At 37.8% G+C, this 57,671-nt stretch carries 55 protein-coding genes, 1 riboswitch and 1 other annotated feature; of the genes, 25 read left to right on the forward strand and 30 right to left on the reverse strand.

Annotation, left to right across the window (positions count from 1 at the left end; genetic code table 11):
- The first annotated feature begins 187 nt into the window (after positions 1-187).
- Positions 188-1,387 (forward strand): IS110 family RNA-guided transposase, encoded by a 1,200-nt coding sequence (locus H5R88_RS03820; RefSeq protein WP_182578375.1) that lies wholly within the window; start codon positions 188-190, stop codon positions 1,385-1,387.
- A 253-nt stretch (positions 1,388-1,640) separates the two neighbouring features.
- Here H5R88_RS03820 and H5R88_RS03825 read toward each other — a convergent pair whose 3' ends face one another.
- From H5R88_RS03825 to H5R88_RS03855, 7 genes are all read right to left on the reverse strand, one after another.
- Positions 1,641-2,144: an O-acetyl-ADP-ribose deacetylase gene (locus tag H5R88_RS03825; protein ID WP_182578580.1), complete on the reverse strand. Its 504-nt coding sequence runs from the start codon at positions 2,142-2,144 to the stop codon at positions 1,641-1,643.
- Entirely contained in the window at positions 2,144-2,767 is a 624-nt protein-coding gene (locus H5R88_RS03830; RefSeq protein ID WP_182578579.1) for a helix-turn-helix domain-containing protein, read from the reverse strand. Before H5R88_RS03830 ends, H5R88_RS03825 begins: the two co-directional genes overlap by 1 nt.
- A 143-nt stretch (positions 2,768-2,910) precedes the next feature.
- On the reverse strand, positions 2,911-4,815 hold the full coding sequence (locus H5R88_RS03835) for a M13 family metallopeptidase (RefSeq protein ID WP_182578578.1): 1,905 nt from the start codon (positions 4,813-4,815) through the stop codon (positions 2,911-2,913).
- A 73-nt stretch (positions 4,816-4,888) separates the two neighbouring features.
- Entirely contained in the window at positions 4,889-5,182 is a 294-nt protein-coding gene (locus H5R88_RS03840) for a hypothetical protein (RefSeq protein WP_182600279.1), read from the reverse strand.
- A gap of 3 nt (positions 5,183-5,185) precedes the next feature.
- Entirely contained in the window at positions 5,186-6,478 is a 1,293-nt protein-coding gene (locus H5R88_RS03845; RefSeq protein ID WP_182600280.1) for a vWA domain-containing protein, read from the reverse strand.
- Positions 6,475-7,620, reverse strand: a complete 1,146-nt coding sequence (locus tag H5R88_RS03850) for an AAA family ATPase (RefSeq protein WP_182600281.1) — start codon at positions 7,618-7,620, stop codon at positions 6,475-6,477. The genes H5R88_RS03845 and H5R88_RS03850 overlap by 4 nt, the downstream gene beginning before the upstream one ends.
- Before the next feature lie 3 nt (positions 7,621-7,623).
- Positions 7,624-8,256 (reverse strand): DNA-3-methyladenine glycosylase, encoded by a 633-nt coding sequence (locus H5R88_RS03855; protein WP_029507864.1) that lies wholly within the window; start codon positions 8,254-8,256, stop codon positions 7,624-7,626.
- Positions 8,257-8,317: 61 nt separating this feature from the next.
- Between H5R88_RS03855 and H5R88_RS03860 the strand changes: the two genes are divergently transcribed.
- The gene (locus H5R88_RS03860; RefSeq protein WP_182600282.1) at positions 8,318-8,695 is read left to right on the forward strand and encodes a DUF488 domain-containing protein; all 378 of its coding nucleotides are present in this window, start codon (positions 8,318-8,320) and stop codon (positions 8,693-8,695) included.
- A gap of 259 nt (positions 8,696-8,954) precedes the next feature.
- Here H5R88_RS03860 and H5R88_RS03865 read toward each other — a convergent pair whose 3' ends face one another.
- From H5R88_RS03865 to H5R88_RS03880, 4 genes are read right to left on the reverse strand one after another with little or no spacing between them, the layout of a single operon-like run.
- Positions 8,955-9,128: a hypothetical protein gene (locus H5R88_RS03865; protein WP_182600283.1), complete on the reverse strand. Its 174-nt coding sequence runs from the start codon at positions 9,126-9,128 to the stop codon at positions 8,955-8,957.
- Between the two features lies 1 nt (position 9,129).
- Positions 9,130-9,813, reverse strand: coding sequence for an NAD(P)H-dependent oxidoreductase (locus H5R88_RS03870; RefSeq protein WP_182600284.1), 684 nt, complete (start codon positions 9,811-9,813; stop codon positions 9,130-9,132).
- Between the two features lie 5 nt (positions 9,814-9,818).
- Positions 9,819-10,139: a DUF7671 family protein gene (locus H5R88_RS03875; protein ID WP_182578571.1), complete on the reverse strand. Its 321-nt coding sequence runs from the start codon at positions 10,137-10,139 to the stop codon at positions 9,819-9,821.
- Positions 10,140-10,163: 24 nt separating this feature from the next.
- Positions 10,164-11,129 (reverse strand): Lreu_0056 family protein, encoded by a 966-nt coding sequence (locus H5R88_RS03880; protein WP_182600285.1) that lies wholly within the window; start codon positions 11,127-11,129, stop codon positions 10,164-10,166.
- A gap of 547 nt (positions 11,130-11,676) precedes the next feature.
- Between H5R88_RS03880 and H5R88_RS03885 the strand changes: the two genes are divergently transcribed.
- Positions 11,677-11,961 (forward strand): hypothetical protein, encoded by a 285-nt coding sequence (locus tag H5R88_RS03885; RefSeq protein WP_182578569.1) that lies wholly within the window; start codon positions 11,677-11,679, stop codon positions 11,959-11,961.
- 137 nt (positions 11,962-12,098) lie between these two features.
- Here the strand turns inward: H5R88_RS03885 and H5R88_RS03890 are convergent, their stop codons facing one another.
- Entirely contained in the window at positions 12,099-13,184 is a 1,086-nt protein-coding gene (locus H5R88_RS03890) for a DHHA1 domain-containing protein (RefSeq protein ID WP_182600286.1), read from the reverse strand.
- A gap of 135 nt (positions 13,185-13,319) precedes the next feature.
- On the opposite strand from H5R88_RS03890, the gene H5R88_RS03895 reads away from it, so the two are divergent.
- Together H5R88_RS03895 and brnQ are read left to right on the forward strand one after the other, a co-directional pair.
- Positions 13,320-14,549: a DUF2325 domain-containing protein gene (locus H5R88_RS03895; RefSeq protein WP_182600287.1), complete on the forward strand. Its 1,230-nt coding sequence runs from the start codon at positions 13,320-13,322 to the stop codon at positions 14,547-14,549.
- A gap of 62 nt (positions 14,550-14,611) precedes the next feature.
- Positions 14,612-14,851: a binding site (T-box leader), on the forward strand.
- A gap of 51 nt (positions 14,852-14,902) precedes the next feature.
- Positions 14,903-16,288, forward strand: coding sequence for a branched-chain amino acid transport system II carrier protein (gene brnQ, locus H5R88_RS03900; RefSeq protein WP_182600288.1), 1,386 nt, complete (start codon positions 14,903-14,905; stop codon positions 16,286-16,288).
- Between the two features lie 72 nt (positions 16,289-16,360).
- Here brnQ and H5R88_RS03905 read toward each other — a convergent pair whose 3' ends face one another.
- The 3 genes from H5R88_RS03905 to H5R88_RS03915 all read right to left on the reverse strand — a co-directional run bounded on the left by H5R88_RS03905 (position 16,361) and on the right by H5R88_RS03915 (position 19,394).
- The gene (locus H5R88_RS03905) at positions 16,361-16,954 is read right to left on the reverse strand and encodes a glycoside hydrolase family 73 protein (RefSeq protein WP_003675281.1); all 594 of its coding nucleotides are present in this window, start codon (positions 16,952-16,954) and stop codon (positions 16,361-16,363) included.
- 78 nt (positions 16,955-17,032) lie between these two features.
- On the reverse strand, positions 17,033-17,812 hold the full coding sequence (locus H5R88_RS03910; protein WP_182600289.1) for a putative ABC transporter permease: 780 nt from the start codon (positions 17,810-17,812) through the stop codon (positions 17,033-17,035).
- A 40-nt stretch (positions 17,813-17,852) separates the two neighbouring features.
- Positions 17,853-19,394 (reverse strand): ABC-F family ATP-binding cassette domain-containing protein, encoded by a 1,542-nt coding sequence (locus H5R88_RS03915; RefSeq protein ID WP_182600290.1) that lies wholly within the window; start codon positions 19,392-19,394, stop codon positions 17,853-17,855.
- Between the two features lie 717 nt (positions 19,395-20,111).
- Here H5R88_RS03915 and H5R88_RS03920 point away from each other — a divergent pair.
- The 7 genes from H5R88_RS03920 (at position 20,112) to H5R88_RS03950 (ending at position 26,629) form a co-directional block, all read left to right on the forward strand.
- Positions 20,112-21,128 carry a C40 family peptidase gene (locus H5R88_RS03920; RefSeq protein WP_182600291.1) on the forward strand — a complete coding sequence of 339 codons (1,017 nt, stop codon included), beginning with the start codon at positions 20,112-20,114 and terminating at the stop codon, positions 21,126-21,128.
- Between the two features lie 373 nt (positions 21,129-21,501).
- Positions 21,502-22,497: a tryptophan ABC transporter substrate-binding protein gene (gene trpX, locus H5R88_RS03925; RefSeq protein ID WP_182578562.1), complete on the forward strand. Its 996-nt coding sequence runs from the start codon at positions 21,502-21,504 to the stop codon at positions 22,495-22,497.
- Positions 22,494-23,393: an ABC transporter permease gene (locus H5R88_RS03930; RefSeq protein ID WP_182578561.1), complete on the forward strand. Its 900-nt coding sequence runs from the start codon at positions 22,494-22,496 to the stop codon at positions 23,391-23,393. Before trpX ends, H5R88_RS03930 begins: the two co-directional genes overlap by 4 nt.
- Positions 23,386-24,150, forward strand: a complete 765-nt coding sequence (locus H5R88_RS03935; RefSeq protein ID WP_182578560.1) for an ABC transporter ATP-binding protein — start codon at positions 23,386-23,388, stop codon at positions 24,148-24,150. Before H5R88_RS03930 ends, H5R88_RS03935 begins: the two co-directional genes overlap by 8 nt.
- A gap of 65 nt (positions 24,151-24,215) precedes the next feature.
- Entirely contained in the window at positions 24,216-24,779 is a 564-nt protein-coding gene (locus H5R88_RS03940; RefSeq protein WP_182600292.1) for a cadmium resistance transporter, read from the forward strand.
- A gap of 47 nt (positions 24,780-24,826) precedes the next feature.
- A complete protein-coding gene (locus tag H5R88_RS03945) occupies positions 24,827-25,159 on the forward strand; it encodes an ArsR/SmtB family transcription factor (protein ID WP_182578558.1) in 333 nt (110 codons plus the stop codon).
- Positions 25,160-25,306: 147 nt separating this feature from the next.
- Positions 25,307-26,629, forward strand: coding sequence for an MATE family efflux transporter (locus H5R88_RS03950; protein ID WP_182600293.1), 1,323 nt, complete (start codon positions 25,307-25,309; stop codon positions 26,627-26,629).
- A 76-nt stretch (positions 26,630-26,705) separates the two neighbouring features.
- Here the strand turns inward: H5R88_RS03950 and trxA are convergent, their stop codons facing one another.
- The 3 genes from trxA to H5R88_RS03965 are packed head-to-tail and all read right to left on the reverse strand — an operon-like array spanning position 26,706 to position 28,719.
- On the reverse strand, positions 26,706-27,023 hold the full coding sequence (gene trxA, locus H5R88_RS03955) for a thioredoxin (protein ID WP_182578556.1): 318 nt from the start codon (positions 27,021-27,023) through the stop codon (positions 26,706-26,708).
- A gap of 1 nt (position 27,024) precedes the next feature.
- Entirely contained in the window at positions 27,025-27,780 is a 756-nt protein-coding gene (locus H5R88_RS03960) for a MeeY/MeeF family manganese export membrane protein (protein ID WP_182578555.1), read from the reverse strand.
- On the reverse strand, positions 27,781-28,719 hold the full coding sequence (locus tag H5R88_RS03965; RefSeq protein WP_182600294.1) for an RluA family pseudouridine synthase: 939 nt from the start codon (positions 28,717-28,719) through the stop codon (positions 27,781-27,783).
- Positions 28,720-28,865: 146 nt separating this feature from the next.
- Here H5R88_RS03965 and H5R88_RS03970 point away from each other — a divergent pair, with 146 nt between their 5' ends.
- Positions 28,866-29,783 carry a magnesium transporter CorA family protein gene (locus H5R88_RS03970; RefSeq protein WP_182578553.1) on the forward strand — a complete coding sequence of 306 codons (918 nt, stop codon included), beginning with the start codon at positions 28,866-28,868 and terminating at the stop codon, positions 29,781-29,783.
- A 42-nt stretch (positions 29,784-29,825) separates the two neighbouring features.
- Here the strand turns inward: H5R88_RS03970 and H5R88_RS03975 are convergent, their stop codons facing one another.
- The gene (locus H5R88_RS03975; RefSeq protein ID WP_182600295.1) at positions 29,826-31,259 is read right to left on the reverse strand and encodes a C69 family dipeptidase; all 1,434 of its coding nucleotides are present in this window, start codon (positions 31,257-31,259) and stop codon (positions 29,826-29,828) included.
- Between the two features lie 166 nt (positions 31,260-31,425).
- Positions 31,426-31,524: riboswitch (purine riboswitch) on the forward strand.
- Positions 31,525-31,627: 103 nt separating this feature from the next.
- On the opposite strand from H5R88_RS03975, the gene H5R88_RS03980 reads away from it, so the two are divergent.
- Together H5R88_RS03980 and nhaC are read left to right on the forward strand one after the other, a co-directional pair.
- Positions 31,628-32,956, forward strand: a complete 1,329-nt coding sequence (locus tag H5R88_RS03980; RefSeq protein WP_182600296.1) for a nucleobase:cation symporter-2 family protein — start codon at positions 31,628-31,630, stop codon at positions 32,954-32,956.
- A 310-nt stretch (positions 32,957-33,266) separates the two neighbouring features.
- On the forward strand, positions 33,267-34,676 hold the full coding sequence (nhaC, locus tag H5R88_RS03985; protein WP_182600297.1) for a Na+/H+ antiporter NhaC: 1,410 nt from the start codon (positions 33,267-33,269) through the stop codon (positions 34,674-34,676).
- A 42-nt stretch (positions 34,677-34,718) separates the two neighbouring features.
- Here nhaC and H5R88_RS03990 read toward each other — a convergent pair whose 3' ends face one another.
- The 4 genes from H5R88_RS03990 to H5R88_RS04005 form a co-directional block, all read right to left on the reverse strand.
- Positions 34,719-36,272, reverse strand: coding sequence for a YfcC family protein (locus tag H5R88_RS03990; RefSeq protein WP_182600298.1), 1,554 nt, complete (start codon positions 36,270-36,272; stop codon positions 34,719-34,721).
- A gap of 209 nt (positions 36,273-36,481) precedes the next feature.
- The gene (locus H5R88_RS03995; protein WP_220477562.1) at positions 36,482-37,237 is read right to left on the reverse strand and encodes an SDR family NAD(P)-dependent oxidoreductase; all 756 of its coding nucleotides are present in this window, start codon (positions 37,235-37,237) and stop codon (positions 36,482-36,484) included.
- Positions 37,238-37,248: 11 nt separating this feature from the next.
- Entirely contained in the window at positions 37,249-37,986 is a 738-nt protein-coding gene (locus tag H5R88_RS04000) for an IclR family transcriptional regulator (protein ID WP_182600299.1), read from the reverse strand.
- A gap of 124 nt (positions 37,987-38,110) precedes the next feature.
- Positions 38,111-38,764, reverse strand: a complete 654-nt coding sequence (locus tag H5R88_RS04005) for a histidine phosphatase family protein (RefSeq protein ID WP_182600300.1) — start codon at positions 38,762-38,764, stop codon at positions 38,111-38,113.
- 131 nt (positions 38,765-38,895) lie between these two features.
- Between H5R88_RS04005 and H5R88_RS04010 the strand changes: the two genes are divergently transcribed.
- From H5R88_RS04010 to H5R88_RS04020, 3 genes are all read left to right on the forward strand, one after another.
- A complete protein-coding gene (locus tag H5R88_RS04010) occupies positions 38,896-39,159 on the forward strand; it encodes a hypothetical protein (RefSeq protein WP_182600301.1) in 264 nt (87 codons plus the stop codon).
- A gap of 125 nt (positions 39,160-39,284) precedes the next feature.
- On the forward strand, positions 39,285-41,414 hold the full coding sequence (locus H5R88_RS04015; protein WP_182600302.1) for an LTA synthase family protein: 2,130 nt from the start codon (positions 39,285-39,287) through the stop codon (positions 41,412-41,414).
- A 196-nt stretch (positions 41,415-41,610) separates the two neighbouring features.
- Positions 41,611-42,732: a glycerol dehydrogenase gene (locus tag H5R88_RS04020; protein ID WP_182600303.1), complete on the forward strand. Its 1,122-nt coding sequence runs from the start codon at positions 41,611-41,613 to the stop codon at positions 42,730-42,732.
- A 42-nt stretch (positions 42,733-42,774) separates the two neighbouring features.
- Here H5R88_RS04020 and H5R88_RS04025 read toward each other — a convergent pair whose 3' ends face one another.
- Both H5R88_RS04025 and H5R88_RS04030 read right to left on the reverse strand, forming a co-directional pair.
- Entirely contained in the window at positions 42,775-43,629 is an 855-nt protein-coding gene (locus tag H5R88_RS04025; protein ID WP_182600304.1) for an alpha/beta hydrolase, read from the reverse strand.
- A 70-nt stretch (positions 43,630-43,699) separates the two neighbouring features.
- On the reverse strand, positions 43,700-44,911 hold the full coding sequence (locus H5R88_RS04030) for a D-alanyl-D-alanine carboxypeptidase family protein (RefSeq protein ID WP_182600305.1): 1,212 nt from the start codon (positions 44,909-44,911) through the stop codon (positions 43,700-43,702).
- Positions 44,912-44,982: 71 nt separating this feature from the next.
- On the opposite strand from H5R88_RS04030, the gene H5R88_RS04035 reads away from it, so the two are divergent.
- Positions 44,983-45,564 (forward strand): hypothetical protein, encoded by a 582-nt coding sequence (locus H5R88_RS04035; protein WP_182578542.1) that lies wholly within the window; start codon positions 44,983-44,985, stop codon positions 45,562-45,564.
- A 198-nt stretch (positions 45,565-45,762) separates the two neighbouring features.
- Here the strand turns inward: H5R88_RS04035 and H5R88_RS04040 are convergent, their stop codons facing one another.
- Complete coding sequence (locus H5R88_RS04040) at positions 45,763-46,419, reverse strand: L,D-transpeptidase (RefSeq protein ID WP_182578541.1); 657 nt, start codon at positions 46,417-46,419, stop codon at positions 45,763-45,765.
- Between the two features lie 524 nt (positions 46,420-46,943).
- Here H5R88_RS04040 and H5R88_RS04045 point away from each other — a divergent pair.
- From H5R88_RS04045 to H5R88_RS04055, 3 genes are all read left to right on the forward strand, one after another.
- Positions 46,944-48,329, forward strand: coding sequence for a L,D-transpeptidase (locus tag H5R88_RS04045; RefSeq protein WP_182600306.1), 1,386 nt, complete (start codon positions 46,944-46,946; stop codon positions 48,327-48,329).
- A gap of 284 nt (positions 48,330-48,613) precedes the next feature.
- Entirely contained in the window at positions 48,614-49,252 is a 639-nt protein-coding gene (locus H5R88_RS04050; RefSeq protein ID WP_182600307.1) for an NAD(P)H-hydrate epimerase, read from the forward strand.
- A gap of 103 nt (positions 49,253-49,355) precedes the next feature.
- Positions 49,356-49,850, forward strand: a complete 495-nt coding sequence (locus H5R88_RS04055) for a helix-turn-helix domain-containing protein (protein ID WP_182578538.1) — start codon at positions 49,356-49,358, stop codon at positions 49,848-49,850.
- 119 nt (positions 49,851-49,969) lie between these two features.
- On the opposite strand, the gene hisS is transcribed toward H5R88_RS04055, so the two are convergent.
- From hisS to H5R88_RS04070, 3 genes are all read right to left on the reverse strand, one after another.
- Complete coding sequence (gene hisS / locus H5R88_RS04060) at positions 49,970-51,247, reverse strand: histidine--tRNA ligase (protein ID WP_182600308.1); 1,278 nt, start codon at positions 51,245-51,247, stop codon at positions 49,970-49,972.
- Between the two features lie 325 nt (positions 51,248-51,572).
- Positions 51,573-52,769: an MDR family MFS transporter gene (locus H5R88_RS04065; RefSeq protein ID WP_182600309.1), complete on the reverse strand. Its 1,197-nt coding sequence runs from the start codon at positions 52,767-52,769 to the stop codon at positions 51,573-51,575.
- A gap of 1 nt (position 52,770) precedes the next feature.
- Positions 52,771-53,391: an LVIS_2131 family protein gene (locus H5R88_RS04070; protein WP_182578535.1), complete on the reverse strand. Its 621-nt coding sequence runs from the start codon at positions 53,389-53,391 to the stop codon at positions 52,771-52,773.
- Between the two features lie 224 nt (positions 53,392-53,615).
- Between H5R88_RS04070 and H5R88_RS04075 the strand changes: the two genes are divergently transcribed.
- Positions 53,616-53,801, forward strand: a complete 186-nt coding sequence (locus tag H5R88_RS04075; RefSeq protein ID WP_182600310.1) for an LBP_cg2779 family protein — start codon at positions 53,616-53,618, stop codon at positions 53,799-53,801.
- Positions 53,802-53,932: 131 nt separating this feature from the next.
- Here the strand turns inward: H5R88_RS04075 and H5R88_RS04080 are convergent, their stop codons facing one another.
- A complete protein-coding gene (locus tag H5R88_RS04080) occupies positions 53,933-54,877 on the reverse strand; it encodes a LacI family DNA-binding transcriptional regulator (RefSeq protein ID WP_182600311.1) in 945 nt (314 codons plus the stop codon).
- 427 nt (positions 54,878-55,304) lie between these two features.
- Here H5R88_RS04080 and H5R88_RS04085 point away from each other — a divergent pair, with 427 nt between their 5' ends.
- Both H5R88_RS04085 and H5R88_RS04090 read left to right on the forward strand, forming a co-directional pair.
- On the forward strand, positions 55,305-57,008 hold the full coding sequence (locus H5R88_RS04085) for a LysM peptidoglycan-binding domain-containing protein (protein WP_182600312.1): 1,704 nt from the start codon (positions 55,305-55,307) through the stop codon (positions 57,006-57,008).
- Positions 57,009-57,247: 239 nt separating this feature from the next.
- The gene (locus H5R88_RS04090; RefSeq protein WP_182578532.1) at positions 57,248-57,565 is read left to right on the forward strand and encodes an ArsR/SmtB family transcription factor; all 318 of its coding nucleotides are present in this window, start codon (positions 57,248-57,250) and stop codon (positions 57,563-57,565) included.
- Positions 57,566-57,671: the final 106 nt, after the last annotated feature.

A 57,671-nucleotide genomic window follows, 5' to 3' on the forward strand; every position in this document is an offset into this window, starting at 1 on the left:
CTTTTTTGTTAAAGTAGGGGTGAAGTTGACATGTCGTACTTTTGTATGACGCTTGACGTCGGATTTAAAACTGGCAACTTCACAAGTCTATTCTTAATCTGCTCTTAGTCTGTTGGCTCTTAAGTCGTGTATTGAAAATTAGATTTAATAGACTTTTTGTGATTCTACTTCATTTGGAGATGATAAAATGCGTACTGTATTTGGGATTGATGTTAGTAAACATATAATTAACTTGGCAATTGTAGTTAATAAAGTAAAAGTTGATGAGTGTAAACTAACACTTGATCGTCCTGGATTAGATAATTTATTAAAGCTCCTTAAGGTCTTCCATCAACCTGAAGTGGTTTTTGAGGCGACCGGTATTTATTCTCGTACTCTTCAACACTTTCTTGATTGTAATGAGTTTAATTATACGATGCTTAACCCTTTAACTGCTAAAAAGCAACTCGATAGTTTACGTCCCTATAAAACTGATCGAGCTGACGCTCTTAACCTAGCTCAAACTAGTTTCATTATTCACCGCTCTTTATCTTATAAGCAGGCCCCAGTATATGAACAGTTACACGATCTTAGCCGCTTTTACCAAGAAGTAAGTCGAGATGTTGTTAACCATAAAAATCGGCTACATCGTGCCTTACAACTTACTTTCCCTCAATTGGAGTCATTATTTAGTAATACTAATAACGAGCTATATTGGGCAATTGTGATGCGTTTTTCCTGTCCTTCACAGGTTCTTAAAACTTCGTTTACTGATTTACGTTCGCTTATCCAGGATAGCACTAATAAAGTTATATCAACTAACCGCGCCACCTGTATTACCAAAAAGCTAATATCACTTGCTAAAGAAGCTTATCCGGTTGTTAATGACAATTCCTATGTTTACGAACAAATTCAGTACTTAACTAAACGCATCGTTGAGGAAGTCCATGAAAAAGATAAGATCATTTCAGAAATGCAACACGAAGCAGAAAATTTACCTGAATATGATTTACTATTAAGTATTCCTGGCTTTGGTGTACGAACCGTTACTTCTTTAATCGGTGAATTAGGTGATATTCGCCGCTTTCACAGTAGTAATGCACTTAATGCCTATATTGGAATTGATCTTAGACATTATGAATCGGGCAACTTCGTTGCTACCGATCATATTAGTAAACGTGGTGACGCAGTCGCTCGTAAAATTCTATTTAGATCCATCCAAAATATTGCGGTCGCTAGTCACTTTCATCCTAATCATATTAACGACTTTTATCAGAAAAGGAAAAGGCAATCTTCTCAGCCAGGGACTAAGAAAATTGCCATTGCCGCGATACATCGCCTTCTCAGAACGATTTATCATCTTGTAAAATACAATCAATCTTATAATTATCAAATAGCCAAAGCATAATTTAGGATTGATTCTTACTATTATTCTACAACCCATGAAAAATAAATCTAGTTCATGAGTTTATTTTGTTATACCTTAAATTCCCTTTTTAAACTACCTTAACTATCTAAATAGTTTTTTCTTAAATTAATCTCAAAGAAACACCTTAATATACTTGACTATTCGTAGAAAACAAAAAATTTTCTGGAAAAAGTCAATCCAGAAAATTATAAACGTTTAACAATTAATTTCCAATAGTTTTGAACTATTTAGCTTAATAAAGTTGTGATTGATAAGCAGCAAAAGTTTTATCATCAAAGCAAACCATCGTTACTTGATCAACATAATTAGCAGTCAGAAGAAAATCTTTAATCGTCTTAATCGCAATTTTCGCTGCCCTTTCAAGCGGGAAAGCATACACTCCTGTACTGATAGAAGGAAAGGCAACCGTCCGGCATAGATGTTTATCAGCCAACCGTAAACTATTGTGATAAGAATTAGCTAACAATTGATCTTCGCCATTATCACCGCCATGCCAAATCGGTCCAGGCGTGTGAATAATAAACTTGGCTGGCAAGTTAAAGCCGCCAGTTATCCGTGCTTCTCCCGTTCGACATCCATGAAATTTTTCACAGGCACCATATAACGCTGGGCCGGCTGCTCGATGAATTGCACCATCAACACCACCGCCACCCATTAAAGTTGTATTAGCGGCATTAACAATTGCATCAACTTTTATTTTGGTAATATCTCCCTTGATTACGTTAACCGGTGGCATTATTTAGCCCTTCTTTCTTTAAACTGAGGAAATAGCCAGACTGTACAAGTTAAACATAACGCTACCAATACATTTCCTGTTAATGTGCCACAGATATATCCAATTCCATTATCATTTATAGGAACATTAACTGGAAATGTTAATCTTATTTCTAATAACGTTATGATCAACCATGTTACCCAAAAACCAAGTTTATTTTTTATTTTAGACCAGTCAGCATAACTGACTAATATTATAAGACTAGAAACAATAATAAAAGAAATAATCGTAAATACCGGTTTTAGTGAGTAATGGCTCCGAAAAGGTAGAATCGGTTTTAACATTGTGACTATAGCGCCAATAATATTCAAAAAATAACAAATAACAAAAATTTTGTCCACTCGTTTATTGATTGTATGCTCTTCTTTATAGTTATTTATCATCTCATGATCCTCCCGTAATAAATCATCCAAACTAACATGGTAGAGATCACTTATTTGAACCAACATAAAAATATCAGGATAGCTTCGACCATTTTCCCAACTAGAAATTGTTTTACGTGAGATCAACAATCGTTCTGCTACATCCTGCTGAGTCCATCCTTTTTGACGACGATATAATTTCATTTTATCGGCAAATTTCAATAAGTTCTCCTACCTTCAATTAAATTTATTTCCCGGGAAATTAATTATGCTTAAACTTTACCGAAGAAGGTGAAATTTGTCACGCTAAGAATCATAGCAAATAAAAAGGCTGGAAAAACTTCCAACCTTCTTTTATTATTAAATCACCAAATATGAACCCGATTTTCTGGTGCTCGGTACATTTCGTCACCCGGCTTAATATCAAATGCTGTGTAGAAATCATCGAGATTTTCCGCTTGAACATTAGCACGCAGTTTTTGTGGGGCATGAACATCAATTGAAAGCAGTAATTGCATATACTGTTCCGTAGCCTTCATCCGCCAAATAGTTGCCCAGTTAATAAAGAATTCTTGGGCATTGAAGTCAGCTTCCGTTTTTGCTGCTTCAAGTGCACAACTAAGGCCTCCTGCATCGGCGATATTTTCAGAAACCGTAAGCTTCCCATTTACCTTTTGACCAGCAAATGGGATTCCATCAAATTCATCAATCATTTTTTGGGCTAATTGCTTAAAATGTGCAGAATCTTCATCTGTCCACCAGTTATTAAGATTTCCAAACTCATCAAATAATGACCCGTTGTTGTCAAAGGCGTGGGAAATTTCATGGGCAATTACTGCGCCAATCCCACCATAATTTTGACTGCTGCTTTGTTTCAACGAGTAGAACGGTGCCTGTAAGATTGCAGCCGGGAATACAATGATATTCTTAAACGGGTGGTAATAAGCATTGACTGTGGCCGCACTCATTTCCCACCGCATCCGGTCAACAGGTTTATTCCAACGACTGAATAATTCTTTATTAGCCGTCACTGTTAATTGATTCAAGTTTGCAATCAATGATTCTTCTTCATCAACTTTAAATTGATCATAGAGGGCAGGTATTTTATCCGGATACCCGACTTGAATGCCCAGCTTATCAAGCTTAAGAATAGCCTTATCACGAGTATCCTTGCTAAGCCATTGATTATTGGTCAAGCGGCCCTTATAAACTTTAATCATTTGCTCAACCATATGGTGAACATCTGCCTTAGCTTGCGGGCCAAAATACTTCTTTCCATAATAATCCCCAGCTACTTGACTAAACATGTCACGTGCAAGATAGAACGCAAATTTACGTTGGCTAACTGGTTTCTTGCTTCCAGAAAGTGCTCGACCATAACGTCCATTGATTTCACGCATTTCATCATCAAGGTAACTAGCATTTTCGCGAATAACACGAATTAATGCCCAGTTTTTAAAGAGCTCAAAGTTATCTTGTAAGATCTTGTTCAAGGCCTTAAAGTAGTCCGGTTCTGTCACAATTACTTTTGCCGGTTCTTCCCCAACTAACTGCTTAATTATTGCTGCAATATCAAGTTGGTCAGTCGCACTAGCTAGTTCGGCAACCGTTTGTGGATTATACATCTTACTGTAATCAGCGGCTTCTTCAGCACTCTTTACATTTGGCGCAAGAAGGGCATCGAATTTGATTGCATCATCAATAATCTTTCTTGTTTCTTCTTTGCTATAACCCAACTTATCCATCAAGGCTTCAACCATTGAAGACCATAGTTGGAGTAATTGATCGTGCTGTGCCTTCTTTTCAGCTTCATAGTAGCTCTTATCAGGCAAAATAAGGGATGGAGATGAGGCAAATAAGGCATAAACAGTTGCATTCTTCATGTCAGCATCAATATCAAAATTAATCGGTGAAGGCATTCCCGCTAAAATCCAGTTCTTCCACTGAGATTGGTAATCTTCATATGAATTAAGATTCTCCACACTTGCCAACATTCGTTTAAGCGGTTGTGGGCCAACTTTCTTACGCCAATCAAACTTTTTAGCAAGGCGATATAGCTTAATCATCTCATTAAACCGAGAATCATCAGACTTTTCCTTGCCCTCTGCATAGGCATCAAAATCATCCATCAGTTGCTTGTCAATCTCATCAACGAGGTCATTGAAGCCCCCGGTAGCTGGTTTATCATCAGGAATCTTCGCTGTCTTTAGCCATTCCCCGTTAACTGCTTCGTATAAGTCGTCTTTAATTAGTTCGTTATTCACTGCCATGTGCAGGACCTCCTTAAAAGGTTACATTACTTACTATTATACTATGCTTACTAGAAGTTCATGTAAATTTGCTTCAATCTAAAAAAGGAGTTAATAAAGTTTTCCGTGCACTTTCTGAAAACCAGGAGTCATGTTGCATCAGTAATTGATTTACTTCTTGGTAATTACTTAACTCAACCTTCCCCTTAATTAATCCCGCAATTTGGAGTTGGCGAGCAAATTGAACATCTGCCGACTGGAGAACGTTTCGAAAAATCGGCTGTTCATCTGGATCCCACCGTTTATTAAGAAGACCAATCGCGCGCTCATATTCCTTGCTATGGGTAAGGACCTTTTGCATGGCCTGTGGGTTTAAGATTGTCGTCATCAATTATCCCCTCATTTCTAGTACTCTTCCCCGTGGCTCTTTTACCGATAATTGGTTAGCCTTTGTCATCATTAGCCAATAAACACTTTGATAATGATAATTATTGATTTTTTCCTCTCCCCACCCATCAGTAATAATGATAATTATGCGATTACGTTTAGTTAGGTGGTGCTGATGGAGATAATCAAAAACACACTGAAAGCTTGTTCCCCCACCACCAGTCCGGCTAAAGTTAAGTTTTTTACCATCATGAAGTCTTTGTTTGCTAGTCACATGAGTATCAAACGAGTAAACGTTAACTGTCAGTTTCGTTTTCTTAAGCATCGTTTCAAGCGTCGTTAGTGTTTGACTGATTTCTTGGTCGGTAACTGATCCAGAATTATCAACAAAAATGTCAACAGCCGGATCCAATCTCGTAACCTTGCCAGGCAAATCCATTCTTAGCGGCTGTCGACGATTAAAGCGAGCATGCGAATCAACTTGTCCTCGTGCAAGTAATCCAAACTGCCGCCTAAGAATCTGCCGCCAATCAACTATTCTGGTTTGGCGAGCTTTTTGCAGCTGTGATTTTATGTTGCCCGGTAATAACCCACGATCTCGTTGCGGGGTTTGCTTCCAGGAACGATTCAAAATCCGCTTGATATTCGCTAACCGCACGATCTGATTACTGACCTGCCGACTTGCCTTAGCTTCCTGCCAGCCGTTATGAGTCTCGGCTGTTTTAACCTTATCTGCCGTTGCATTTTCTTTTTGCTTACCACCATTTAATTTTAGGCCCAGTTGATGTAATTTTTCTTGTTGTTCAGCGGGTAGCTGTTCTAATATATTGAGATAATCCTGTGAATCTAATTTTGGCATTAGCCTTTGACGAAGAATTTTCTCCAATTGACTAAGGGTTACTGTTCCCTGGGGCGCCACAGTTAAATACTGGTTTACTGCTACATCGGTCGCAATCTGAACTAAATCTGGATGAGGATAAGAAGCATAACGTAATGGATGCATCCAGATAAGGTGAAGGGCTTCATGTTCTAATAAACTTTGCAATTCATCATTACGAATATGTGCTAATTTTTCTGGATTGATAACCAGGACAAGACGATTGTCATCCCATCTCAATCCCATCATTGCGGGTAAATGTAAATCATTTTCTCGTGGAAGCTGTAACAACACCTCTCCGAAAAGTCGCTGTTTTTGAAGAATTCTAATAATTGCATCCCTAATCCGTTGCGCAGACGTTACATGGCTATTTCTTCCATCATTTTGGCGTAATCGTGCTAGGAAGTCACCTAAACTCATTGATTATCACCACGCGTCGCAACCTCCGCAAAATATTGATAAAGTTGTGCTACTGAGCCTTGAGGATGTTTGATGGCTTGTTCATACATCGCTTGCAAGAGGTCGATGAAATCTTCACCAACTGTTTGAACAATCGCATACTGACCATCCTCACTAACTAATTGAAGATACTTAATAAATAAAGCTGCCTCTTCTTCAGATGCCAACTTAGGACTGAGCCATGACCGTAATACTTGAATTTTGGTTGCTTCATCAGCATTTTCAAACTGCTCCTTGCCATCTTCAGCGTCTTTCAAGATCGCTACGGTAAGCTCTTGCCCCTGTGCAAGGACAAACTGAGCAAAGGCCACCCCTACTTCGTCACCTAGGTCACCGCTAAATATATCAGCGGCAAGTTCTTTTTGCATTTTCTGATCTAACGCCTGTAATTGATCAAGATTGCGGGAAACTCTTTCCCAAGCACGCGGCGTGGGGGCCAAATCTTCATTATTCGGATCAATAACTAATAATTGTTCAGGGTATTGTGTAAGATAGGCGGAAACAAGGCCATTAATTCCAACGGTCTTTGCCCATTTTAACCATTCAGCCGTCGAATTCGTCATTACTAGACGAACTGTTCGATCTTTAATCGCGGCATCCCCAATCGCAACACCATATTCACGATCAGTAAAGCCTGTCATCGTAGAATCAGGATTCTCCGCAATAATGATCCGCACTGTGGAAGGCAACCGTAAAGAATTAATCTTTCGTTGAAGGACCAGATTCATTAATTCACTTTGAACAGCTTGCGTTCCGCGATTAAATTCATCTAAAAACCAAATAATTGATTGATTAGGATGGGCCTCGGCATACTTAATAATGCTGATTAAAGTTTCAGAGTAGCCGAATTGTACATTTGCAAGGCGGCCATAATTTTTCGTTTCAACAAAGGATTCACTGGTCAATGGAGGAACTGGAATTGCAAGGTCTCCTTTTTCACTTAAACTGACAACCGTAGTGAATAATGCCGCATTCATATTAGCAGCAATTTCACGAACTAAAGCAGATTTACCGATCCCCGCATCCCCGACAATATTCGGAACATTACCCGCATCGAGAACAACAGGAACTGCCGTTAATAGTTGTTGATAAGTTAGTGCCATTATTTACCCCTTCCAGCCATGACATTCCAGATCCATGTCTTGTTTTTTCACGTTTGATACATAGGGATTGCCTTTTACATAAAAGCGGCGTGGACTTAGTCCGTCTTTTCCCTTTAAATTAACTCCAATCCGCGCAGAAATAGCGATTTCTCCAGGAATTTTATAATTATGTAAATCAACAGTTAGTGGACTTGTTTCCATTGGCTGCCCGTCTAAATCCCGTGAATGAATTCCAAGCGCCTGTACCAATTTGCCAGGACCATTAGTAATATTTACCCCTGACATGTGCCGATTTTCGATCATTTTATCGATATTTAGTGCTGGTTCTATTCCGCGGAGCAAAATTCCTTGAGGCTCTTCTGCATCCTGAACCACAATATCAAAACAATAATGTCCACGGATTTGGTACAGGTAAATATTTCCAGGCATCCCATATAAAGATTCCGAATAGCCAGTGCGTCGGCCATTAAAGGCATGCGATGCAGAATCTTTTTCCCCTAAATATGCTTCTGTTTCAACAATATAACCACCAATGATCCCATTTTCAGTTTGGTACTTTACTAGCTTTCCTAAAAGATCCTTCGCAATTTCGACTGTAGGCCGTCCAGTAAAAAATTGTTGATATTTTGTTAGCATATTTATTTTCCTCCTAAAAAGAACTATCCTAAACATAACACTAATTAAAGGAGAAGGCATAATGGAACTAAAAATTGAACGAATCTATACTAAACCTGTAGATTTAGATGGTTATCGTATCCTCGTTGACCGCATTTGGCCCCGCGGAATCTCAAAAGAAAATGCACATCTTGATAAGTGGCTCAAAGAAGTTGGACCCAGTACCGAGCTTCGGAAATGGTTTGGTCATGACATCGCTCGCTATCCAGAATTTAAAGAGCGTTATCTAGCAGAATTAAGCAACAATCCTGTTTACTATAATTCATTAAAGGCAATTGTCCAAAATCAGTTGCCAAGTCAGAACGTCATTCTCCTTTACGGGGCAAAAGATGAAAAACACAATCAAGCAGTTATTCTTGCTGACAAACTCCGAAACGATTTACGACTCACTATAAAATAATAGAAATCAATAATTTGTTTTATAATAATATATGAGGATTTTATTCATAATTCTCTAGTACCTATCGTTTCACTGACTTAGTTATAAGGTATCAATATTCCCAAAGTCCTTATAAGTTTTTTTGGTGACTTATTCTAATCGTGCAATTAGAATTACGGGTATTTATAACCCCCTAGTTTCATTTTGAAACAATTATCTGATAAGGTGGAAGTCTATTGTTGAAGTGGTAGGTAGACTTCTGCTTTATATTTTAAATTAATTATTTATCAGCCCAACTACGACCATCGAGCTCACCGGCGGCATTAATTAAACGTTGTGCTTGTTTAAGCATTAACTGATCTAATGCCCGGTAAAAAGCTTGATTTTCATATGTTGGGCTATCTTTCATTAATCTTGTTAATTCTTCGTGTGCCCATCGTTGATTCTCATCCATTTTAGTCATCCTCTTTTTCCCGTAGCCAGCCGATAGAAGTGTGCAAATCATCTAGCTCTTCTTGTTGGTCTTGTAAAAGTGATAATAATTGTTCTAATTTAACTTGTTGAAGAGGATCTACCTCTCGAGCGATTTTGGTGTTTAGGCGATCAATAAACCATTGTGTCTGATCACTAAAATGCAAGAAATTATCTAAGGTCAAGTATTGTTGATATTGAATAAATAATAACTGGCGCTCTTCTTCATTCTGCTGGGCGAATTGATAGATTGGTAATGCTGGTAAATACTTCATCCCCATTGCGTGTGCTAAAGCCTGATATGGTCGTAAAATTTCAGCAATTGTATACTCTTGACTGGCGCCTGGTTGAAAAGCAGAGGCGGGATGAGCAACTGTTGTGACAATCCCCAATTCGCGGCCCTTTAGCAAATAACTACTTGTAAGTTGTGAATTCCATACCTCATCAAGCCATTGCTTTAAGATCGCTGGCGCACTATACCAATACATCGGAAATTGAAAAATAATTCGAGTTGCCGATTTAAGCAACTCCTGCTCTTGAGAAATATTAAAAGGAGCTTTTAATTCATGCCACATAACGTTATTCTCATCATCAGCGGCTGCCTTAAAAAACGATTCAGTCGATGAATTTGCAAGTTGAGGGTGCGCCACTATCACCAGTGTTTTCATCAATTTCACTCCTTTAATTCTGCAAGGCCTCGTTTCAGTACATCTTCTGTAACATCGACAGTTAAAAATCGTTGTAGAGGCGTTTCACTATGACGATCCTTAAAAGCCATTGGTTCTGCTTTTAAAATTACAACGGTCAAGTTATTTTCCGTCATCATTAATTGGCCTGGATGCTTAAATTTACCTTTAGTATGCTTTCCTGTCCGCCAAGTATGTAATTTAGCTTCCCCATTTTGGTCAAACTTTAACTGATACTTTCCACTAGCATCTGTTTCAACCGGAATTCCCGTAAACTTTTGAACATCATACTTATCTTTTTTACTCATAATATAGCCTTCTTAGTAATTATTCTAATTTTGCGGTTCTGCTTTTAACTGATCCGCATATGTATTAACCTCATCCTGTTGATCTTCACTTATATAGTAATCATTTATCAAAGTAGTAACCGTAGTATGTATAGTGGTCATTGGGGCCTTCGCCATGTTTTGATTTTTATCTGGTTCAATCATTTTAATTGTGACATCATTTCCTTTACGTTTAAACCAAATATAACTAGCCAATTTATCCTTAGTTGTTACATATTGATAATCAGAAACTTCACCATAACCATAATGTGTTCCATAATACATGTCACCATTTTGAACTCCATTTTTAAACCAATCAGGGCTCTTTAGCAACCCGACTAATGTTCCTAATTGCTGAGTAGTTAAGCCATCCTTATCCGTAATCGTAACTTTACCACGCATATCAACAATTTTGGTGTTTTTCGCTACTTTCAAAACACGATTAACTTCTCCATGAACTTTGACATATGTCACCATTTCATTTAAGGTTACCCCTGTTTTACGAATACCATCACTACCATTCGCATAATAAACCTTATTTCCAATAACCGTATAATAGGTTGAATTTAAATGCGTCCCATCTTCATTGCTTCCTGAATTTAACTTAATAGTATATAAAACTGTAGCACCCTGAGGATAAGTTTTGGTAGAGGGCCCTTCTCCTCGCGGAACTGCTTTCTTATCATAAATCTTAACCGTTGCTCCTTGATCATTGTTTTCCATATCAGCAGAATAATCGTAATCATTTGCACCTGGCATATGGGCATCACGATAATACAATACAAGAGCAGCAGTTTGTTCAGGTGTTAATCGTTCAGCATTTAGTCCTGTATCGTCCCTTGTTTGTTGTGTACTCGATAAAGAACTAGTCATCTTACTAGCTGATCTATTAGTACTTGAGGATGTTCTCCCACAAGCTACCCCGACCAGCATTGTCAATGAAAGCATCAAAATTAGTGCTATTTTTCTCATAAAGATCCTCCCCACAGATCTTAATATTTAAAGCTTTATTATACCTTAATCTTTAGGAGTTACCTAAAAAGCCTCCATAATTAATTTGGAGACTTCCTCATTTTATTCGGCAAAATAATCCTTAATTTCTTTGTCTGACAAGTCAAACTTTTCTTTTATCTCTTTCTTGATGGTTGTTTCATCAATATTCAGCGCTCTCATTGCTACAATTGATGTTTTAATTATCAGCTGCTGATTTTCGTGCAATTTTTGTTCTTTTTCTCTGAGTTGATCATGTTTTTCTTTAATTTTAGGATAAGCGGTTCAGTCCCTTCAACTTTTCGCTGGGCAATCATAATATCCTCCTATTAAATAGTTCTATAAAGATATATACGTAAAAGACAAGAATCTGCACTTTTCTATTCCAGCTATTATTACTTTATATTAATAATGCTTTATCTTTTGCTCATGGATAAAATTCGACTATAATAGATAGTGAAAGGTAAGTCTTCTTTATTAAGTATTATCTATGGTATATGTAGATAGGATGTTGAAAGGAAGTAATACTATGTTCGACGTTATCTTTTGGATTCTTGCAATCTGGTTTGTAGTAAACGTTGTATGGATGTGGTTTGCCCTTGACAACCAAATTCTACAAAAGACATTTGCATGGATTAATGTATGTGCTATCGTAATTGGATTTTGGGTATATTATGGCATGACTCACGACGGCAACGCCATTAACGGCTGGTTCCTTACAATGAACTGGGTAAACATTGCAATTGCTGCTATCCAATTCTACTTTGGTTATCGTGAAAACAGCGTTACCCACAACAGTCACACCACTGCATAATTGATTTACTTTTCAATTAAAGGACTATGGCTTGAGGTCATGGTTCTTTTTTAGTTTAAAAAAGTGAGAAATAACCTGCTCAAGGAGGCAATTATTTCTCACGATGCCGGAATTTTAAATATTAATATACTAAAAATTTATTCTCTACTTTTCCCAAACAACGCTGCCATCTTTGCCGCTACTTCGGGATCAAGATTATCTGCAAGAGTACTTTCATTCGATTTTTGTTCATTCTGATGATTGGCAATTGTCTGCTTGAGGTCATCAATGACTGCCTGTTCACCGACTTCAATTGGATTAACCGTTAACCGGCCTCCTGCTGCATCTGCATGCCCGCCACCATTAAAGTATTTTTCAGCAAATTTAGCTACATCTAACTTTCCGTTGCTCCGAAGCGATACACTAACAGGACTGACTACCAGAGCCGCATCAACTTCTGGATGCTGTTCTAATAATTCATGGGCAATTTCAGACTTATAATCACTTGCATATACGACCCCAAATTTATAATCATCGATGTCTGTAATCAAAACATCTTTCAAATGGCTCTTAAGATACTTTGCCCGCCGTTCATTAAGTGTTCGAATCAAAAGGTGATTTTCTTCTTGGTATTGTTGCCAACTGGTATTAAAGACGTTTTGAACAAACTCTTCCGAATCTTGGAGCGGGTAAAACCAGAAGAGCTGATCGAAATTATCGGCGTCAACACGTTCCTGATCATTCATTTCTGGATCATTTTGCCAATCCCAAGTATCATATGCCCGAATTAATTCCACAAGGTAAGTAAGATCCTTTTGCCGTTGTTCATCAACCCTTGCAAAAGCTGATTGTTGTTTTAACCAGTCCCATACCAAGCTTGTGGCACTTGGGTTAACTGCCGGATCAGCAGGTACGATACTATTGGCTGCATACTTTTTGCGTAACTCAACTTCACTTTCATGGTGATCAAAAACAAGCCAATGGTTGGCAAAGCGTTCATTTAACTGTTTAAATGAATAGTCACTATCTGGCGTCATATCCATAATATAAACATCTGTAAAGCGTCCTACCTCCGCCGTTTGCATCCACCGACTTAATTCTTCGTCAATTCGACCAGCACCACAGTTTGTCATATCAAACTCTGTGTCTTCAAACATCACTGGTTGTAGTGTTTTTAATAATAATGGAGCCCCAAATCCATCTAAATCGTTGTGGGAAAATAATTTTATTAACCGTTGTGCCATTTTCTATCCTCGCAATTCTAAATTTGTTTCTTATTATACCGTAGAAAATCAGCTAAACCACACTTAATTACTGACATCACACTAACTAACTGCTATTATTGAAATTAGTAACTTATTTTAAGAAAGGAAAATAATATGGAAGTTTACGATTATCGTCAAGAATTAATTGACCTCTTAAATAATACCGCTGATGATCCACAAAGTTTATTGCAAACTCAGCGGAGTCTTACCACCATTCTTAATATTTTAAATCATTATCAAGAAAGCACCCCCGTTAAACAAGACGCACCACGATTTGTTCAACGCAAAATTCAAACAGCAAACGAGTTACCTCCACAAGCACGCAAAACACTAAAATCACTACTTACAGGTCCTACCAGTGTTAAAGAAACGCCCGGCCCAACGGTAACTTTGAGTGCATCGACTTCGGCTCCTAAAACAATTACTGAAGAAGAACGATTAGCAGCTGACAATCGCTACTTAGTACACCGAAAATTAAGTGGTGCCGAGATTAACCACCGTTATTATCCGGAAGCAATTCTGCATGCATTACCATTTCCTGTTGAAGATGGGGATATTGCCCAGTTAGACTATGAACAAAAGGTCCGTGGCCTTCCAGTTATTCGCCGGATCACCGGTGACCACCTTAGCGATTACACCCCTGAAAAAGTCAATGTGATTGAATACGGTGAATTAAAACGCGTGCCCGGTTCTGATGTACTTCAACTTAGTAATACAATTAAGGGTAATTCAATCGTTGACGAAGCACCAGCAAATACCATTGTAATCGATCCATTTAAGTACCCCGGTCGCGATATTAAGCCAGGAATGGTTATTGATTTTGCCTACTATGATCGTGGAAATGGCTTAACCGATGCTAAAGACGGCTCAATTCGTTGGATCCACGAAAAGCAGGATTACGACACTACCAAACAACCAGTTAAACCCAAAAGTGTCAAAAAACCAACAAATCCTCGCCATGATTATGAGAAGAAGCTTGACTATGACCTTCATCAACGAAAGGTACTTGTTATTACTGGAATTCGTAGCAAGGTTAAGGGTCTTAAACCAGTCGTTGATAAGCACCATGGTCTATTCCGCGGATTAGATGCCTCTGCTGAAGAAAAAGTTTCCAGCAGTAAATTAAAGCGGGAAATTCGGGATGCTGACTTTGTGATTGTCTGCATTGATGCAATTCACCACCGGATTAGTCAGCTCGCCAATCATCATGCTAAACGTTATGAGAAGCCACTCGCAATTGCAAATATCACTTCTAATACTGCTGTCGAGCGCGCCATTGCACGGGCATTAAATGGTGACCCTGCATATGCCGAAAGCAGCGAAGATTTAAAAAATTATAAATGATTTTTAATTTACTGTTGACTTTTATGAGAAATAAGTTAGAATAATGATAACAATTTAATTATTCGATCGCAATGAGAAAGAAGAGTATGTTAGACGATATCTTCAGCGAGTCCCGTTTGGTGTGAGGGGACAGATTTAACTCTAATTGAAAATCACTTTCGAGTCTATAGCTTAAATACCAGTAAGCTGTAGTGGTTACACCCATTATCGTGTCAGCGTATCGCTACTATAGCCGTACGTGTGAGGTATTGTTAGCAATAGCAGTACAATGATAGGGTGGTACCACGCTCAGCGTCCCTTAGCCATTTTGGCTAAGGGACTTTTTTGTTGGGATCAGATTAGGAGGAGAAAACATGCAAGATTTAACATCGCGCAAGTTAACATTCAAAAACTATTTAGTTGTTGCTTCATTGCTTTTCGGTTTATTCTTTGGGGCCGGAAACTTGATTTTCCCATTACATCTTGGTCAATTAGCTGGTAGTCACTGGGGACCAGCCGCAGTTGGCTTTCTGATTACCGGAGTCCTTTTACCACTTCTATCAGTTCTGGCGGTAGCAGTTACTCGTGCAGGAGGTGTCTTTGATATCGGGCGACCTCTTGGGGCTGGTTTTGCCTTGGTCTTCATGGTCCTTATCCATGCTACGATTGGTCCATTATTTGGTACCCCGCGGACAGCTACCGTTTCATTCACTGTCGGCTTTGCTCCATTCGTTGATAAACAACACCAACCACTCGCGTTGCTATTATTCTCAGCATTATTCTTTGTAGCTGCCTTCTTATTCTCATACCGAGAAAATGATATCCTCGCTAACATTGGAAAAGTATTAAATCCTGTCTTCTTAGCACTCTTATTCCTAGTCTTTGTCGTTGGCTTCGCTCGTCCGCTGGGTAATCCTGCCACTGCGCCTACAACTAGTGCCTATGTTCATGGCGCCCTTACAAATGGTTTCCTTGAAGGATACAACACCATGGATGCTCTAGCTGGTCTTGCCTTTGGAGTAACGGTAGTAACTGCCGTTCGTTCTATGGGGCAACGGTCAGCAAAAGATGTATCCAAAGTCGTTGCAAAAGCTGGTGTCCTCTCGATGGGTGCCGTTGCTTTTATCTATTTATTATTGATCCTTCTTGGCGCAATGTCTCTTGGTCGTTTCAAAGTTTCTCCAGATGGTGGAGTTGCCTTTAACCAATTAGTTAATGCTTATGCCGGTGCATTCGGCCAAGTTGTATTAGCATTTTTATTAACTGTCACTTGTTTAACGACGGCTGTTGGTTTAGTTGCTGCTTTTGCTCAAGACTTCCATAAGCACTTTCCAAAGGTTAGCTACCATGCATGGCTTGCACTTAGTTGTCTTGCCTCTTTCCTTACTGCTAATTTTGGGTTAGATCAAATCATCGCTTGGTCAACACCAATGTTAATGTTCCTTTACCCATTATCAATGGTGCTTATCCTTTTATCTGTTACATCACCACTGTTTAAGCGTGATGGCGTTGTCTACTTCTTTGTGGTCCTTTTCACCGTTGTACCAGCTCTCGGTGATATGGTCATTGCTTTCCCAGCAGTTGTTAGTCAAAGTTCATTTGGGTTGTCTGTTGCTGCATTACGAAACAACTTACCACTTGCAAGTATGGGATTATCCTGGCTTGTTCCAGCACTTGTCGGCTTAGTCCTTGGTCTCTTAGTTCACTGGTACCGTCATCAACGGGTTACTTCCACCAGTATGCAAAGCGAAGTACATTAATAAGTGTCTTATAGGTTATAAAAGCGTGAGAAATAGCTCATTACAAGAGTCGTTCCCCACGCTTTTAAATTATTATTTAACATTATCGTATTGGGCAAGATTAAACTTCTTAATCGCATAGATCAGCTTGCTGGCATAATCTGGATCGGTTGCGTAACCATTCCGCTGTAATTCATAAGCTGCCTGTTGATAAGTTTTTGCTGTTTGTACTCCATGGAAACGTGCATGATTATCAGCAGTTCCATTTACAATTAGTAACGTGTGCGCATTAATTGAATCAGCCCAGCTATTGTAAACCGTAAAGTATTGCTTTACTTGAACATTTTTACCACGAATATTTTCGGTAGTATACATTTGCACCTTTTCGTCATCACTATTAGCCTTAATTCCAAATAAGTTATTGTATTTATTTGCTAACCGGCTCCGACCCCAGTTAGATTCAAGTCCTGCTTGCGCAATCGTAATACTTGCCGGAATATGATATTTCTTCTGTTCACGTTGGGCAGCCGGTGCAATCTGACGAACAAATTCATTGACGGTTATATCTGTCGGATGGGTCTCACGTTGAATTTGAGGGGATTCATGGATAATAATCGCTACAATCCCAAACAAAATAATCAAAAACGCCAGTACACTTCCGCAGATGATTTTTGTTTCTTTTTTCATGGTCTGTCTTTCCCTTTTTATGAATTTGACGCTATTATAACTACTTCCCCTTAAGAAAGCGAGAATTTTATGATGGTCTTATTTATTTTTAAGGTCCTTTTTATAGTTATTAAAGTATTTACTGTCAGTAATCTTCATCTTAGGGAAACTCTTAATTAGCCGGCGATGGTTCCAACTCAATTGTTTTCCAGCTTCATCTTGATTTAAATGTTGAGCAAAATGGTGTTGCCAATCTTGAAGGTGGTCTTTAATTACCAGCTTATCCTTAGGAGTTGCTTTTTCAAGTCGATCTAGCAGCTTCTTTCGGTACGCGGCTGCTCGCTCATCCCATTGTTGAGTTGTAATATGGAATTTTTCCACACTAATAACACTAAGAATAGTGTCTATCCCCATCACAAGAACGATAATTAGAGCAAGCATCCCGTGGGTCCATGATTCTTCCCAATTAATAATCCGCTGAATGAATGGCTGAACGAACTTAACCAGCAAGACAACGCCAATTCCCCAGAAAAACGAAATTTGGGGAGCAACCCTTCCCTGAATATTTCCCTTTAGATGCGAATAGTCCCATAGCTTCATATGAAAAAGTTTTTCAAGCAGCCAACTTGCTACATATTCAAAAATCGAAGCCACAATAAATCCCACTACAAATAGCAGAAAAATATTATCTTGGAACGGGTAGGTAGTAATCAAAATCGTCGTAATGGCAAATCCATACACCGGACAATAAGGACCAAATAAGAAGCCACGATAGGCAAAATGATGATCCTTAATTGAACAGTAACAAGTTTCCCATAACCAACCAATAAATGAATAGGTAAAAAATAAGACAATGATTTCAGAAAGTGAATAGGGCATTCGTTTCCCCTCCTTTTTGAATTCATTGTCTCATATATTTCTATTTCAAGCTAAGTTTTTCAACGTTAAGGATCTTATCAAGCCATCCTTCAAAAAATCCTTGTTCGTGACTAACCAAAATTAAATTTCCCGGGAAATCTTGCAGAGCCTTCTTCAACCCTTCCTTCGTCTCATCATCCAAGTGGTTTGTCGGTTCGTCCATAATAAGAAAATTACATGGGGTTAGTTCAAGGATCGCCAACTTAACTTTCGTCTGTTCTCCCCCTGATAAAAGGCTCATTTCCTTCATTGTGTTTGCAGCGTTAATTCCCGCCCGCGCTAACTTTGTCCGAATCGTCCGTGGCTGCATCGTTGGGAACATATTTTGAATTGTTTGCAATGGTGTAAGGGTCGGGTCATCCCACTCCAGATCTTGGTCAAAGTAATTTATCCGGGCTGATGGTGAGAAGGTTGCCGTTCCGCCCAGTGCTGGAATTTTCTTCAAGATTGATTTAATCAAGGTAGACTTACCAACCCCATTAAATCCCGTGAATAATAACTTTTCGCCCATTGTCATTGAGAAAGTTACCGGTGCTAGTAATGGTCGGTTATAACCAACTGATAGCTTTTCTACTCGGAGCGCGTTGGCCGATCCAGTATTTTCATATGGAAAATGGAAGGTTGCTTTCAGATTATCTTCAGGCGGATCAATCTTCTTCATCCGCGCAAGCATCTTTTCCCGCGATTTAGCCATAGTCGATTTTGAACCAGCTTTATTTTTCCGAATAAACCGTTGTGCCTTTTCAATGACTACTTGCTGCTTCTCATATTCCCGTTCTTGAGCTTCCTTTCGCTCTTCCTTTTGCCGCATTGCCTGTTGGAAGCTCCCTCGATACTTGGTGATTTTACCAAATGATACATCACAAATTGTATTCGTGACTTGTTCAAGGAAGTCATAATCGTGAGAGATAATCATTGCGGCCCCATCAAAATCATTAAGATAACCAATTAACCATTCAATATGGGCCGTATCAAGGTAGTTCGTCGGTTCGTCTAGTAAGATGACATCTGGATTCTCCAATAACATCTTCGCAAGGATAATCTTTAATCGCTGGCCCCCACTCATTTCAGAGACAACGTGATCCTTCCCAATGTCTGTCAATCCCAGCCCATTCATCACCCGTTCGACTTCCGTTTCAATTTCATAGAAGTTATTAGCGTCGAGTTTTTCTTGAATACGGCCTGCTTTGGTGAGAAGCTCATCATCCATCTTCTCTGCATAATCCGCATAAAGTTTGTTCATCTGGTCATTAAGCTGATAAAGTTCCGTGAAAGCAGTATGGAGGAAGTCAATCAAGGTCATCCCCGCTGGAATATCAACATACTGGTCTAAATATCCAATTTTAACCCCTTTTTGCCATTTGATAGTGCCATCGACTGGGAGCGTTTTTCCAATCAGGATCTTAATCAAGGTACTCTTTCCAGCGCCATTTTGCCCGACAATTCCCATATGTTCGTGTTTTTCTAGTTGAAAGCTGGCATCTTCATAGAGCTTCTTATCCGCGTAGCTCATCGTCAAGCCTTCAACATCTAATACTGCCATTTATATTCTCTCCTCTTTTTCTTACTTATTACGAGCCAAAACTGCTATCCATACTATCATATTTTAGGTAAGAGCTTCAATTTGTTGGGAATTTAAACCTGGTTTTCAGTATAAGTAAAACTGCAAAAATAGATCGGCTAATTACAGTTTGCTATCATTAGATAAATCATGGGGGGAGAAATAATTTTATGAAACCAAATAATGATATACTTTTACCTATCTGTTCTGCCTTAAATTTTTTATTTCTTATTGACTTAGCACGTGGGGGGCGATAGCTAGATGATCTCCCAATATGGTTATGCTATTTATTCACTGCTTTAATGACACTTAATGTCAGTGTGTTAATAGGTTTGTTACAAAAACTAAAAAGAAATAATTAAATGTCAACTCATCTTAAAAATTTAGCCTTTATTCTATTACCCTTCATTAGCTTCATTTTCATCATTATGAACTAATAATATTTTAACTAATGCCTGAAGGATATATTATTTGCAATTCGCCAAAAGATACAGAATAAGTACTAAGCCTTCTAGATGCCCCACTATAATTTATTACAACAATTTAACAATTATGTAACAACTGCCACCCTTAAGATATTTTTCATATTTTTTTCACAATATCATCATATAGTAAAAGAGTGCACAAATTAGTTGCATGCATAAAAGAAAAAAACAAACAATAATTCAGGAGTGAATAATTATCGCTAAGAAAAAAACAATGTCAAAAGTCCTTGTTGCAACCTTAGGTGCTGCTGGTGCATTGGCTGTTGCTAACACTGCCAGTGCTGACACACAAGTTCAAGTACAATCAGGAGATACAGTATGGGGATTCGCTCAACAATATGCTACTACTGTTGATTCAATTTCTACTGCTAACCAATTAGCTGACCCTAATGTAATTTACGTTGGTCAACAATTAGTTATCCCATCTTCTGCTATCAGTACTGCTTCTGCTGCCGCAACTATTGCTACTGCCACTGATAACGCTACTGCTAGTCAAGCAGCCATCGAAGCTACTGAAACAACAGCTGCATCAACTACTCCAGTGGTTTCTACTACAAACGCAAGCAACGTAGCTGACCAAGCACAACCAACAACAGTTGTATCTGCTTCTGATAACAATACCGCCGCTCAAGTTAGTGCTGCATCCCAAGCTCCAGCCCAAGTAAGTGCTGCTTCTGCCACTATTAACGTTGCGCAAACTAGTGCTGCAAACACTAATAATAACGTTACTACTTTAGCAGCTACTAACACTGCTGCGCCAACACAAACTACATACGCTGCTACTGAAGCAGTTGCTACTCCCCAAAGTAACACTACTGTTCAAAGTACTGCAGCTGTGACTGCTACTCCAGCAACTTCAACTGCTGCTGGCCAAGGTAATGGTTCTACTGCTAATGCGGTTGCCGTTGCTCAAGCACAAATTGGTACTCCATATGTTTGGGGTGGTAACCAACCAGGCGGCTTTGACTGCTCAGGATTAGTTCAATATGCATACGGTCTTGGTTCAAACTACCGGACTACTTACCAACAAACTAACCTTGGTACCCACCAATACGATATTCAAAACGCTCAAAGTGGTGACCTTTACTTCTGGGGTCCAGATAGTGCTCCTTACCACGTTGCAATCGCTACTGGTAATGGTGGTTACATCCAAGCTCCTACACCAGGTCAAAACGTCCAAACTGGTAACATCAACTACTACACTCCTAGTTTCTACATCAGCATGAACTAAGATACGAGTAGTATAATTATTGAGTAAGATAGAAGATTTTTTCTACCTTACTCTTTTTTCTTAGCAAATTCTAATAATTATATTGACAGTTTTATAATCATTAGTTATACTTAACAACAATTAATTATGTAGGGAGTAAGTATAATGAACGTATATCAAACTATCAACGTTAATACTCGTTGGCAAAGCCGGTAATTCAGGTTGTTTCGTCATGGATGCGACCTGAAGAAACAGATTGCATCTGTGCCGGCTGAGTTTGATGTTCATTTCAGTCCGCATGGATCCACATGCGGACTTTTATTTTGCCTTTCCAAAAGCGAGAGTCCGTCATGTGGGCTCTCGTTTTTTATTATTTTGTGAGGTGAATTTTTAGATGAAAAGAATGTATAGTTTAATTGCAATTATTATCGCTTTCCTTTGTTTCGCATTCTTTAGGGAAAATAATGGATTCGTAACTAAGCAGCGAATTCCAAAAGTTGGTGTATTAACTTTAATGCACCATCCCGCGTTGGATGAAATTTATAAAGGATATGTTGATGAATTAGCAAAGGAAGGTTACCACAACGGTAAGAATATCAAGATTGAATATCAAAACGCGAATGGTGACCAAAGTAATCTTAAGACAATGGCTTCAAAACTCGTTGATGATAACTCAACTGTTCTTTTTGGAATTACGACCCCTGCTGCTCAAGCATTAGCTAATTCTACTACCAAAACACCAATTGTCCTTGGTGCTGTGACCAATCCCCAAGCAGCTGGACTAGTGAAAAATAATCAGCATCCTGGTGGCAATATCACCGGAGTATCTGACCAAGCACCAATTCGCGAACAACTCAATTTGATCAAGCAATTCATGCCGCGAATGAAAACACTGGGAGTCATCTACACTTCAAGTGATGCTTCAGCAGTAGCCGGTTACCACCAAATCAAACGTGAATGTCGCAAGATGAATATTAACTTGAAGGCCTATTCAATTGCTAACAGTAACGATCTAAATCAGGTTTCCGAGCAAATGCTTAGCCAAGTCGACGCAGTAATTGTACCAACAGATAATACAATCGCTGGAGCAATGCAAACCTTAGTTAAGAATGCCGATGCCGCTAATAAACCAGTCTTCCCAGCAACTGACACAATGGTTAAGCAAGGTGGCGTTGCAACTTACAGTGTTAACCAACGCGCTCTAGGTGTCCAGGGTGCAAAGATGACGGTCGCAATCCTCAAAGGCAAGTCAAAGCCCGCTGATACCCCAATTAAATACATGAAGCATGGGACTCCTGTTCTCAACATTAAGCAGGCTCGAAAACTTAATTTACAAATTCCCGCTCAATTTGAAAAGGATGCAGAAACGAAAGGAGAGGTTTACAAATGAATCTAATTGTATCGTCAATCGGTCAAGGACTATTATGGGCTTTACTTGGTCTTGGTCTTTACCTAACCTTTAGAATTCTTGATTTTGCTGACATGACTGTTGAAGGAACTTTCCCTCTTGGTGCCGCCAGTGCTGTTGCTGCAATCACCCATGGTATCAATCCTTTTCTGGCAACTTTAATTGCGATTGGTGCTGGAATGCTCGCTGGTTTGATCACTGGCTTGCTCTACACTAAAGGAAAAATCCCAAGTTTGTTAGCCGGAATTCTAACTATGACCGCCGCCTACTCCGTTAACCTCCGCATTATGGGTAAATCAAACGTTTCATTGCTTGGCCAAAAGACCCTCTTTAGTGGTGAATTCATGCGAAGTTTGCCCCAATACTTTGATAGTGTCTTCTTGGGAATAGTGACGATCGCGATTATTACTGTAATCCTGATCTTCTTCCTTTCAACTGACTATGGACAGGCCTTTATCGCAACTGGTGATAATCCGGTGATGGCAAAATCATTTGGGATTCATACCGATACAATGGTCATCATCGGCCTAATGGTGTCAAATGGAATCGTCGGCCTCTGTGGTGCTTTAATCGCCCAAAATAATGGATATGCTGATATTAATATGGGAATTGGAACGATTGTTATTGCCCTTGCCTCAATCATTATTGGTGAAGTAGCCTTTGGTGAATTAACGCTTAACCAGCGACTTGTCGCCGTTACTCTTGGGAGTATCATCTACCGAATTATCTTACTAGCCGTTCTACAACTTGGTTTCTCTGCCAACGACCTCAACCTTATCTCCTCAGTTGTTCTCGCAATCTGCATGATGTTGCCACAACTTGAAGAACGTATTCACCTTAAAAAGCCAATTTTGAAAGGAGTCCGGCCTCATGAATAAACCGATTTTAGAATTACAAGGCGTCAAAACCATTGTTAATAAGGGCACATCCAGTGAAACTACTATTCTTAAAGGACTTAATCTGAAAATTAATGAAGGAGACTTCATTACAATCGTTGGAACGAATGGTGCTGGTAAATCAACCCTTTTTAATGTCATAGGTGGAAACCTACACGCTGACGAAGGAAAAATTTTGCATAATGGACAAGACATTACCAATACGACCGAAGAACAGCGCACGGCTTTCCTATCCCGTGTTTTTCAGGATCCAAAATTGGGGACGGCTGCCCGAATGACAGTTGCCGAAAATATGCTATTAGCAACTAAACGTGGTGAACGTCGCCATCTTATTCCTCGTAAACTAAAAAGCAACATGGAACGTTTCACCAAGCTAGCTGCAACAATGAATAATGGTCTGGAGAATCGCATGAATACAGCTACCGGCGCCCTTTCTGGGGGGCAACGGCAAGCATTAAGCTTTTTAATGGCAACAATCAAACGACCCGACATCATTTTGCTAGATGAACATACTGCTGCTCTTGACCCGCACACAAGCTTAAATTTATTACACGCTACTAATGAACGGATCACCACAGATCACTTAACGGCCCTAATGATTACCCATAATCTTGAAGATGCTCTAACATATGGTAATCGGCTAATCGTTCTTAAAGATGGTGAAATTAAAGCAGACTTTAGTGCCGAACAACGGAAATCTCTTACCCCAGAGAAACTTTATACTTATTTTGAGGGATAATTTGACGATATACCGTTTTCGATATATATTTAACATATCGAATTTGATATATAGGAGAATTAATTATGAATTGGTGGATTATTTTTATCACATTTTTAGCTGTAAACCTTGATTTCTTTTTTATCCTAATTTTTTTGCTTGATCGTTACAAACTTAGCGACGTAATCATTGGCTACCTCGGCGCCCTGTTTGTCCTCGTTACCATCAGTTTTTTACTAGGAAAGACACTCGCTGTTTTCCTCCCTGAATGGATTTTAGGAATACTTGGGATTCTCCCTATTTATATGGCTCTGCACGATAACGATGAAGATCCAGCCCATTCCGAGAAACATGGCCCAATTATTACAACATTAGTAACCTATCTGGCAGTTTGTGCTGGTTGTAACCTCTCAATTTTCTTACCAATTTTAACGAACCTTACCTTCCACCAATTTACCCAGGCACTTCTCTTTATTGCGGCCCTTTCGATTGCGATCGTGATTATCATTAAGGAAATAGGTAACATTCCACTAATTAGGCAACTTATGCAACATTATAGTGAAATCTTAATGAAGGTTATTTATATTGGTGTTGGTTGCTACGTCTTTTGGGACAGTGGATTAATTACCCATCTTATTCGTCTTCTTTAGTTTGGTATAATAATTACTAAACCGATTAAAAGGAGGAGCAGCAACCATTGTCTTCCACACAAGCCTTTATTGATGAAGCTGCTAAAATCTATAAAGTTCTAAGCAATAGTACACGGTTAACCATCCTGTATTATCTTCGGCATTATGATGGTGAAGTTGATGTTAAAACAATTGTTAATGACCTTCACCTTGCTCAACCGATTGTCTCAAAGCAACTCGGTATTTTGTATCGCTACCAGTTAGTTAGCCGGCATAAAGAAGGGATACGTGTTTACTATGGTTTAGATGATCCTCATGTTATTGAGATGATTGATGACATGCTAAATCATGTTAAACATGAAATTAAGGGTGAACCGCATCCTCGTAATTTATATAAATAAAGAGTGAACAGCAAGTAATCTCATACAAAGGTTATTCCCTATTCACTCTTTTTAGTGACTATCATTTTTTGAATAAAATAATTAGCCTTTCATGTTATATTCTGACTAGCGTAAAATGGTTAGCAGATTATTAAAAGGAGATTTAAAATGGACGAGTTATTTGAACATTCTTCAATCAAGCATGCATACTTCACTCTTGCGCTCCCCGTCGTGTTAAGCATGGCTGTAACTTTGATTTATAACATGGTTGATACTTTTTTCGTTGCTAAAACAGGTAACCCCAATCTAGTTGCTGGGGTTTCTCAGGGGGCACCAATTTTTACTTTAATGATTGCTCTTGGTGATATCTTTGGACTAGGAGGAAGCTCAGTTATTTCACGATTATTTGGGGAACATCGTGATAAATTAGCGCGCTTTGTTAGTGGTTATTGTTTCTATGCACCCATTGTTTGTGGAATCATCGTAACTGCAATAATGGTTATCTTTCAAACGCCAATTTTACATTTATTAGGAGCCTCACCTGCTACTTGGAAATACGCACGTGAGTATTATTTAGTGATCGCTTGGGGCGCTACTTTCATTATCTTTGGACTTTCACCAACTAACATTTTACGAACAGAAGGCCTCGCTGTTCAGTCAATGATCGCCAGTATAGTTGGTACCGGAATTAATATCGTTTTAAACCCGATCTTCATTTTCACATGTGGGCTTGGTGCCGCTGGTTCAGCACTTGCTACAGTAACAAGTACTGTTATTGGTGATATTTTAATGATTTATTATTTGCGCACAAAGAGTAAAAAACTAACGACTTCAATTCATGAAACAAAAATCAATTGGAAGCTGCAATTTGAAATCTACGCTATTGGAATCCCGGCCTCGGTTACTAACATCATGGCAACTTTTGCTGTTGCTTTAACCAATCGTTACTTGATTGTTCATGGTGCTGATAGTGTAGCCGCCATGGGAATTGCGATGAAAGCAAACATGATCATCAATATGGTGATGATTGGTTTTGCATTTGGTGCACAACCTTTAATCGGCTACGTATATGGCGCTAAAGATGAAAAACGATTCAATAAAGTTGTCAAATTTGATATTCAAGTCGTTGCGAGTCTTGCCTTTATTCTCACTATTATTCTTTTTATTTTTGCTCCCCACATTATTCGAATTTTTATGAGTGACCCCAAAATAGTAAAAGAAGGTGCTTTGATGCTTCGCTGGCTGTCAATCTCGACAACTCTCGCCGGAATCATCCTTGTTTTTACAACAATGTTCCAATCAATGGGAAAGGCCACGCCAGCATTTTGGCTCTCCTTCTGTCGTCAAGGATTAATTTTCGGGGTAGTAATTAGTATTTCTGCAAAATTATTTGGTTATACCGGAATTATTGCTGCTCAAGCTATTTCTGATTGTCTAACCTTCATTCTGGCACTTATTTTCTTTTACTTCTATCGTCCTCATTTTAAATAAATAGGTTTCGCCATCCAAAAAGGCAGAGACTAAGAGAAAATAAAAGTTTTCTTTCAGCCTCTGCCTTTCATTAATTTTATTCAGTTATTTTTCGTTCAAAGTAATGTGCTAATTTAGCCTCTGGATAATATCCCGTTACTTTTTCTTTTGCCTGACCATCCTTAAAAAGGACTAGACTTGGTACACTCATTACTTTATACCGTTGTGCAATTTCCTGATTTCCATCAACATTCATTCGCACAAATTTGATTTTATCGCCATATTGTTTTTCAAGCTTCTGCATCACTGGTTCCATCATTTTACATGGACCACACCATGGTGCCCAAAAGTCAACAACAGTCATTGAACCTTGAACATCCTTATCAAATGTCTCAGCTGTTGCATCAATTGTCATTTTATTCTACCTTCTTTTTCTGTGATCTACGTATAAAGTGAATAATAATCGTTACCGCAAAAACAAGCAAGATAAAACTACCGAAAATTCCCGATGGAATCTCAATATCAATTGCAGGAATCGTTAAGAAAAGCTTAATGGCAATCACAAAAATTAAAATGTATGCCATTGGTTCTAACTCAGGAACTTTTCGCATTAGCTTCATAATAACTTCAGCAATTCCTCGCATGCATGCAATCCCAATCAGGCCCCCGATTAAAACAATAACCGGATTATCAGATACGGCTAACGATGCTAACACAGAATCAATGGAGAAAATAATATCCATAAATTCAATCTGTAAAACAACCGTCCAAAAAAGTTTGCGCCCAGTTAAATTAGTTTTACCTTCCCGCGTCTTTCGCATTGCTCGCTTACCGAAAAATTTATTATGAAAGTAACGATAGACAAGGTAAATTAAGTAAGCCGCTCCAATAACTTTGATTTCCCAAAAGTTAATCAAGTAAACACCAATTCCGATAATTAAAAAGCGAAAAATGTAAGAACCCCATATCCCATAGAAAAGCGATTCTTCTTGTTCCTTTAACGTCGGTAATACTCGTGTTTGAGCCGCTAACACAACAGCATTATCCACTGACAGTAAACATTCAATCATAACCAACGAAAAAATGATTAACCAATCCTGCCCTGATGTAACGACTGTTGCCCAGTTATGTGGATCAAAAAATGGTCCATACAACTTCTCTAAAAGTGACAATTAATGTCCTCCCTTATTTAAATTTGCTTTTTTAGCTAAACTATATTTTACCAAATAATTTTCAAAATACGATGGTAATGGTGCACTAATATTTAAAGATTTCATTACGAAGGGCAATATAAGCTTTTGCGATACACCATGAAGCAGCATCCCCTCAGTTGAAGAAGGGTTATAAAGTGGATCACCAACAATTGGATGGCCACTATAAGCTAAATGAACCCTAAGTTGGTGGGTACGGCCAGTTACTAAGCGTAGTTTGACCAACGAACGCTCATGATTACTGGCAAGGGTTTTATAATAGGTCAAGGCAGGCTGTGCGTTTTGACCGTTTACTTGGTGAAGGTGGGAATTCTGTGAGTTGCGCCCAATCGACCAATCAAACTTCCCCCCTGTTGGCATTTTCCCCTCCACTACTGCCAAATATTGCCGATGAATTTGTCCATCGCTAATTAATCGATTGAGGATTGGAACGACGATGGGATTCTTAGCAACAACAACTGCCCCACTCGTTTGCAAATCTATCCGATGAACCATATAAGCATTATTTTCACTATTTATTAAATAGCCTGCAACATCATTCATTAATGTTCCTGTCTCACCATGATAATTAGGATGCGTTTTTTGCCCGCGGGGTTTATTTACCACTAACAAATCACGATTCTCATATAAGACTTCCAAGTGGGGCGAAGAAGACGGAACATAATCATTTGCGGTAGGTGTACGAATTTCATCCCCACCAAATAGTAACTGGATGTTATCACTTTTTGCTACGAATTCATTCATTGACCTGTATTTGCCATTAACAAGCACTGTTCGTCTGATTCTTAAATAGTGAATTAGCCGATTAGGAAGCAGCCATTGGTCATGAAGCAGCTTGCGTAATGGTTTTGCCACCTGGTCATCAGCTAATTTTTCATTGATTTGCCACCGATAATTCATCTGCTTCACCTCTCTTTAGTCTCAATTCTAATAAGGTTATTTTACTTTATTTTCCAAGAAATATTTAGAATATTTTTAAGTAGGTTTACTTTTACCCAATAATAGCGTTGAATAGAATATGAGTTAAATTAAGGGGATGAGTACTGATGTTAACAACAGAACAAATTAATGATCATAGTAAATGGATAAGTATATTCGAGCCTCTCCCCCACGAACGATTAGATTTAATTGAAAAATATGAGGTTACTCAAGAATTACTTGATTATGCAATTGACCCCTACGAAAAAGCCCGGGTTGAAATTGACCCAGATGCAGGGGTCACGTTATTAATTTTCGACGTCTATGTGCCAACTCACGCTGTTACTGCTCCTCAGACCGCACCAATCGGCATCATGTTAACCGCAAACAATATCATTACATTTACAAACGCAAAAACTAATTTTGTAAATGGAATCATTGCTAATCAGTTACAATTATTAAAAAAACACGGTGAAAATGATGATAAATTAAATTTAGTTTTCCCTGTCCTTTACCGCCTTTCGACTGATTATTTTGGTCCGCTTCGTCGTGCAGACCAACAACGACAAGAAATTCAGCAAAACCTTCAACGGCGAACAGGACGCCAAGCTATTAACCAATTTATGGAAATTGAAACTGGGCTAGTTTACATCCTTACCTCTCTCAAGGGAAATGTTTCCCTTCTTGAAGAATTTAAACGCCGCTTTGGTAATCATATTACTACTAAGCAATATAATGATCTTGATGATGTAATTATTGAAGCACAACAAGGTCTAGAAATGGCACAGATGACTTCAGATGTTTCTGCCCGTGTATCTAATGCATATAGCAAGGTTCTCGATAGTGACCTAAACCAAACGATGAAATACCTAACCATTTACTCAATTGTTCTCTCGATTCCAACAATTGTTTCTGGTTTTTATGGTGAAAACGTCAAATTACCTCTTGCGAATGGGACTTATTCATGGGTTTTCACAATTTTTATTACGATTGTCTTAATGTTGGCATGTGTCATCTTTCTTATTAATCGTCATTGGTGGAAATAAAAATCGGAAGCTGAGAACTTTTTTTCTCAAGCTTCCGATTTTTTATAAGTTATCGCCACGTTCAAATTGGAACTTAGAATTCAACAATGCTTCATGCAAAAGCTGGTTAATCAATTCATGCGTTTCATTCAGAATATGATTAGCGGTTTTCATATTTTGTTCAGTTAGATAGTTAATTAAATTAGCTGAATTTTGAATCTGGGCTGTTTTTGTAATTGTATCCACTCGTCCTACACCATAGCTTTGACACCGATCTCGGAAATCATTTACCTCATTGATAAATTCATGATAGCGTGGTTCTACAATCACTTCTAACAATTTATTTAACCAATAAGCACTCTTATCCGGCTGAGCATCATCAGTAGCATACTTATATTTTGCCGGCGTATCACTAATATTTGTAAAGAACGGAACATAAGGGCTATAGCAATAAAAGCCAAAATTAATCCATTGAATAGCAGCATATTGTGCTGGTACGTCATTCCGAATTTGTAAAATACACGAACTTTGATTACGATCAAGTGCAATTGAACGGAATTTTCGCTGTTCCTCTGGTGTTCCAGAAGCATAAGTTCCCATTGGATCATAAGGGGTGCCGTTATAATGCGATGAGAGGAAGTACTCTACATCCTCAACGGCAATTTTCTTTTCTGCATGTTGAATAAATGGAATTTTTTGGCTAGTAGGCTCCTGTTTTAAGGATGGAGTAAAGAGCTTTTGACCATACCAAGAACGCGGAGTGTTGTAGTAAGCATCTGCCTCATCTTGGGTACCAAAAATATTCCGGAAATTAAAAGTTCGTGGATCAGGATTTAAATGATATTTTTCCACGAATTCTTTAATTTGTGGAGCATACATAAAGCTATCGTGATCATTAAAGTCGACCTCTTCAATACACATAATATTTGGTGCAATCGCATAGGCATCGTCAGGAATGCGTTCAGCCACCCATTGATGACCGCCCCCGGTTTCTAAATACCAGACTTCATCCTTATCGCTAAAGGCAATTCCATTACTTTCACCAGTACCGTATTTTTCAATTAATGATCCAAGGCGTTGAACTCCTTCGCGGGCAGATTTAACAAATGGTAATACCAGATAAACCATTGAATCTTCATTAATCCCGTTTTTTACTAACGGATCGTGACCAAGCACCCGGGCATTTGTCATCTCAGTTTCTGTAGCACTCATTGCAACATTATATTCATTAATGCCTTGTTCATCCCACCGTCCTTCGTCAGGCACGCCGTTGGGAGTCGCAGTATAACGGCATCCTTGGCCCTTCATCTCAACAGTTAACCCATTATATTTTGAAACATAATGTTCACCAGTATAATCCTTGGCCGGAAATACTTTGAAAGTCTTAGGATTTACCCCATCTTCACCATCCTCATCACGTGCAATAATCGTTGAACCATCAATCGTAGCATTCTTTCCGATAAGTATTGCAGTACAACTACTCATTAGCTTTTGCATATTATCCGCTTCCTTCCACAGTAGTTAATGTACTTTTCTAATAATACCACTATCTGAGATTAACCGGATTATACGAGAAAAGCTGAACTTTAATTGTCTAAACTAATCAAAAACATCATTAATGCCGAACAAACCATTGAAAATATTTAGTATTAATGCTAGGATAACTACATTAAAATAAATAGCCTATATAATACCGAAATATGGTCGGTTAGTCTCTACCTAAAGCCGTAAACTTTAGACTATAAGCACTTCTTAAAAACTGACACTGTCTGTTTTTAACCTAAGGCTTTTAAAGATCGGTAGAGAGACTGAATTTTCAGTCTCTTATTTTTATTTAGGCGTGTTAATTTTTGAGGAGGTATATTTTGAAAGAACCTGTTTCATCTATTCAAGCCCCGCGGCATCGTACTAAAATCGCTTTCACTCGTCAATGGCAAAATTTTATCCTTGGTTTTCAGCATTTACTCGCAATGTATTCCGGGGATGTTCTTGTTCCCTTATTAATTGGTCATTACTTACACTTCTCCACCCTTCAAATGACTTACCTTGTCTCAATTGATATTTTTATGTGTGGTATTGCGACTCTCTTGCAATTAAAAAGAACGCCGTTAACGGGCATTGGCCTGCCAGTTGTCCTCGGTTGTGCAGTCCAAGCTGTTACTCCCCTCGAAACAATTGGCGGAAAGCTAGGAATTACTTATATGTATGGGGCTATTATTGTAGCCGGGATCTTCGTTTTTTTAATTGCTGGCTTTTTTGCGCGATTAAAAAACTTTTTCCCACCAGTAGTTACTGGATCTTTAATAACTATTATTGGTTTTACCCTTGTTCCAGTTGGTTTCCAGGACTTAGGCGGTGGTACACCAACTGCGGCTTCATTTGGCGATCCTGCTAACCTTCTTATCGGCTTCCTAACAATTGCCATTATTCTGTTATTCAATGCCTTTGCTCGTGGCTTTATGAAATCAATCGCTATTTTATTGGGAATTTTAATTTCATCTTTCATCGCGGGCACATTGGGCTTTGTTTCGCTTAAACCAGTTAATGAAGCCGCTTGGTTCCATGCCCCTCAATTATTCTTCTTTGGTGTTCCTCGTTTTAACCTCAGTGCCATGATCACAATGATTCTTGTTTCGCTCACGACAATGATTGAATCAACTGGGGTTTTCTTCGCTCTTAGTGACCTTACTGGCCGCCAATTAACAACCAAAGACTTAGAATGCGGATACCGTGCTGAAGGGATTGCCGCGATTTTAGGCGGACTTTTTAATACCTTCCCTTACTCTACTTTTTCTGAAAATGTGGGTGTGCTTAAAATGTCAGGAGTAAAAAGTCGCCAGCCAGTTTACTATGCCGCCTTTTTACTCTTACTGCTCGGTCTTTTGCCTAAAGTTGATGCCCTCGCAACTGTTATTCCAGAACCTGTCCTTGGTGGAGCAATGATCGTTATGTTTGGGATGGTTGGTGTCCAAGGAGTGCAGATACTTCATAAAGTTGACTTCTCTAACAACGCCAACCTTCTTACTGCCTCTGTCTCAATTGGACTAGGATTAGGGATCACCATGTATCCTCAATTATTCCAGCATATGCCAACCGAATTTCAAATTATCCTTGGTAACGGGATTGTTGTTACAAGTCTTACCGCCGTTTTTCTTAATTTATTATTCAATCATCGGTGGGCTAGTCATTATTAGTTCTCATTATTTTTTAATTTAGTTATTGACATTCAAATCTAAGCACGATATTATAATTTCAACAATTATCGTTTCAGTAGATCCTTCGTTGGGTGTAAGAGAGCCGGTGGTTAGGTGCGAACCGGTCAGGCGGAGTAGTTCGAATTATCACGAGATCTGAATTGTCCGGCCATATTCAGTGCCGTTACCACCTGATATGAGTGCGCATAAAATCGTATGCGTAGGTGGGTGGTACCGCGATTAAATAATCGTCCCGTTGATAAAAATATCAACGGGACTTTTTTTATTTCTTTTCTAAGGAGGAACAACGATGAAAAGTATTCGTTTCAAAGAGGCAGCGTCCCTCTTACTTATCATGCTAATAATTTTAGGAACTGCCGTAATTAGGTTTGGCTTGTCACCACAGATCCCTGTCCTGTTCGTCATTGCTTTACTTATTTTTTGGGTTAAGTTACGTGGTGCGAGTTGGGATGAGATTCATAAGGGTATCCAAGAAGGTATCGGTACTGCAATTATCCCTATCTTTATCTTCATTCTTATTGGCGCCTTAATTGCTGTTTGGATTCAAGCAGGAGTTATTCCTACAATTATGATTGTGGGATTCAAATTAATTAGTAGTCAATTCTTTGTCCCATCAACCTTTGTTGTCTGTTCTTTAGTCGGTTTGTCAATCGGTAGTGGTTTTACAACGATTTCGACAATTGGAATTGCCTTATTTGGAATGGGTGTTGCTCTTAATGCAAACCCTGCTTTAGTAGCGGGCGCAATCATTTCAGGAGCTGTTTTTGGTGATAAAATGTCGCCACTCTCTGATTCAACTAATCTTGCCTCTGCAATCGCCGGCAGTGACCTTTTCGCTCATATCAAGAACATGATGTGGTCAACGATTCCTTCTTTTATCGTTTCGCTAATTCTATTCTGGTTCTTTGGTAATTCCAGTTCTCATATAAGCGCCGGTAAGATTGCCCACACAATGGCTATCCTTAATCAACAATTTACGATTTCATGGTGGGTTCTATTACCAATTGCCTTAATGTTTATCTGTGCATGGCGCCACATTCCAGCCATCCCAACCTTACTTATCAATATCATCGTTACAGTAGTCATGATCTTCTTCCAAAAGCCAGGAATTTCTCTTCAAGCACTAGCAAAATTAATTAGTGATGGTTTCGTTGCCCATACTAGCGATGCAACGGTTAATACTCTGCTTACCCGTGGTGGAATTAGTAGTATGATGGGAACAGTTTCCCTCATTATCGTCACCCTTTCACTTGGGGGAATTTTGATGAAGTTTAACATCGTTCAGTCGGCAATGAAGCCGCTCGTTGATCACCTTCATAAGCCCGGTAGCCTTATTACTGTTACAATTCTTTCCGGTATTGGAATTAATCTTTTCGTTGGGGAACAGTACCTCTCAGTTATTCTTCCCGGTAAGGCATTTAAGGGAGCGTTTGATAAAATGGGCCTTTCACCATTAGCTCTTAGTCGTGTTCTTGAGGATGGCGGAAGCGTTATTAACTACTTAATCCCTTGGGGAGTCGCTGGATCATTTGCAGCCTCAACCCTTGGTGTACCAGTCCTTCACTTCCTACCATTTGCTTTCTTTAGTCTTTTTTCACCAGTCTTCTCAATTTTAAGTGGAGTTACGGGGATTGGTTTGAAGTGGCAAAAAGGAAAGCAACATCATACTACAAATGAAAATCAAATAAAGGAAGCTTAAAAACGTCTGGGTTTGAAAATTTCTCTTACCCAGACGTTTTTATTAGCCTGCAATCAATACTTCTGTTACCAATAATCCACCACCAAAGATTAAAACAAAGACAACTACCGGCCACACAAAACGCAACCAATGGGAATATCGCATATCGAGCATTTGCAAAGTTGCCATAACTAACCCAGTCGGCGCTAAGAATAACATGGCATATTGACCAAATTGGTATGCGGTAACAACAGTATATCGCGGAATATGAACCGTATCAGCTAGTGGTGCTAAAATTGGCATTGCTAGCACTGCTAAACCAGATGATGATGGCACAATAAAACCTAAAACAAAGAATACCAACATCATCACAATAATGAAAAATGTCCCATTCATATGGGCAACCATTTTTGAAGAAGCATAAAGAATTGTATCGGAAATATAGCCATCATTAAGCACTTTATTAATTCCTCGTGCCAAGCCAATAATCAATGATACACCGACTAAACTAGCCGCACCGTCAGAAAATGCTGTTGTAGTCTTGTACTCTCCCAAACCATCTTGATGTCCAAAACAGGTTAAAAACATAATGATAATAGCAATTTTCAAGAAAGCTGATGCCATGTTAGGGAAAGCCCATCCTTTGGCCATTACTCCCCAAATCATAATGGGGAAGGCGCAAGCAAATAAAATTAAAATAATTTTCTTTTTTAATGTAAACTGCTGATCTTTTTCTTCACTAGTAGCCATTCCCCACATTTGATCAAATTTATCCCGATCATCATACGAATAGGAAAACTGTGGGTCCTGTTGTACTTTGCGTGCATACCAATGCAGATAAAATAATAAACAAGTAACTGCAATCACCAAGCCAAAAATCCGTCCTGTCATTCCTTGCGTAAAGGTTGTCCCAGCAGCATTTGACGCAATTACAACTGAAAACGGATTAATTACTGAAAATGTTGTTCCAATCGAACTCGCCAAAAAAATTGCTCCAACACAAACAATCGAATCATACCCCATCGCAATAAATACAGGAGCTAAGATCGGATAAAAGGCAACCGCTTCTTCTTCAATTCCACATAGCGTTCCACCAAGTGCCAGCAAAACTGTTACAAGGAATACTAAAATAAACTCTTTTCCTTTAGCTCTGGTAGATAATGCGGCTAATCCAGATTCAAAGGCACCACTTGCTTTAACGACACCAATCAAGCCACCTAAAACTAAGATAAAAATCATAATATCAACTGATTCAATTGTTCCATCAACCATACTAGAAAAAATATCGCTGACCGATGCAGGATGCTGTTCAAGCCGCTTATAAGTTCCCGGCACTGATATTGGCTTGTTAATTGCTCCTGATTTAAACTGGTTAACATCAATTTGAATGTGTAATTTTTCTAATGTTGCTTGTGTTGCAGGATAACTAATTTTTTCTCCAGTTGGTTGCGTTACTTGGAGACGATCATTAACATATGCTAACTTAGAATAACTTCCTGCTGGAACAATCCAAGTTAACATTACTGCAATCACTGTTAGAAAGAATAAAATTGTAAATGCACCTGGCATTTTTAATTTAAACCGATGCTTTTTCCCTGCTGTTGCTTCTCCCATCATCCTCACTCCTTAAGTCTTCTCTCTCCCTCCTATTAATTTTAGCAAGCGCTTTCAACAAACTTCATAATAAGTCAGATTAACTCAAAAAATGCATATTTATTGTTTAAAAGTAAAAAACTCATAATGTCCTCCGTATTTGAACATTGTGAGTCTATACTAATCTCTACCATAAAATTAAACATTTAACGGTTTGGTTTCATCACCTATTTTTATTGCTTGGGTTGCCCGCTCCAAATGCCATATCCCATTGATGCACCTATATTTTGTCCAGTAATTGCTGTTGCTTGATCTGAAACCAAGAAATAGGCAACATTGGCAATTTCTTCTGGTTCCGCGATTTTCTTTAACGGGCTTGCATCTCGGTAACTTTGCTTTACTGTTTCTGGATTTTCTTTAAACATCGGGGTATTAGTCGCACCTGGATTAATATTATTCACCCGAATTCCATAAGGACCATAATCAAGTGCCATCGACCGCACCAAATTGACGACCGCTCCTTTGGCGGCATTATATGCTGGCATACTATAATCACCAAGTAAACCTGCAACTGAAGCAATATTAATTATGCTACCAGCTCGACGCTGAATCATTCCTGGAACAAAAGCCTTAGTCATTAAGTAGATTGACTTTACATCAACTGCCATTGTCCTGTCCCATTCTTCTTCGGTTAAATCCTGGAGCTGCCCGCCCGTAAAGATACCCGCATTATTAATAATTGCGTCAATATGACTATTTTCGGTATTTACTTCCTTGCTAAATTCCGCTACTGATTTAGAATCACCTACATTTACTTGCTTTAGCGTAACTTTTTCAGGCGAATATTTTTGAACAAGCTCTTGATAAACCCCTTTAGCTTTATCAAGATTATGAACTCCCATAATCACATGCCAGTCATTAGCTAAAAATTTTTTGGTCATGCTCAGACCCATTCCTGTTCCAGCACCAGTAATAATAATATTTTTCATAATCAAGGCTCCTAGTTATTAAAGATTTGGCCAGTTAATTGGTTACTAGCTATTTGCAGATCATGAACTAACTTAGTAATTTTTCGTCGCTGCAATGTTGCTTTTGTTCCTAATACTCCTAACGTTCCTACCAATTGCTCTTTCTTATCAAATACCGGTACCGCCAAACAACGATTTTCCAATTGCACTTCTTCATCATCTAATGCATAACCTTGCTCTTTAATGTTTTGCAAACTATAGGCTAAACTATTTTGATCCGTTAACGAGTTTTTTGTTTGTGCCTGCAGGTTGGTTCTCATTAGTACATCAGATTGGACTGCCTGATTCATAAAAGCTAGCGCACACTTTCCCATTGCACTGGTATTAAATGCTTGGGCTTTTCCTAGCTGGTAAAAATCAATTAGTCTTTTTTTGAAGGCAAAGACTTGGGTAATTACTAATTGGTGGTTAAACGGCATCCCCAAAAAAGCACTCAGCTCATATTTATTTACTAATGGTTGAACTATCCGACTGGTAAGCCATCCAACCGGTAAATAATTAGCGGTAAATTGTTGCTTAACATAGTAACAACGCTCAACCTTGATTAAGTCATTCAATGTAACTAAGGTTTGCAATAAGCGGTAGGTAGTAGTTTTGTTTAACTTAACATTTTTAGCGACTTCGGTTAACGTACAACCATGTTCATGCTTCTTGATATAATCTTTTATTTGTTGTGCTTTAACCAAAGTAGTTGAGAAATTATCATTCATAATCTGTCTCCTAATCTACTTGATTTACTCCTATTAGCCAAAAGTCATGAATAAGTTTCACTATTTGAAATTTTTCTTATTTATACTAAAAATACTCCATGCATTCAAGCACAGAGCATTACCTTTACTTATTATATTCAACAATTTCCATCTCATTATCAGTCAAGGTTGCACGCGTCAAACTTCCATTTGCTGGTCGTTCAGTCACATCGTACTTTCCTTGGCCGAACCGTTCTACCAAGCTTAAAACAGTATTTCCATGACTTACCCATAAAACATTTGCGTTATCAGGTAAATCAGCGTTACGAATTAACTCAATCCCTTTATTCATTCGTTGCCAATATTCTTCATTATTTTCGGCATCATGAAATGGGTCAGCATCTTTTAGCCAGTCTTTGGCTTGACCAATGGAATATGCGGTTACAATTTCACGAAAGTTTTTAAGACCATGAGGAGCACCTGCATTATACCAAGCAAAGTCCATATTCGTTCCTTCATATGATCCATAAAATTCTTCCCGAAAATAAGGAGCAGTGACGGGATGTGCCACAGAATTAGCATTATTAAGATTTAAAATTACTTGTGCTGTTTCCATTGCTCGGGAAAGATCACTACAAAAGGCACCATCAAAGTGAATATTTTGCAACTTCTCACCGGCTACCTTTGCATCTTCTTTACCCTTCATAGTTAGTGGGGAATTACTCCAACCCTGCAATTTATTGTAAATATTAAAGAAAGTCTGTCCATGGCGAACAAGATAAATATTCAATTTAGTCATAACGATCCCTCCATAATCTTATTGTACCGCTTACAAGTTCTTAAAACTATTTAAGTATTAACTTTGAGCTTTAAACATAATTTTTTCATATTATCCACGTAAACTAAAGAATATAGAAGGAAGGAATTATTATGAAACTTAGAGACACTAGTCAACCAAATATTGTTGCTGCTAAGATTATTAAAGTTACGCTGAAAAATGTTACCGTAATTACTGAAGAAGGCCACTTACTCAAGATTCCGTTAACTAAACAGTACCGACAAGATAATACCTTGCGTGCATCACTGGTTGATATCTTGAAAGCAGGAATATGGATTCCAGTCAATGAAAAGCTTAAAAAGTTATTTAATTACGACTGGCTTTCCGTTCCTGCCTTGGTTCCAGCAAAGAATTAAGTTTCTTCAATGATTTCCATAAAAAGAATGTTTTGTAGTAATCTATGATAAAATAATCCTTGATTTGTCGAAATTAGACTTCGATAATCTAGAATAAACCATATTGATTGCGAGGAATATTCCTAATGAAAAAATTAAGCAAATTTGTGGATACTAGGATTGGTTTTTTCACCCTCCTAGTTATCCTTTTTTGGTTAAAGACCCTGTTTGCTTACTTTACTGACTTTAAGCTTGGTGTTACGGGAATTTTTCAATACCTTATTTTAATTTTTAACCCGTTAGCAACCACCTTTTTTATTTACAGTTTAGCATTCTACTTTAAACGTTCGCGGTTCTTCTATCCAGTTATTATGGGTCTAGACATTGCGAACACATTATTACTCTATTTAAATGTCATCTATTATCGTGAATTTACGGATTTTATGACAATTGCTACGATGACTGGTTATTCAAAAGTTAATCAAGGGTTAAGTGGCAGTTCACTTGCCCTCACTAACTTTCATGATGTCTTTTACTGGTTAGATATCGTCGTAATTCTTATTCTAATGCTCTGTAAAGTTATCAAATTTGATCCACGAGCAATTGGAACTCGGTTAGCATTTGCATTTAGTTCCGTTGGTCTTGTCTTATTTGGAGTTAACTTATCTTTTGCGGAAATGAGCCGTCCTCAATTACTCGGGCGGACATTTGATCGCTCTTACATTGTAAAATATCTTGGAATTGATACTTTCACTGGATATGATTTAGTAAAATCGCAACATATCAACAATATGCGACAAAGTGCTACTAAGCCCGAACTACTAAAAGTAAAAAAATTCACTGATAAACACTACGCTCCTGCTAATCCACAAATGTATGGAATTGCTAAGGGCCGTAACGTGATTATCATCCACCTTGAAAGTTTCCAACAATTTTTAATTAACAAGAAGATCAACGGTCAAGAAGTTACCCCATTCCTTAACTCACTTTATAACGGCAAGGATACGTATTCATTTGATAATTTCTTCCATCAAGTTGGGCAAGGTAAAACCAGTGATGCTGAAAATCTTTTAGAAACAAGTACTTTTGGTTTACCACAAGGGTCCTTATTTGCCACGCTAGGAAGCGATAATACCTTCCAAGGCGCTCCTGCTATTCTTAATCAACGCGCCGGTTACACGAGCGCGGTCTTCCATGGCAACGTTGCTAGTTTCTGGAACCGCAATAATGTATACAAAAATTTAGGTTATCAATACTTCTTTGATGCTAGTTATTATGATACTTCTGGAGATAAGGCTACTGGGTATGGCCTTAAAGATAAATTATTATTCAAAAACTCAATCAAATATCTCCAAAATTTACAGCAACCATTCTACGCTAAATATATCACTGTTACTAACCACTTCCCTTATACGCTCGATGATGAAGATAAGGATCCAAACTTCCAAACAACCAATACTGGGGATAGTAACGTCGATAATTACTTTGTAACCGCTCATTATCTTGATCAATCAATCCAAGAATTCTTTAATTATCTCCAAAAGACTGGACTTGATAAAAAATCAATTATTATGATTTATGGTGATCATTATGGAATTTCAAACAGCGAGAATACTTCCTTAGCAAGTGTTCTTGGAAAGAGTGCAGATGATTGGACAGACTTTGATAATGCTCAACTTCAACGTGTACCACTAATGTTTGTTATCCCTGGTACGGGTCACGGAAAGGTTTACCATACTTATGGTGGAGAAGTGGATGTTCTTCCAACCCTCCTTCACTTGTTAGGAATTAGCAGTAAACGCTACATTCAGTTTGGAACTGATCTCTTTTCTAGCAAGCATAATCAAGTGGTTGCCTTCCGTAATCGGGATTTTGTTACGCCAACTTATACTAGTGTAGGCGGCACAATTTACAATAATAAGACTGGTAAAGAAGCTAAACTTACCAAGAAGCAGCAAGAGAAGTTAAAGAAAGATCAAGATTTTGTAAATGAGGAATTAAATCTTTCTGATTCGTTAAACGAAAAGAATCTCTTACGGTTCTACCATCCAAAAGGGTTTAAAAACGTTAACCCAGCTGATTACAATTACTCTAATGGTCTAAAACGAGCACAGCGAATCGAAAAGAAGAAGGGAATCAAATCAACAAGTATTTACTCAGAAAATGGGGACCGTTCGACTGTCGATGATTACAGCACTGACGCACCTGAGCAAAACCACTCTTCAACGGATTCTAATCGGATTAAAATTACTAATCCAGATGCGAATAATAAATAATTAATAAAAGTAAAAAGCTGTTACCAAATTATAAATCAATCTCACAGGACATCAATATGGCTCTCAGTATTCGGAAACCCCAGATACTGAGAGCCATATTTATTAATTTTAACCTAATTCATAGCAAGTAAGCTTCCTTCAAAGCTTCAAAAGTGATATTGTTAACTTGTACACAAAGAATAATGGAGGGAATTTTATGGTTGAAGAATTTGGCTCACCATCGTCTTACATCCAAGGCAAGGGCGTTCTTTTTGAAAGTGATAAGTATCTTAAAAACTTTGGTACAAAGCCGCTATTATTAGCTGGTAAAACAGTCTATAAAATTGTTGGACAACGCTTTGAACAATATCTTCAAGAAAGTGGTTATGATGTTACCCGTGTTCAATTTAATGGTGAATCATCCACTAACGAAGTAAACCGAGTCACAGAAATCGGTAAAGAAAATGATGTTACTGTCGTTTATGGTCTTGGTGGTGGTAAAACAGTTGATACTGCTAAAGCGATTGCCGATAATCTCCATTTACCAGTTGTAATTATGCCAACATTGGCTTCAAATGATGCGCCTTGTTCTCGTCTTTCAGTAATTTACACTGATGACGGTGGATTCGACCATTATCGCTTCTACAATCAAAATCCTAATTTGGTCTTAGTTGATACACAAGTTATCGCTAATGGTCCTGTTCGAATGCTTATTTCAGGTATTGCCGATGCTTTAGCTACCAATGTTGAAGCACAAGCAGTTGCCAAAGCGCATAGTGACACAATGCTTGGTGAAAAACAAACCCTTGTTGGAAATGCAATCGCTCAAAAGTGTGAAGAAACGTTATTTAATTACTCACATCTAGCTGTAGCTGATGCAGAATCACATGTCGTTACGCCAGCATTTTCCAATATTGTTGAGGCTAATACCCTGATGAGTGGTCTTGGTTTTGAAAGTGGTGGTTTATCTGGTGCCCATGCTATTCATGATGGCTTAACTTTCTTAGAAGAAACCCATGATTTAACACACGGTGAGAAAGTTGCATACGGAACACTTACCCAATTAATGCTCGAAGGCGCTGATAAAGAGCGATATAACAAATACTTCCAATTTATTCTTTCTTTAGGCCTCCCAACCACTCTTGCTGATCTACATTTAGAAAATGTTACTGATGAAGAATTGCTCAGTGCTGGAAAAGCCGCCTGTTCAGAACAAGATACCATGGATCGTTTGCCATTTAAGGTAACTCCAGATGACGTTGCGCAAGCATTACGAGCAGTTGATGCATATACTAAACAATATTTAAATATTCACCATTGTCATCATAGCCAGATGTAATAAAAAATCAGACGCAGAATTTTTCTACGTCTGATTTTTTTGTTATTTACCCCACAAGAAATTAATTAATGCCTTATCAACTTGAGCATTATTATGAAGTTTCGAATGTTGAGCATCTTTTCCTGTTATTTTTAGGACACGGTACGACTTTGCCCGAGCAGCTACTAGGTACTTGAGTGATAATGACGATGCATTATCAACGGTTCCATCTGTATGATTACCAATATCACCGATAATATTAAGAACTGCTACTTGGTCTTTCGGATAGGTTTGCCGTACTTCTGTCATTTGACGATATGTGGCATTCATTTCATTTGGCTTGCCGTCTTTATTTAATTTCATTCCAACTGGTTGCCGAATAGCAGCAGGTACTTGTTTAAAATTTAATCCAGCAAAATGTCCTGCAATATCAACCTGCCTTTGCAATTGAGGCATATTCTGATTCTTACCATTTTGCAACATATAGTAAATAATCGAAATATTTCCCAGGGAATGACCAACCATATTAATCTTAGTTATGCGATAGCGTTTCTGTAATGCCTTTACAACATTTGTCGCATATTCGCCATGCTTATTAAAATTCAACTGTCTATTGTTATCATAATTTACCTCAACAATTGGATTGATAGCCCCTTTATGCATTGAACCATGAAGGGTAACTTTCCCGTTATTAGCAACGTCAGCTCGCAAAACTGTACTCGTTACCCCGGCTTTTTTAGCAGCATTTACCATGTGTTCTTCTGCATGATAACTACTGCCTCCACCATGGAAAAATAGCGTTGGCGTTGTTGATTGTACATATTTATTGTGCTTTTGCTGCCGCCAAATTGCACCACCAATTATTGCCAAGACAACAATTCCTACCACTATCCCAATCTCAATATGGCTTTTTTTCATAATTTCTCACCTGCTTTATTTATTTGCTTAAATTATAATCCTAAGAATAATAAATCGGTCGAAATTTGTTTTAATGCAAGAGACGTTGCCAAAAGTTTCCGCAGCGGACATCGGTAGCACTATATAGGGAATAAGTTAAAGGCTCACCATTAAGCGTTTCTATCTGATTACTAGTTATTCTTAAACTGCCAACACGTTCACCCTTCCAGATAGGTGCTTTTAGTTTTTTCTTTTTATATTGCGTTCCAATTGTATAGTTCGTTTTTGTATCGTACGGACTCCAAATGGTTACATATTGTGGCGTGAGTTTCATTGTTTTTTCAACACCATTAGCTACTTTCCGCGTTGTTACTGATGATGGAACTTTTATTTTTTGTAAACGGTCCTCTGTTTTAAGAATCTTGTATAAATTCTGAGTAGCCTTAAATCGATTATCTTTATTGCTCCCTTTTGAATGTAAGATAACAGTAATAATGCGATGTCCCTGATACTTCCCTGTACTTGCAAAACAGGCTCCTGCACTGTCAGAAGTTCCCGTCTTCAGTCCATCAACCGTTATCCCCTTTATCGCATACTGCTCTCCCGGTAACATCTTATTAAGATTTTTTTCAGTTCTAACTTGATCTTTCGTTATTTGAAATTTCACTTCTTTTTGTGCTGTAATTTGCAAAAGTTCAGGATAATGTTTTATAAAGTATTGTGATAATATTGCAACATCACGTGCACTCATCGTATTAACAGCATTATTAGGGAGATCAGCCAACTTAAAACTTTTCATATCGCCATTATCTAATCCGACTGAATTAACAATGTTTGTCTTAGTCATTCCAATTTTTTTAGCTTTTTGCATCATTTTAAGGTTGAATTCATCGGTTCCATCCCCGGTAGCGGTCGCAAGTGCCACGGTAGCCCCATCAGCTGACTTTACAAGGGCCGCATTGATTAATGTCCGAACTGAATAAGATTGACCAGATTTTAGGCCAATTGAAGAATAAGCAGTATCATTAGAAATAGCCGCAATTTCCGGAGTTATTTTTACTTGAGTATCCCATGAAAGTTGCTTCTGTTGAATTTCATCCTCAATTACCAAAATAGTTAATAATTTTGTAATTGAGGCCACTGGAAGAGCCTTATCTACATTTTGCTTATAGATAATTTGCCCTGTTGAAGCATCAGTCATGATCGCTGCAGAAGCATCAATGCGATTATTTGCTAATACTGATTGGCTTCCTACCATTAGCATCATGAATAGAGATAAAATAAAAACTGTCAATTTTTTCATAAAATTTATTCTCCTATTTTCCCCAAGTACGATAAGATAAACTTAATAATAAATTAATAAAGGAATTTAATATGAATAAAGAACTTAAATCTCTGCTTTTTATCTCCACTGGTCTATTCCTTATTTTTGTTCTAATTTTTAATATTTACACATATAGTGCTGCTAAATTTATTCCCCAGGTCAGCAAAACAAGCCAAATTCTTAATCAAAATCGGCTTCGTGTCCCTAATATTCACCGTTCCTCCGAAAATTGGGCATATCCCAAGATTAATAACGCCCCTATTGAATTGATCGCCATCAAACAAGCAAAAAGAATTCTAGTTATTAATTCAAATAAGCGACAAGTTATTTACATTATCCACGCACAGATTAATCTACCAGCACAAAAAAATTCTTTTCGCCTACTTCATGCTCGGGGACAACAAATTTATCATATCAATGGTTCCCAGCAAGCCATCGCTAAAAATTGGTTAGGAGTTACTAATGGGAACTACATCGAAACCCCTGTTACAGATATGAATAATCATCAAGTCTCACGCAATTTACGAAAAGTACCCAAAATTGAAAACACTATCCAGGTATCAACTCCTGATGCTAAATGGCTTCAAACTTTGCCTGAAAATACACCCTTAATAGTTAAGGAGGACTATTAATATGATTTCACAATTAAAATACGGACGTTTTTTTTATCACTTACTTGGGAGTAACCTTATTTTACTAATTATAATTATTTTTTATAATCTTCTTACATACTTCATCCCAATAATCAAAATTTCAATCATTCAAATGATTTTCGTCTTTCTAATAATTGATCTCCTTTTGATTATCTGTAAAATTTTAGCGCTACACAATTAGCCGACAATTTCAATCTTAGTACCGACTGGTAAATTCTTTTCCATCCATTGAGCGTCTGGCACCGAAAGCCGAATACACCCGTGAGAGCCCTGTGTTTTTCCAAGTTTAGCAGCTTCTCGCTCATTATATTTCCCATCCGCTTTCGTCGGCACACTATGGAATAAGTATTCTCCATGATTTTTCCAGGAAACATAGTAATTAGCTCCCTCTTTTAATGATTGATTAAAGAAGCTATCTCCGCGCTCTTGTTGAGCATAAAATGTTCCTGTCGGGGTCACGCTTTTCATCTTACCTGTTTTAGGATCCTTTTTGTAAATTCCGCCTGTGCTATACATTGTATAAATGATTTTTGAACCATCATACAAATATGTCCGGTTATTTTTTAAGTCAACTTTAATCCAAAAATCCTTCACTTTACTTAGATCTGGGTATGGGATTGTTTCTGAAGACTTATGCCAATCAATGGGGGTTCGCATATGACTTTCACTACTGTTGACATTCTTTTCTTGTGTTGGTTTTTCTTTTACTTGCGATTCAACTACTGCTTTTTTGGGATGTGCATTTGAAGCAGCATGTAATTTGGGACCAATTACAATTATTGCCACTAATAAGCAAAATACTCCATAAACCCAATGCTTTACTCGTAAGTTCAAATTAATTTCTCCTTTACAGATAATTCAAAACATCACTATTATAATTATAGGGATTTTTTTATTCAATATACTTTAAAAAAGGTGTACAAAATGCGAGATAATCTTAAAGTTTCATACTTAACTGCTATCTTTTTATTTATTATTGCTATCATTTATGCAAATCTTACGTAATAATCGTGAGGACTTTATTATGACATCATTTTTTTCATCCATATCAAATATTTGGTCGTATACCATCAATCATAAATGGTCAAAGGATATTTTACGAGCTAACATCCTCTTCATTCTTTTAGTTATTATTTATGATCTTTTTCACTTTTCACTAAAAATAATTAATTGGCGGATCTTCTTCAAATTCTTCCTGTTATTAAATATTTGTTTATTTTTTAAGTTTCTTTTAGATGGCATTGATCGCTATTTAAGAACACGGTAATTTTATGAATTTTTTATTGAGTTATTAATTTCTCGTGCTAAGATAGGAACGTAATTATTTATTTTCAATTATTCAATTAAAGGAAGGTACAATGCATTCAAGTATTAAATACTGGATATCAGGAATAGGCGCATTATTAATTATAATAATTGCCGGAATAACTGTTCACCAGAAAAATCATTTCAACAGAAACGTAACCATCAATAATATTGCAGTTGGTGGGTTAACCGCTAAACAAGCTTTTGATAAGGTCAAGGGCACCTCAGGAGCAACTAAAGTATACGTTGACAATAAGCTGGTTTACCAAACTAAACCAACCAAGTCTAAGTTTAGCAATAATGATGAACAAAAATTTAATCAAGCACTGAAAAAGCAGTTTACATTTTTCCCATCACATAAGGCAACAAACTTATCAATAAAGCCGGATAACTTTGATCAAGATTCTCTTAATATTGCTAAAAACAAATTAACCAACAAGGTATATCAGTTCAACACCGGTCGTAAAGCTCCCGTTAATGCTTATGCTGTCTACCAAAATGAGAAAGTTACTGTAGTTCCTGCAGTTAAGGGTAATAAATATGATTTACAAAATGCCGTTAATCAACTAAATAATCAAGCAGGAAGTACTAAAATTAATATTACTTTACATAAGGAACAGCCGATTACTGCAAATAGTAAAACCGTTAAGAACGAGGAAAAACAATTAAATAAATTAAAAGGGAAAAAAGTTACCTACCTTGTTCAAAACGAAAAGTATAACCTAACTACAAATCAAATTATTACCCGGGCAACTTATCAAAATGGCAAATATCATTTTGATACTACGGCCTTAAATAAACAAATAAAGAAAATCAATGAAAAACATGCAACGCTTGATAAACCATTTAAATTTAGGACCCATTCTGGAGCAGAAATTACCACCACAGCTAATGGGTCCTATGGTTGGAAAATTAGCGAGAAAAAGGCTGGTAATTCGTTAACCAAAGCAATTATCGATGGTCGTCATGAAGTTGATGGTGAGCATGATATTGAAGGTAAAGGCTATAACACTGCTGGGCTCGGCTACAATGTTACATCTAATAATGGTATCGGTAATACTTACGCTGAAGTTTCATTAGCTGAGCAACGAGCTTATTTTTACAAAGATGGTAAATGCGTCCTTGAAACAGATATCGTTAGCGGAACCAATAATGAAGGTAACAAAACGCCAAAGGGAGTCTGGTATATCATGTACCAACAAAGTCCTTCAGTTCTCCGCGGACAAAACGATGATGGGTCAAATTATGCAAGTAAAGTTAATTATTGGTCACCATTTACTTTAACAGGATGTGGCTTCCACGATGCAAGTTGGCGTCACAATTGGTCAAAAACTGCTTACCTAAGCGATGGCTCACATGGTTGTATTAATATGCAACCAAGTGTAGCTGGTCAGGCCTTCCATGATTTAAAGCAAAATGAACCAGTTATTATTTATTAATTCTTAGAAAATAACTTTCTCGATAAGGCAGTAAGCTATGCCAGGACGATGATTAGCACGGTACAGGCTACTCGTTCATACTTAAACCCTGGGGGTAACACGAAGCTAGTTCCCCGTTACCTTGCTCTTGTTCGTGAAAGTAGTTGAGCTGGGAGAAAGCAAAAGTTTTCTCCCAGCTTTTTTTCCTCCTAATTAATATATACGTAAAAAAATTTTCTCCGCACCTCACAATCCAACATTAGTGATACAGTAAAAATGTATCTTAATCTTAGGAGGTTTAGATTATGACTGATAAAATTGTTACTGCAGAAGAAATGCGACATTACGATTCTTACACTATTAATACCATTGGGATCCCGTCCCTTGTGTTAATGGAACGAGCTGCATTAGCCGTTCGCGATGAAATCTTACATGCTTTTCCGATTGCGCTAAAAGATGTGGTAGTAGTTGCTGGGAGTGGAAATAATGGCGGGGATGGAATTGCTATTGCCCGTTTGCTTCATATTGCCGGTGTCAATGTAACAATCCTCAATATAGGTAATCCCAAACATACATCTGCTGAACACCAAATACAAGAAAAAATTGCTCACTATTATCAAATTCCTGAAACTGCTGATCTCGCTATTCTTAATACGGCAACATTAATTGTCGACGCAATGTTTGGAATTGGAATCGATCGCCCAGTAAAAGGAGCTTATGCTGACGCGATTAATGCAATTAATAACACTGATGCAGTTATTGTTGCAGTAGATATGCCATCAGGTGTTAATACTGATACTGGTGAAGTGATGGGCACTGCTGTCCGCGCTACTACAACCGTAACTTTTGCCTATAACAAGGTCGGCTTAACCAAAAATGATGGAAAAGATTACGCAGGAAATGTTATCGTGGCTAACGATATGGGAACTTATGCCGTAGACTAATTGGAATATTATTTACCGAGTCGTTTTACTATTAATTGCTAAATATTAATATTATTATAATAAGTGACGAACGTTTCAGTGAACTAATTTGGAGGTAAATAATATGTCAGAGTTAACAACCAAATTATTTTTAGATGTTAAAAATTTTGAAAAATACCAATCAATGTTAAAGTGCCAAGTACACATTGAAGAAGAACGTCATGGTGATTATTGTTTACCAGGTTTTCCTGATCGTCACAATTTTCACCGTCTTCTCCGGATTTTACGTAAACATGATGATGGTTTAATTAGCCAACAATTAATTTATGACTTCAATTATCGTCCAAGTGACCTCAAAGATGCTACTAAAGCATTAGTAACAAATAATTTAGCAACTACCACCCCAATTAACGACGAAGAATATAAAATTCAGCTTACCACTGAAGGTATCGAAGTTGCTGATAATCTGCTAAAACGCCGAGACAAAATTGCTGAAGCTGCTTACCACACATTGAGTGAAAATGAACAGCGAGAATTAGACCGACTCGTAAACAAGCTAACAGAGGATTATGCGAACCGCGATGTAAATTACAACGCCCTTGGCAATATTTGTCGTTAAAATGATATCCGACCAAAAAAGCAGCGACTAAGAGAATCTACTATGATCTCTTAGCCGCTGCTTTTTTTGTGGGGTCAAGCCTTATCAAAAAGGAGCTTTCCCGCTTGCGTTTAATTTAGTTATTTCAAATATTCTGCCGGATTGGCTACAAAATCGCTAACTTTAATCGTTATTGCATCCTTAGTAGCCGCATTCTTTAATTGGAAAGTTCCTTCTTCGACTTCACGAGCGCCAAAAACTGCAAAGTACTTCGCATTACGACGAAAAGCTTCTTTGATCTGCTTACCAACTTTTACTCCGCTGTAATCTTTATCAGCCACGATTCCTTGCTCGCGAACCTTACTGAGGACTTCAAATGCCATTTCATCCCCCTGCTGATCAGCACTAGCAAAGAAGACATCTAATTGATCTTGAGGAGCAAATGCAGGATTTTCCTCTTGGAGTAAGAGCATTAACCGTTCAACACCCATTCCAAAGCCAATTCCACCTTCTTCAGGTCCACCAAGCTGGCTAATCAAACCATTATACCGACCCCCAGCACAAACAGTCGTATAGCCACCGCCAAATACTGGTGAGTCAGACATAATTTCAAAGATAGTATGGTTATAGTAATCTAGTCCCCGCACCATATTGGTATCAATTTCAAAATCAATTCCTAATTTATTTAATAATGCTTGCACTTCGTCAAAGTAAGCTTGTGACTCTTCATCAAGATAATCAAGGATTGATGGTGCGTCTGCAACAATCTTCTTATCACCTTCATCCTTACTATCAAGTACACGCAATGGATTCTTATATAAACGTTCTTGAGAGTCTTTACTCAATTCATCGTAGTGGGGCTTCAAGTAGTTGATTAATGCTTCTCGGTAATCTTCACGAACCTTCTTATCACCAAGAGTATTAATAACTAATTTAACATTTGGCACCCCAAACTTCTTAAAGAGAGCCATCGCCATCGAAATAACTTCTACATCAATTTGTGGCGATTCATTATTTAATGCCTCGACCCCAATTTGGTGGAATTCACGTTGGCGCCCTGATTGAGGCCGTTCATACCTGAACATCGGTCCCATGTAATAAACTTTGTAAGGCTTAGGGTATTCTGGACCGTAGAGCTTATTTTCTACATAAGCCCGTACTACTCCGGCTGTTCCCTCTGGACGTAATGCAATATGACGATCACCCTTATCATGGAAATCATACATTTCTTTTTCAACAATATCCGAAGTATCTCCCACGTTTCGTGAAAAAACATGATAGTCTTCAAACATCGGTGTACGAATTCCCCGGTATCCAAACTGGTTAAAAACTTCGCGCGCATTTTGTTCTACTTTTTCCCAAATACTTGTAGTTCCTGGTAAGATATCTGCAGTTCCCTTTGGCTTTTGATAATCCATTAACTGTGTTTCCCCTTTCGTTGCGTATAAAAACAAAAGCCCTCTAAGACCTTAACAGTCTTAGAGGGCGATATTCATCACTGTTCCACCTCTATTTACAGTAACCTCACAGTCACTGCCTCATGGAGTTGCGTTAACTCCTGACGATAACGGAATCACCGGAACAGACTACTAAAATTCATCCTTTCAGCTAGTAGAGGTGGATCATGTCTGCTCCCAGCTCTCAACTCAACTGGATCTCTGTCAATTACACAGGCACTTTGTTTCTACGTCAATGCTTTTATAATACATTAGTGATTTTACCATAGCTTACAGATTTTGGGTATCATTTATCTAAATTAAGCCGTCGCTGGACTCGACGCAAATACCATAAATAAATACAAATAATCATCAAAGTACCAGTCATTAGACAAAATACCGAAATAAATAAGAATTGGTAACTTCCCTTTTCAATAACAAATCCACCATACAATGGCCCAATTGCGCGGCCAATCGACATCATAATATTAAGCAACCCCTGGTAATGACCAGCCTCGTCCACATTAGTCAGTTGCGTAATCCAAGCAGGCAAGCCAGCAAAACTAGTCATCTCACCAATTGTTAAAATTACAAAATCAATAACAAAGGCTGTCAGGGTCCGAGCAAAAATTAATAAGAGGAAGGATAAGGCAAAAATAAAGATTCCCACAATAATTTGCGTCGATAAACGCACATAGGGGCTTAATTTATTAACAAGTGGTTGACCAATAATAATTAACATCCCATTTAATGTCCACAACATACTATAGGCATAGAATGGAATCCCCATATTTGTCATATGAACTGCCATTACACTTTCCCATAAGGAGTAACTTAAGTGGACTGTAATATAGTTTATGAGAATAAACCACACCAAGATAATCCATCGCGAATGCCATTGGCGAGAACTATGGTGGCGTTCTTGTATCTTTGAATTACCTCTAATCACATCTACGGCCACATTAAATGTTAAGAATACTACTAACATTAATAAAATGTAAAAGATTGTTGCAGCGGCAAAAACCACTACTACACTGATTGGTAAAAGAACACCCACCAACAACGTTCCAATTACAACCCCAATATTAAAGGCCATATAAATATAGTTAAAAACATAGCGTGAAGAATGCTCCCTAACCAAGGCCCCATAAGAATTGACGATCGTAGCATTGATCCCATCACCAAAACTATTAATCGTGATTAAAACCGCATACCACGGCCAACTGTGAATAAAGATTAATAAGAAAATTGCGAGTGTTGATAAGCTGACTCCTAGTAGGGCCGTTTGATATTGTTTCCAATGGTCAAACAACCAACCACCTAAATAATTTCCCGTCATCATCGCAATCGACATTATCAACATTACAAAGCCAGCAGTTGTCAAAGTTTGCCCAAGATAATTATGAAGGTACATAGTTGTAAGCGGCCATAAAAAAGCTGCCCCAGTGTTATTCAACAAACTTGCAAGGGCAACCCATTTTAATTTTACTGTTTGATGTTTCATTTTAACGTTCGGACACCATATCAGAAGAAGGTACACGTAAGAGCGTGTAAGTTACAGCACTATGATTTGCCTTTAACCCTAAACCATTAATAGCAGTATTTTTGTACTTCACATCCATTACCGCTGCAAAAGCATGTCCTGTCTTGGCATCCTCTTTTTCTAATTGCTTTTTATCCCATGGTAAAGCACTCGCATCTAAGGTAACTATCCGTGATCCATCAGCAACTGAGCCATACCGCGAATTTGTTGTGTATTTATCATTTCCAGCCCAGTACGTATATGACACAATTGGGTGTTTCCCACTTTTACTCCGGGTCGCTAAAACATAATAGAAATCATCGGACTTATTCCCCATTTGAAGTGGACGGTAAGTGATCGAAGTCTGTGTTTGTTGATGATTATTAATATCAACCGGGCGGAAAAATGTGAGATATGCCATCCCCCCGAGCCAACATAGGGATACGACTAATAGGATCACATAGCGAACTACCAAATTTAGGTTAAATACTTTTTTCGTCTTAGCAATCAGCATTAATTGCTTAACCCGGATATAGTGGATTACATAACAAAAAAAGGCAATTGCACATATCCACGATAGCCATCCTAGCCAATTCCAATTCATAATTTTCAATACTCCATTCTCTAGATTATTTACTATGATTATCACACAAATTTATTCGATTGTCGTTAAATCTTAATAACAAACGAATAAATTTAATAAAATAACTATAAGGATAAGTTCAAACTGTGCTAAACTAATTTTTGGTAACAAACTGTGTCTTGATTTAGAATAAGATATAAGGTTAGTATTGTTTAGTAATATACCTACTAAGGAGGAATGTTTTCATGAACAATTTGAGTGAGCTTGCTCAAGAGTTGATTAACTTTGAGCGCGAGAATGACTTAAATGATAATGAAGTTGCTTTCGGCAGTCATTTATCTGTTGAACGAATTCACGAAATTAAATCATCTAATACCCCAGTAACTTCAGAAGAAGCTGAATTGCTTCAACGGTTCATGCAAAGTAAGTAACATTACCATTCATGCCATTGCGACAAAATTAAAATTGAATATCTTTTTAAGCGGAATTAATAATTATTTCTCTGCTCTAGTCTAAAAAGGATCTAAAAGAAACATTACTTTCTTCTAGATCCCTTTTCTATTTATTTTGGTTGATAAAATTCAACAGGAACAAGTTTGGTTTCGATCTTTTCATGTGGTGCTTCTATCCGCTTCATTAAAGTATTAATTAATTCCTGAGTTAATGCCGAAATTGGTTGAATTACTGTTGGAAGGTAAGGCGCCACTTTCCGAATCAATCGTGAACCATCATAGCCCGTAATAAAAAAGTCTTTATTTATTTGTTTTCCTGCCTGGTAATAAAGATTACTAATAGTTAATGCTTGAACATCATTAGAAGCCAATACTCCATCATAGTTACCAGGGAACGTAGCTTCAAGATCTAAATGTTGGATAGCCAACGGTTCAAAATCTCGTTTCTGTTTATTCAAAAAGTCAAGCGCTCCTTGAATCCGATTGATAGTCGGTGAAACAGAAGTGTCTTCATCCACGATTACTGCTAAGCGCTGTACATCATGCTCCACTAAATATTTTGCTGCTAGTTCTCCCCCATGGTAACTATCAGCTGCAACAATTGGAATGTTATCAGCAATATACCTATCAAAAGAAACAATAGGAGCAGTAAGTTGGTGATACTCCTCTATTCCAAGATTATGAGAACTCGAAATAATCCCATCTACTTGATTTGCCATCAACATATTTAAGTATTCATGCTCTATTTCTGGATTTTGAGCCGATGATGCAATAATTGTTTTATAGCCCTTCTTAAATAATTCATGTTCAAGTTCATTTGCTAATTCCGCAAAAAATGGATTAATTAAGTTGGGAAAAATCAAGCCAACAAACTTAGACGGCTTCCCTTGCATTGCCCGTGCTAAGGCATTTGGCTGGTAATTTAACTCCCGCATTGCCGCATGAACCTTATCAATCGTCTTTTGACTTAAGGAACCATAATTATTTATTACTCTGGAAACAGTAGTTACTGAGACCCCCGCTAATTGAGCAACATCTTTTAACTTAGCAACCATTCTAAAACTCCTTGATCAATTTCATTTAAACTATTCCATTATTATAGCTCACCATATTTGAACAAGCGACGGTTACTTTTAAATATACTTTTCCTCCCCATTTTTACAATAATAAGTCCTATTACATATGTTTATTCTATCATTTGTTGAAAAATATTTTTCATTTGATAAAACATATTTTATGAAGACGATAATTATTGATTTTATGATATTTTTCTCCCTTGTTTTAAAGGATTTTGCTAGCTTTTTACCAGTAAATTAAATTGACGCTCAAGCGAATTAATGCTAGTTTATATTTAGTTAAATCTTTAGAACTTCTTAAACTTTTGGATCTTTTTGGCATTATTTTAATTTATGTATTGATTAATAAGCCATTTTTAGGAGTAATGTTTAAGAATTTCAAATACAAATTAAGGAGTTACTACCAATGAATCGTCAATCTAATAATGATCCATCAACCCATTTTAAGATGTATAAAAGCGGAAAAAAATGGGTCTTTGCTGGATTAACCGCTGTCACTTTATTAACTGCTACTGGTGCAGTTGCCCATGCTGATGATGCTTCAGTTTCTTCTGAAGGATCTGCCGTTGCAACTACTGCAAATACCCAAAACAACACAAATAGTGCTAATGATTCTTCTGCTGTTGCCCAAAGCACTTCAAATAGCGCCTCAGCAGAAAGTACAGCTACTTCTAATGCTAGTCAAACTGTTACTAGCCAAGCCACTGCTGATTCGGCTTCAGCTCAATCTACTGAAGCAAAACAGGCCGCCCCTGCTAATTTAAAAGCTGCTAGTGCCGCTGCACCACAAGAAAACTCTACAACCAATTTAAATACCTTACATTTCAGTAACAACGCTTCACAACAAGCCTTCATTCAAAGTGTTGCTCCTGGTGCAATCCAAGGATGGAATGAATATAAGGTTCTTCCTTCAATCACAGTTGCTCAAGCCATCGTTGAAAGTGGTTGGGGACGTTCAGCCTTATCAACACAAGCTCACAACTTATTTGGAATTAAGGGTTCCTATAATGGAAATTCAGTTGTAATGCGTACACGGGAAGTTTATAATGGCCGGAGCGTTTATGTTAACGCTAACTTCCGGGCCTATGCTAACAACTCTGAATCAGTCACTGATCATGGTCGCTTTCTTAATGTAAATAGTCGTTACAGTAACTTGCTTGGTGATACCAACTATGCGTCTGTTGCGACTAAACTTCGTCAAGATGGCTACGCTACTGACCCAAGCTATGCTAATACCTTAATTCGCTTTGTTCAAACATACAACTTAAATCAGCTAGATGCTGTTGCCCTTTCTGGAAAGGTCGTTACAAACAAACAAACTGAAAGTGCCCAAACTCCAGAAACTAATGTCACTGTTTCAAACACTGGATACTACACTGTTAAAGGTGGCGACACATTATCCCGAATCGCCGGACAATTCAATACCACTGTAAATAATCTTGCCTCATTAAATGATATCCACAATGTTAACCGTATTTATGTTGGGCAACGTCTTTTAGTTCGTCAACCAGCGGCTAATCAACAAACTGACTCTAAGCAGTCTCAAACTAATACTAGTGCAACCAACAATAGTACCTACACCATTAAAAGTGGTGATACCCTTTCAGGAATTGCTGGTAAATTTAACACTACCTATACTCAATTAGCTCAGCTCAATCACATTAGCAACCCTAACCTGATTCATGTCGGTCAAGTGTTAACTATTCGCCCAACTGCAACTCAAAACACCACTGTTAATCGCCAAGAAAGTCAGCAAAACAAACAACAAGCTACTACTACTTCTAATGGCACATATACAGTTAAGAATGGTGACACTCTTTCACAAATTGCTGCTCGTTTCAATACTACAACATCTGCATTAGCTTCATCTAATCATATTAGTAATCCCAATTTAATTGAGGTTGGTCAACAATTACGTATTAATAATAATGCTAATGTTCAAAAAAATACTTCATACTACTCTACTAGCAATAGTGATTACGTAGTGCAAAGTGGTGATTCATTATCAAAAATTGCCGCCTACCATGGATTAAACTGGCGCTCAATCGCAGCTAAAAATGATATTCAAAGCCCATATACAATTTTTGTAGGACAACATTTATCACTTTAGTTAATTAAACTTTTTATATGATATAAGAGGCTGAGAGAAAACAAAAGTTTTCTCTCAGCCTCAACTACTTTCACGAACCATCGTAAGGTAACATGGAACTGGCTCAGTCGACCGCTTTGTCGAGAAGGTTATTTTCTACTCTCTTTTGTTTAAAAAAACTCTTTTCTGTTTTAGAATAAAGATGGGCAGTTTATTATTAATATTCACTAAAATACCATTAGGGAGTTTATAGAAAGTAAGTGATATTTATTGTGGTAGACCGTTGGACAACAGATATTCCAAACGTTAATAAGATCAGTCAATTATTTAAATTGCTAGGGAATCCTAAGAGATTGCAATTATTATATTTGCTGATCCAACATTCAATGAGTGTTTCAGAAATTAGTATGCAGTTGAACTGGGAACAATCGGGGGTTTCCCACCAACTGCAACTATTAAAAAAATATAATTTGGTTCAACAACGGCGAGAAGGGAAGGCTATTATCTATCATCTAGAAAACCCACAGGTAATAACCTTAATCGCTGATGTATTAAGTCATGCAGAAAAAATCATCTAATTTGGGTGAATATTTTGGGGGATCCCCCTTTGAAATAGAAGAAAGACGCTTAGAATTCGTCACCAAGAAACTTAGGCGATAACTTCTAAATGTCTTTTTGTTACTT

This window comes from Limosilactobacillus agrestis, assembly GCF_014145585.1.
Classification (GTDB): Bacteria; Bacillota; Bacilli; order Lactobacillales; family Lactobacillaceae; genus Limosilactobacillus; species Limosilactobacillus agrestis.

Excerpts from the sequence above, each read along its gene's own strand:
- H5R88_RS03950 (WP_182600293.1), top strand. The coding sequence starts at position 25,307 with ATGGACGAGTTATTTGAACATTCTTCAATCAAGCATGCATACTTCACT.
- H5R88_RS04005 (WP_182600300.1), bottom strand. The coding sequence starts at position 38,764 with ATGACTAAATTGAATATTTATCTTGTTCGCCATGGACAGACTTTCTTT.
- H5R88_RS03885 (WP_182578569.1), top strand. The coding sequence starts at position 11,677 with ATGTTCGACGTTATCTTTTGGATTCTTGCAATCTGGTTTGTAGTAAAC.
- H5R88_RS03870 (WP_182600284.1), bottom strand. The coding sequence starts at position 9,813 with ATGAAAACACTGGTGATAGTGGCGCACCCTCAACTTGCAAATTCATCG.
- H5R88_RS04020 (WP_182600303.1), top strand. The coding sequence starts at position 41,611 with ATGGTTGAAGAATTTGGCTCACCATCGTCTTACATCCAAGGCAAGGGC.
- H5R88_RS03835 (WP_182578578.1), bottom strand. The coding sequence starts at position 4,815 with ATGGCAGTGAATAACGAACTAATTAAAGACGACTTATACGAAGCAGTT.
- H5R88_RS03915 (WP_182600290.1), bottom strand. The coding sequence starts at position 19,394 with ATGGCAGTATTAGATGTTGAAGGCTTGACGATGAGCTACGCGGATAAG.
- H5R88_RS04025 (WP_182600304.1), bottom strand. The coding sequence starts at position 43,629 with ATGAAAAAAAGCCATATTGAGATTGGGATAGTGGTAGGAATTGTTGTC.
- H5R88_RS03855 (WP_029507864.1), bottom strand. The coding sequence starts at position 8,256 with ATGCTAACAAAATATCAACAATTTTTTACTGGACGGCCTACAGTCGAA.
- H5R88_RS03860 (WP_182600282.1), top strand. The coding sequence starts at position 8,318 with ATGGAACTAAAAATTGAACGAATCTATACTAAACCTGTAGATTTAGAT.
- trpX (WP_182578562.1), top strand. The coding sequence starts at position 21,502 with ATGAAAAGAATGTATAGTTTAATTGCAATTATTATCGCTTTCCTTTGT.
- H5R88_RS03895 (WP_182600287.1), top strand. The coding sequence starts at position 13,320 with ATGGAAGTTTACGATTATCGTCAAGAATTAATTGACCTCTTAAATAAT.
- H5R88_RS03825 (WP_182578580.1), bottom strand. The coding sequence starts at position 2,144 with ATGCCACCGGTTAACGTAATCAAGGGAGATATTACCAAAATAAAAGTT.
- H5R88_RS04050 (WP_182600307.1), top strand. The coding sequence starts at position 48,614 with ATGACTGATAAAATTGTTACTGCAGAAGAAATGCGACATTACGATTCT.
- H5R88_RS04070 (WP_182578535.1), bottom strand. The coding sequence starts at position 53,391 with ATGAATTGGAATTGGCTAGGATGGCTATCGTGGATATGTGCAATTGCC.
- H5R88_RS04010 (WP_182600301.1), top strand. The coding sequence starts at position 38,896 with ATGAAACTTAGAGACACTAGTCAACCAAATATTGTTGCTGCTAAGATT.
- H5R88_RS03935 (WP_182578560.1), top strand. The coding sequence starts at position 23,386 with ATGAATAAACCGATTTTAGAATTACAAGGCGTCAAAACCATTGTTAAT.
- H5R88_RS04000 (WP_182600299.1), bottom strand. The coding sequence starts at position 37,986 with ATGAATGATAATTTCTCAACTACTTTGGTTAAAGCACAACAAATAAAA.
- H5R88_RS03995 (WP_220477562.1), bottom strand. The coding sequence starts at position 37,237 with ATGAAAAATATTATTATTACTGGTGCTGGAACAGGAATGGGTCTGAGC.
- H5R88_RS03840 (WP_182600279.1), bottom strand. The coding sequence starts at position 5,182 with ATGACGACAATCTTAAACCCACAGGCCATGCAAAAGGTCCTTACCCAT.
- H5R88_RS03850 (WP_182600281.1), bottom strand. The coding sequence starts at position 7,620 with ATGGCACTAACTTATCAACAACTATTAACGGCAGTTCCTGTTGTTCTC.
- H5R88_RS03865 (WP_182600283.1), bottom strand. The coding sequence starts at position 9,128 with ATGGATGAGAATCAACGATGGGCACACGAAGAATTAACAAGATTAATG.
- H5R88_RS04065 (WP_182600309.1), bottom strand. The coding sequence starts at position 52,769 with ATGAAACATCAAACAGTAAAATTAAAATGGGTTGCCCTTGCAAGTTTG.
- H5R88_RS03930 (WP_182578561.1), top strand. The coding sequence starts at position 22,494 with ATGAATCTAATTGTATCGTCAATCGGTCAAGGACTATTATGGGCTTTA.
- hisS (WP_182600308.1), bottom strand. The coding sequence starts at position 51,247 with ATGGATTATCAAAAGCCAAAGGGAACTGCAGATATCTTACCAGGAACT.
- nhaC (WP_182600297.1), top strand. The coding sequence starts at position 33,267 with ATGAAAAGTATTCGTTTCAAAGAGGCAGCGTCCCTCTTACTTATCATG.
- brnQ (WP_182600288.1), top strand. The coding sequence starts at position 14,903 with ATGCAAGATTTAACATCGCGCAAGTTAACATTCAAAAACTATTTAGTT.
- H5R88_RS04085 (WP_182600312.1), top strand. The coding sequence starts at position 55,305 with ATGAATCGTCAATCTAATAATGATCCATCAACCCATTTTAAGATGTAT.
- H5R88_RS04030 (WP_182600305.1), bottom strand. The coding sequence starts at position 44,911 with ATGAAAAAATTGACAGTTTTTATTTTATCTCTATTCATGATGCTAATG.
- H5R88_RS04055 (WP_182578538.1), top strand. The coding sequence starts at position 49,356 with ATGTCAGAGTTAACAACCAAATTATTTTTAGATGTTAAAAATTTTGAA.
- H5R88_RS03940 (WP_182600292.1), top strand. The coding sequence starts at position 24,216 with ATGAATTGGTGGATTATTTTTATCACATTTTTAGCTGTAAACCTTGAT.
- H5R88_RS03820 (WP_182578375.1), top strand. The coding sequence starts at position 188 with ATGCGTACTGTATTTGGGATTGATGTTAGTAAACATATAATTAACTTG.
- H5R88_RS04075 (WP_182600310.1), top strand. The coding sequence starts at position 53,616 with ATGAACAATTTGAGTGAGCTTGCTCAAGAGTTGATTAACTTTGAGCGC.
- H5R88_RS03970 (WP_182578553.1), top strand. The coding sequence starts at position 28,866 with ATGTTAACAACAGAACAAATTAATGATCATAGTAAATGGATAAGTATA.
- H5R88_RS03890 (WP_182600286.1), bottom strand. The coding sequence starts at position 13,184 with ATGGCACAACGGTTAATAAAATTATTTTCCCACAACGATTTAGATGGA.
- H5R88_RS03905 (WP_003675281.1), bottom strand. The coding sequence starts at position 16,954 with ATGAAAAAAGAAACAAAAATCATCTGCGGAAGTGTACTGGCGTTTTTG.
- H5R88_RS04035 (WP_182578542.1), top strand. The coding sequence starts at position 44,983 with ATGAATAAAGAACTTAAATCTCTGCTTTTTATCTCCACTGGTCTATTC.
- H5R88_RS03880 (WP_182600285.1), bottom strand. The coding sequence starts at position 11,129 with ATGAGAAAAATAGCACTAATTTTGATGCTTTCATTGACAATGCTGGTC.
- H5R88_RS03845 (WP_182600280.1), bottom strand. The coding sequence starts at position 6,478 with ATGAGTTTAGGTGACTTCCTAGCACGATTACGCCAAAATGATGGAAGA.
- H5R88_RS03975 (WP_182600295.1), bottom strand. The coding sequence starts at position 31,259 with ATGCAAAAGCTAATGAGTAGTTGTACTGCAATACTTATCGGAAAGAAT.
- trxA (WP_182578556.1), bottom strand. The coding sequence starts at position 27,023 with ATGACAATTGATGCAACAGCTGAGACATTTGATAAGGATGTTCAAGGT.
- H5R88_RS03965 (WP_182600294.1), bottom strand. The coding sequence starts at position 28,719 with ATGAATTATCGGTGGCAAATCAATGAAAAATTAGCTGATGACCAGGTG.
- H5R88_RS03875 (WP_182578571.1), bottom strand. The coding sequence starts at position 10,139 with ATGAGTAAAAAAGATAAGTATGATGTTCAAAAGTTTACGGGAATTCCG.
- H5R88_RS03920 (WP_182600291.1), top strand. The coding sequence starts at position 20,112 with ATGTCAAAAGTCCTTGTTGCAACCTTAGGTGCTGCTGGTGCATTGGCT.
- H5R88_RS03910 (WP_182600289.1), bottom strand. The coding sequence starts at position 17,812 with ATGCCCTATTCACTTTCTGAAATCATTGTCTTATTTTTTACCTATTCA.
- H5R88_RS04080 (WP_182600311.1), bottom strand. The coding sequence starts at position 54,877 with ATGGTTGCTAAGTTAAAAGATGTTGCTCAATTAGCGGGGGTCTCAGTA.
- H5R88_RS04045 (WP_182600306.1), top strand. The coding sequence starts at position 46,944 with ATGCATTCAAGTATTAAATACTGGATATCAGGAATAGGCGCATTATTA.
- H5R88_RS04015 (WP_182600302.1), top strand. The coding sequence starts at position 39,285 with ATGAAAAAATTAAGCAAATTTGTGGATACTAGGATTGGTTTTTTCACC.
- H5R88_RS03990 (WP_182600298.1), bottom strand. The coding sequence starts at position 36,272 with ATGATGGGAGAAGCAACAGCAGGGAAAAAGCATCGGTTTAAATTAAAA.